Source organism: Streptomyces sp. KL116D (assembly GCF_030766975.1).
Classification (GTDB): Bacteria; Actinomycetota; Actinomycetes; order Streptomycetales; family Streptomycetaceae; genus Streptomyces; species Streptomyces longispororuber_A.
Genome location: NZ_JASERH010000095.1, coordinates 224388 through 279716, shown reverse-complemented (window position 1 = coordinate 279716; position 55329 = coordinate 224388). Strand labels below are relative to the sequence as shown.

General features: G+C 72.6%; 55 protein-coding genes (1 of these 55 cut by a window edge). 19 read left to right on the top strand and 36 right to left on the bottom strand.

What is annotated here, in order from left to right:
- Positions 1 to 43: 43 nt before the first annotated feature.
- Positions 44 to 379, bottom strand: coding sequence for a DUF6191 domain-containing protein (locus RBJ77_RS38860; protein WP_372349267.1), 336 nt, complete (start codon positions 377 to 379; stop codon positions 44 to 46).
- Positions 380 to 442: 63 nt separating this feature from the next.
- Positions 443 to 1225 (bottom strand): ABC transporter permease, encoded by a 783-nt coding sequence (locus RBJ77_RS38855; protein WP_372349266.1) that lies wholly within the window; start codon positions 1223 to 1225, stop codon positions 443 to 445.
- A gap of 193 nt (positions 1226 to 1418) precedes the next feature.
- Here RBJ77_RS38855 and RBJ77_RS38850 point away from each other — a divergent pair, with 193 nt between their 5' ends.
- Together RBJ77_RS38850 and RBJ77_RS38845 are read left to right on the top strand one after the other, a co-directional pair.
- On the top strand, positions 1419 to 2504 hold the full coding sequence (locus RBJ77_RS38850) for an S-(hydroxymethyl)mycothiol dehydrogenase (protein WP_372349265.1): 1086 nt from the start codon (positions 1419 to 1421) through the stop codon (positions 2502 to 2504).
- The gene (locus tag RBJ77_RS38845) at positions 2504 to 3148 is read left to right on the top strand and encodes an MBL fold metallo-hydrolase (RefSeq protein WP_372349264.1); all 645 of its coding nucleotides are present in this window, start codon (positions 2504 to 2506) and stop codon (positions 3146 to 3148) included. The genes RBJ77_RS38850 and RBJ77_RS38845 overlap by 1 nt, the downstream gene beginning before the upstream one ends.
- Before the next feature lie 12 nt (positions 3149 to 3160).
- Here the strand turns inward: RBJ77_RS38845 and RBJ77_RS38840 are convergent, their stop codons facing one another.
- From RBJ77_RS38840 to RBJ77_RS38795, 10 genes are all read right to left on the bottom strand, one after another.
- Positions 3161 to 4009, bottom strand: a complete 849-nt coding sequence (locus RBJ77_RS38840; RefSeq protein WP_372349286.1) for a fumarylacetoacetate hydrolase family protein — start codon at positions 4007 to 4009, stop codon at positions 3161 to 3163.
- Positions 4010 to 4133: 124 nt separating this feature from the next.
- Complete coding sequence (locus RBJ77_RS38835) at positions 4134 to 5144, bottom strand: hydroxyacid dehydrogenase (protein ID WP_372349263.1); 1011 nt, start codon at positions 5142 to 5144, stop codon at positions 4134 to 4136.
- The gene (locus RBJ77_RS38830) at positions 5128 to 6171 is read right to left on the bottom strand and encodes a dihydrodipicolinate synthase family protein (protein WP_372349262.1); all 1044 of its coding nucleotides are present in this window, start codon (positions 6169 to 6171) and stop codon (positions 5128 to 5130) included. The genes RBJ77_RS38835 and RBJ77_RS38830 overlap by 17 nt, the downstream gene beginning before the upstream one ends.
- A gap of 8 nt (positions 6172 to 6179) precedes the next feature.
- Positions 6180 to 7208, bottom strand: a complete 1029-nt coding sequence (locus RBJ77_RS38825; protein WP_372349261.1) for an NAD-dependent epimerase/dehydratase family protein — start codon at positions 7206 to 7208, stop codon at positions 6180 to 6182.
- Between the two features lie 8 nt (positions 7209 to 7216).
- On the bottom strand, positions 7217 to 8143 hold the full coding sequence (locus RBJ77_RS38820; RefSeq protein ID WP_372349260.1) for a carbohydrate ABC transporter permease: 927 nt from the start codon (positions 8141 to 8143) through the stop codon (positions 7217 to 7219).
- A 2-nt stretch (positions 8144 to 8145) separates the two neighbouring features.
- Complete coding sequence (locus RBJ77_RS38815; RefSeq protein WP_372349259.1) at positions 8146 to 9051, bottom strand: carbohydrate ABC transporter permease; 906 nt, start codon at positions 9049 to 9051, stop codon at positions 8146 to 8148.
- 108 nt (positions 9052 to 9159) lie between these two features.
- Positions 9160 to 10425 carry an extracellular solute-binding protein gene (locus RBJ77_RS38810; RefSeq protein WP_372349258.1) on the bottom strand — a complete coding sequence of 422 codons (1266 nt, stop codon included), beginning with the start codon at positions 10423 to 10425 and terminating at the stop codon, positions 9160 to 9162.
- Positions 10426 to 10464: 39 nt separating this feature from the next.
- Positions 10465 to 11724 (bottom strand): Gfo/Idh/MocA family protein, encoded by a 1260-nt coding sequence (locus RBJ77_RS38805; RefSeq protein ID WP_372349257.1) that lies wholly within the window; start codon positions 11722 to 11724, stop codon positions 10465 to 10467.
- A gap of 41 nt (positions 11725 to 11765) precedes the next feature.
- Positions 11766 to 13916, bottom strand: a complete 2151-nt coding sequence (locus tag RBJ77_RS38800; protein ID WP_372349256.1) for a peptidase C14 — start codon at positions 13914 to 13916, stop codon at positions 11766 to 11768.
- Between the two features lie 306 nt (positions 13917 to 14222).
- Positions 14223 to 15044: an IclR family transcriptional regulator gene (locus tag RBJ77_RS38795; RefSeq protein ID WP_372349255.1), complete on the bottom strand. Its 822-nt coding sequence runs from the start codon at positions 15042 to 15044 to the stop codon at positions 14223 to 14225.
- A 235-nt stretch (positions 15045 to 15279) separates the two neighbouring features.
- Here RBJ77_RS38795 and RBJ77_RS38790 point away from each other — a divergent pair, with 235 nt between their 5' ends.
- The 6 genes from RBJ77_RS38790 to RBJ77_RS38765 are packed head-to-tail and all read left to right on the top strand — an operon-like array spanning position 15280 to position 22570.
- A complete protein-coding gene (locus tag RBJ77_RS38790; RefSeq protein ID WP_372349254.1) occupies positions 15280 to 16650 on the top strand; it encodes an aspartate aminotransferase family protein in 1371 nt (456 codons plus the stop codon).
- A complete protein-coding gene (locus tag RBJ77_RS38785; RefSeq protein ID WP_372349253.1) occupies positions 16650 to 17840 on the top strand; it encodes a mandelate racemase/muconate lactonizing enzyme family protein in 1191 nt (396 codons plus the stop codon). Before RBJ77_RS38790 ends, RBJ77_RS38785 begins: the two co-directional genes overlap by 1 nt.
- Positions 17837 to 18679, top strand: coding sequence for an amidohydrolase family protein (locus tag RBJ77_RS38780; protein ID WP_372349252.1), 843 nt, complete (start codon positions 17837 to 17839; stop codon positions 18677 to 18679). Before RBJ77_RS38785 ends, RBJ77_RS38780 begins: the two co-directional genes overlap by 4 nt.
- Positions 18676 to 19524, top strand: coding sequence for an SDR family NAD(P)-dependent oxidoreductase (locus RBJ77_RS38775; protein WP_372349251.1), 849 nt, complete (start codon positions 18676 to 18678; stop codon positions 19522 to 19524). Before RBJ77_RS38780 ends, RBJ77_RS38775 begins: the two co-directional genes overlap by 4 nt.
- A 14-nt stretch (positions 19525 to 19538) precedes the next feature.
- Positions 19539 to 21641: a peptidase C14 gene (locus RBJ77_RS38770; protein ID WP_372349250.1), complete on the top strand. Its 2103-nt coding sequence runs from the start codon at positions 19539 to 19541 to the stop codon at positions 21639 to 21641.
- Entirely contained in the window at positions 21638 to 22570 is a 933-nt protein-coding gene (locus RBJ77_RS38765; RefSeq protein WP_372349249.1) for a GNAT family N-acetyltransferase, read from the top strand. The genes RBJ77_RS38770 and RBJ77_RS38765 overlap by 4 nt, the downstream gene beginning before the upstream one ends.
- 85 nt (positions 22571 to 22655) lie before the next feature.
- Here the strand turns inward: RBJ77_RS38765 and RBJ77_RS38760 are convergent, their stop codons facing one another.
- The 4 genes from RBJ77_RS38760 to RBJ77_RS38745 form a co-directional block, all read right to left on the bottom strand.
- Positions 22656 to 23057, bottom strand: a complete 402-nt coding sequence (locus RBJ77_RS38760; protein WP_372349248.1) for an ATP-binding protein — start codon at positions 23055 to 23057, stop codon at positions 22656 to 22658.
- A gap of 5 nt (positions 23058 to 23062) precedes the next feature.
- Positions 23063 to 23647 (bottom strand): VanZ family protein, encoded by a 585-nt coding sequence (locus RBJ77_RS38755; RefSeq protein WP_372349247.1) that lies wholly within the window; start codon positions 23645 to 23647, stop codon positions 23063 to 23065.
- A 38-nt stretch (positions 23648 to 23685) separates the two neighbouring features.
- Entirely contained in the window at positions 23686 to 23973 is a 288-nt protein-coding gene (locus tag RBJ77_RS38750) for a hypothetical protein (protein ID WP_372349246.1), read from the bottom strand.
- An 89-nt stretch (positions 23974 to 24062) separates the two neighbouring features.
- Positions 24063 to 25640, bottom strand: a complete 1578-nt coding sequence (locus RBJ77_RS38745) for an FMN-binding glutamate synthase family protein (RefSeq protein ID WP_372349245.1) — start codon at positions 25638 to 25640, stop codon at positions 24063 to 24065.
- A 117-nt stretch (positions 25641 to 25757) separates the two neighbouring features.
- Here RBJ77_RS38745 and RBJ77_RS38740 point away from each other — a divergent pair, with 117 nt between their 5' ends.
- Complete coding sequence (locus RBJ77_RS38740; RefSeq protein WP_372349244.1) at positions 25758 to 26453, top strand: DUF2470 domain-containing protein; 696 nt, start codon at positions 25758 to 25760, stop codon at positions 26451 to 26453.
- Here the strand turns inward: RBJ77_RS38740 and RBJ77_RS38735 are convergent.
- Positions 26434 to 27531, bottom strand: coding sequence for an acyltransferase family protein (locus tag RBJ77_RS38735; protein ID WP_372349243.1), 1098 nt, complete (start codon positions 27529 to 27531; stop codon positions 26434 to 26436). The two genes, RBJ77_RS38740 and RBJ77_RS38735, sit on opposite strands and share 20 nt — an antisense overlap.
- A 104-nt stretch (positions 27532 to 27635) precedes the next feature.
- Between RBJ77_RS38735 and RBJ77_RS38730 the strand changes: the two genes are divergently transcribed.
- Positions 27636 to 28220, top strand: a complete 585-nt coding sequence (locus RBJ77_RS38730) for an isochorismatase family protein (protein WP_372349242.1) — start codon at positions 27636 to 27638, stop codon at positions 28218 to 28220.
- On the opposite strand, the gene RBJ77_RS38725 is transcribed toward RBJ77_RS38730, so the two are convergent.
- The 4 genes from RBJ77_RS38725 to RBJ77_RS38710 all read right to left on the bottom strand — a co-directional run bounded on the left by RBJ77_RS38725 (position 28205) and on the right by RBJ77_RS38710 (position 31709).
- Entirely contained in the window at positions 28205 to 28993 is a 789-nt protein-coding gene (locus tag RBJ77_RS38725) for an SDR family NAD(P)-dependent oxidoreductase (protein ID WP_372349241.1), read from the bottom strand. The genes RBJ77_RS38730 and RBJ77_RS38725 overlap by 16 nt on opposite strands.
- A gap of 8 nt (positions 28994 to 29001) precedes the next feature.
- Complete coding sequence (locus tag RBJ77_RS38720) at positions 29002 to 29679, bottom strand: TetR/AcrR family transcriptional regulator (protein WP_372349240.1); 678 nt, start codon at positions 29677 to 29679, stop codon at positions 29002 to 29004.
- 81 nt (positions 29680 to 29760) lie between these two features.
- Positions 29761 to 30753 carry a PhlD gene (locus tag RBJ77_RS38715; protein WP_308284725.1) on the bottom strand — a complete coding sequence of 331 codons (993 nt, stop codon included), beginning with the start codon at positions 30751 to 30753 and terminating at the stop codon, positions 29761 to 29763.
- 101 nt (positions 30754 to 30854) lie between these two features.
- Entirely contained in the window at positions 30855 to 31709 is an 855-nt protein-coding gene (locus RBJ77_RS38710) for a helix-turn-helix domain-containing protein (protein WP_372349239.1), read from the bottom strand.
- A gap of 452 nt (positions 31710 to 32161) precedes the next feature.
- Between RBJ77_RS38710 and RBJ77_RS38705 the strand changes: the two genes are divergently transcribed.
- Positions 32162 to 32695 carry a hypothetical protein gene (locus RBJ77_RS38705; RefSeq protein ID WP_372349238.1) on the top strand — a complete coding sequence of 178 codons (534 nt, stop codon included), beginning with the start codon at positions 32162 to 32164 and terminating at the stop codon, positions 32693 to 32695.
- A 28-nt stretch (positions 32696 to 32723) separates the two neighbouring features.
- Here RBJ77_RS38705 and RBJ77_RS38700 read toward each other — a convergent pair whose 3' ends face one another.
- Positions 32724 to 33917: a DUF4032 domain-containing protein gene (locus tag RBJ77_RS38700; RefSeq protein WP_372349237.1), complete on the bottom strand. Its 1194-nt coding sequence runs from the start codon at positions 33915 to 33917 to the stop codon at positions 32724 to 32726.
- A gap of 79 nt (positions 33918 to 33996) precedes the next feature.
- On the opposite strand from RBJ77_RS38700, the gene RBJ77_RS38695 reads away from it, so the two are divergent.
- Positions 33997 to 34929 (top strand): phosphotransferase family protein, encoded by a 933-nt coding sequence (locus RBJ77_RS38695; RefSeq protein ID WP_372349285.1) that lies wholly within the window; start codon positions 33997 to 33999, stop codon positions 34927 to 34929.
- On the opposite strand, the gene RBJ77_RS38690 is transcribed toward RBJ77_RS38695, so the two are convergent.
- Positions 34897 to 35823, bottom strand: a complete 927-nt coding sequence (locus RBJ77_RS38690; protein ID WP_372349236.1) for a Gfo/Idh/MocA family protein — start codon at positions 35821 to 35823, stop codon at positions 34897 to 34899. The two genes, RBJ77_RS38695 and RBJ77_RS38690, sit on opposite strands and share 33 nt — an antisense overlap.
- The gene (locus RBJ77_RS38685; RefSeq protein ID WP_372349284.1) at positions 35820 to 36719 is read right to left on the bottom strand and encodes a DMT family transporter; all 900 of its coding nucleotides are present in this window, start codon (positions 36717 to 36719) and stop codon (positions 35820 to 35822) included. The genes RBJ77_RS38690 and RBJ77_RS38685 overlap by 4 nt, the downstream gene beginning before the upstream one ends.
- A 127-nt stretch (positions 36720 to 36846) precedes the next feature.
- Here RBJ77_RS38685 and RBJ77_RS38680 point away from each other — a divergent pair, with 127 nt between their 5' ends.
- From RBJ77_RS38680 to RBJ77_RS38670, 3 genes are all read left to right on the top strand, one after another.
- Positions 36847 to 37794, top strand: a complete 948-nt coding sequence (locus RBJ77_RS38680) for a LysR family transcriptional regulator (protein WP_372349235.1) — start codon at positions 36847 to 36849, stop codon at positions 37792 to 37794.
- A gap of 68 nt (positions 37795 to 37862) precedes the next feature.
- Complete coding sequence (locus RBJ77_RS38675) at positions 37863 to 39320, top strand: MFS transporter (RefSeq protein WP_372349234.1); 1458 nt, start codon at positions 37863 to 37865, stop codon at positions 39318 to 39320.
- Between the two features lie 4 nt (positions 39321 to 39324).
- Complete coding sequence (locus RBJ77_RS38670) at positions 39325 to 39939, top strand: TetR family transcriptional regulator (RefSeq protein ID WP_372349233.1); 615 nt, start codon at positions 39325 to 39327, stop codon at positions 39937 to 39939.
- Here the strand turns inward: RBJ77_RS38670 and RBJ77_RS38665 are convergent.
- The 9 genes from RBJ77_RS38665 to RBJ77_RS38625 form a co-directional block, all read right to left on the bottom strand.
- Positions 39927 to 41804, bottom strand: coding sequence for a DUF2264 domain-containing protein (locus RBJ77_RS38665; RefSeq protein ID WP_372349232.1), 1878 nt, complete (start codon positions 41802 to 41804; stop codon positions 39927 to 39929). The two genes, RBJ77_RS38670 and RBJ77_RS38665, sit on opposite strands and share 13 nt — an antisense overlap.
- Complete coding sequence (locus RBJ77_RS38660; protein ID WP_372349283.1) at positions 41801 to 42781, bottom strand: hydroxyacid dehydrogenase; 981 nt, start codon at positions 42779 to 42781, stop codon at positions 41801 to 41803. Before RBJ77_RS38660 ends, RBJ77_RS38665 begins: the two co-directional genes overlap by 4 nt.
- Before the next feature lie 23 nt (positions 42782 to 42804).
- The gene (locus tag RBJ77_RS38655) at positions 42805 to 43677 is read right to left on the bottom strand and encodes a carbohydrate ABC transporter permease (RefSeq protein ID WP_372349231.1); all 873 of its coding nucleotides are present in this window, start codon (positions 43675 to 43677) and stop codon (positions 42805 to 42807) included.
- Positions 43674 to 44657 (bottom strand): carbohydrate ABC transporter permease, encoded by a 984-nt coding sequence (locus RBJ77_RS38650; RefSeq protein ID WP_372349230.1) that lies wholly within the window; start codon positions 44655 to 44657, stop codon positions 43674 to 43676. Before RBJ77_RS38650 ends, RBJ77_RS38655 begins: the two co-directional genes overlap by 4 nt.
- A gap of 31 nt (positions 44658 to 44688) precedes the next feature.
- Entirely contained in the window at positions 44689 to 46047 is a 1359-nt protein-coding gene (locus tag RBJ77_RS38645) for an ABC transporter substrate-binding protein (RefSeq protein ID WP_372349229.1), read from the bottom strand.
- Between the two features lie 103 nt (positions 46048 to 46150).
- Positions 46151 to 47278: a substrate-binding domain-containing protein gene (locus tag RBJ77_RS38640; RefSeq protein ID WP_372349228.1), complete on the bottom strand. Its 1128-nt coding sequence runs from the start codon at positions 47276 to 47278 to the stop codon at positions 46151 to 46153.
- Between the two features lie 87 nt (positions 47279 to 47365).
- Positions 47366 to 48154, bottom strand: a complete 789-nt coding sequence (locus tag RBJ77_RS38635; RefSeq protein WP_372349227.1) for an arylamine N-acetyltransferase — start codon at positions 48152 to 48154, stop codon at positions 47366 to 47368.
- 10 nt (positions 48155 to 48164) lie between these two features.
- Positions 48165 to 49430 (bottom strand): cytochrome P450, encoded by a 1266-nt coding sequence (locus RBJ77_RS38630; RefSeq protein WP_372349226.1) that lies wholly within the window; start codon positions 49428 to 49430, stop codon positions 48165 to 48167.
- A 61-nt stretch (positions 49431 to 49491) separates the two neighbouring features.
- Positions 49492 to 49749, bottom strand: coding sequence for a hypothetical protein (locus RBJ77_RS38625; protein WP_255966820.1), 258 nt, complete (start codon positions 49747 to 49749; stop codon positions 49492 to 49494).
- A gap of 87 nt (positions 49750 to 49836) precedes the next feature.
- Between RBJ77_RS38625 and RBJ77_RS38620 the strand changes: the two genes are divergently transcribed.
- Positions 49837 to 50580 (top strand): MgtC/SapB family protein, encoded by a 744-nt coding sequence (locus RBJ77_RS38620; protein WP_372349225.1) that lies wholly within the window; start codon positions 49837 to 49839, stop codon positions 50578 to 50580.
- A 15-nt stretch (positions 50581 to 50595) separates the two neighbouring features.
- Here RBJ77_RS38620 and RBJ77_RS38615 read toward each other — a convergent pair whose 3' ends face one another.
- Both RBJ77_RS38615 and RBJ77_RS38610 read right to left on the bottom strand, forming a co-directional pair.
- Positions 50596 to 50751, bottom strand: coding sequence for a hypothetical protein (locus tag RBJ77_RS38615; RefSeq protein ID WP_372349224.1), 156 nt, complete (start codon positions 50749 to 50751; stop codon positions 50596 to 50598).
- 91 nt (positions 50752 to 50842) lie between these two features.
- Complete coding sequence (locus RBJ77_RS38610) at positions 50843 to 52285, bottom strand: cytochrome P450 (protein WP_372349223.1); 1443 nt, start codon at positions 52283 to 52285, stop codon at positions 50843 to 50845.
- A 140-nt stretch (positions 52286 to 52425) separates the two neighbouring features.
- Between RBJ77_RS38610 and RBJ77_RS38605 the strand changes: the two genes are divergently transcribed.
- The 3 genes from RBJ77_RS38605 (at position 52426) to RBJ77_RS38595 (ending at position 55012) form a co-directional block, all read left to right on the top strand.
- Complete coding sequence (locus RBJ77_RS38605) at positions 52426 to 53052, top strand: TetR/AcrR family transcriptional regulator (protein WP_255966830.1); 627 nt, start codon at positions 52426 to 52428, stop codon at positions 53050 to 53052.
- A 101-nt stretch (positions 53053 to 53153) separates the two neighbouring features.
- Positions 53154 to 53609 (top strand): MarR family transcriptional regulator, encoded by a 456-nt coding sequence (locus tag RBJ77_RS38600; protein ID WP_372349222.1) that lies wholly within the window; start codon positions 53154 to 53156, stop codon positions 53607 to 53609.
- Positions 53606 to 55012 (top strand): MFS transporter, encoded by a 1407-nt coding sequence (locus tag RBJ77_RS38595; protein ID WP_372349221.1) that lies wholly within the window; start codon positions 53606 to 53608, stop codon positions 55010 to 55012. The genes RBJ77_RS38600 and RBJ77_RS38595 overlap by 4 nt, the downstream gene beginning before the upstream one ends.
- A gap of 4 nt (positions 55013 to 55016) precedes the next feature.
- Here the strand turns inward: RBJ77_RS38595 and RBJ77_RS38590 are convergent, their stop codons facing one another.
- A protein-coding gene (locus RBJ77_RS38590; RefSeq protein ID WP_372349220.1) for a nuclear transport factor 2 family protein crosses the window boundary here: on the bottom strand, positions 55017 to 55329 show its 3' portion. 119 nt of this gene lie beyond the right edge of the window; only the last 313 of its 432 coding nucleotides appear in the window; its start codon lies off the right edge, out of view; its stop codon occupies positions 55017 to 55019.

The following is a 55329-nucleotide window of genomic DNA, read 5'->3' as shown; positions in this document are numbered from 1 at the left end:
TCCTGGGGCCTGTTCCTAAGGTCCGCTGCTATGCGGCCGGTGCCTAGGCAGCCCCGCCTGCCGCACGTCCTCGGCCCAGGCGCACGACCGCGGTTCCTCCGTCGAGGTCCACCGTGGTGCGGTTCGGCGGTGCCCCGTCGTCCTCGTCGTCCGGCATGACCAGCGCCGACTGCCGTTCCTTCAGCTCGTTCTGCTTGCCCGGCGAGAGGCTCGCGTGCAGCTGCTCGAAACCGGTCGCCGATATCTGGCCCTGCCGGGCGCTGTTGCGCCAGGGGAGGACACCGGCCCGTCCGGCCCGCAGCAGGAGCTGGTCGACGAAGGCCAGCACCGTCAGGACGACCACGAGGCCCGGCAGCGTCATGAAGAAGATGAACTGCATGGCCCCAGTATCCAGCCCGGGCGTCCTCCCTCGTGTCCCGCCCGAGTATCGGATCGTCCTGGGCTAGCCCCGGTGCAGCCGCCCCCACGCCACCAGCTCCACCGTCGTCGCCACCGCGATCGCCTGCACGGCCATCAGCGCGACCAGGACGAAGAGCTGGACGGCGCCCGCCGTCACCGGTGACGCGCCGCCCAGGAGCATCCCCACGAACGCCCCGGGAAGCGTCACCAGGCCGACCGTGCGGGTCTGGTCGAGGCCGGGGAGGAGGGCGTCCGACGCGGCCGGGCGGGCGATCTCCAGGTGCGCCTCGTGGGGGAGGAGACCCAGGCTCAGACAGGCCTCCACCTCGCCCTTGCGCGCGGTCAGCTCGTCGAGGGCGCGCCGGCCCGCCAGCACCGTCGCCGTCAGCGCCCCGCCGATGAGGATGCCGGTGACCGGGACGAGGGCGATGCCCCGGGAGGGGAGGAGACCGGACGCGACCAGGGCCCCGACGACCGGGGCCACCGGCGCCGCGATCGGCAGCGCCGCCCACACCCAGCTCCGGTTCGGCGTGATCCGGCGGCCCGCCGTCCGCGCGGCCACCACGAACATGAGGAGCAGGAAGCCGAGCAGCGCGGCACCGTGCCGGACCACCCAGCCGATCACCAGGGAGACCAGTCCCAGCTGGACCGTCGCCCGCACCCCCGCCACCACGATGTCGCGCGCCCGGCGCCGCGACGCGTCCGGGGCGAGCCGGCAGACGGCCGCCACCGCCGCGGCCACCACCAGCAACGCGACGAGGACCCCGGCCAGGACGCCGTCGACGGGCAGCAGGGTGGACGATGCCGCGAGGGTCCGATCAGGCACGGCAGCAGCCTAGGTCCTGACGGAGTCCTGACGGAGTCCCGCCGGAGTCCGGCAGGACTCTCTTCGGATGTCCGAAGAATCCCAGGAATCGCTCCGACGTGGGCACCGGTGCTGTTCCCCGTCGGACCCGTGCGCGACGATGGGGTGGCAGCAAAGAGTTGAGTACGTGTGGAGAGAAAGAGAGCTGACCGTCATGGCACAGCAGGTGCAGGGCGTGATCGCGCGGGCCAAGGGCGCACCGGTGACGATCGAGACGATCACCGTGCCGGACCCGGGACCGGGTGAGGCGGTGGTGAAGATCCAGGCGTGCGGGGTCTGTCACACCGATCTGCACTACCGGGAGGGCGGGATCAACGACGAGTTCCCGTTCCTGCTCGGGCACGAGGCCGCCGGGATCGTCGAGTCCGTCGGCGAGGGGGTGAACGAGGTCGCGCCCGGCGACTTCGTGATCCTCAACTGGCGTGCGGTGTGCGGCCAGTGCCGTGCCTGTCTGCGCGGCCGCCCCCAGTACTGCTTCGACACCCACAACGCCAAGCAGAAGATGACCCTGGCCGACGGGACCGAGCTGACCCCGGCCCTGGGCATCGGCGCGTTCGCCGAGAAGACGCTGGTCGCCGCCGGGCAGTGCACCAAGGTCGACCCGGCCGCCTCGCCCGCCGCCGCCGGCCTGCTGGGCTGCGGCGTGATGGCGGGCATCGGCGCCGCGATCAACACCGGCGGGGTCGGCCGCGGCGACTCGGTCGCCGTCATCGGCTGCGGCGGCGTGGGCAACGCGGCCGTGGTGGGCGCCCTCCTGGCCGGCGCCTCGAAGATCATCGCGGTCGACATCGACGACAAGAAGCTGGAGACGGCCCGTTCGCTGGGCGCCACGCACACCGTCAACTCCCGTGCCACCGACGCGGTCGAGGCGGTGCGCGGGCTGACCGGCGGCTTCGGCGCGGACGTCGTCATCGAGGCCGTCGGCCGCCCGGAGACCTACGAGCAGGCCTTCTACGCCCGGGACCTGGCCGGCACCGTCGTCCTCGTCGGCGTGCCGACGCCGGAGATGCGGATCGACCTGCCGCTGCTCGACGTGTTCGGCCGCGGTGGCTCGCTGAAGTCGTCCTGGTACGGCGACTGCCTGCCGTCCCGCGACTTCCCGATGCTCATCGACCTCTACCGCCAGGGCCGCCTCGACCTCGACGCGTTCGTCACCGAGACCATCGCGCTCGACGAGGTGGAGAAGGCCTTCGAGCGGATGCACCACGGCGACGTGCTGCGTTCGGTGGTGATGTTCTGATGACGCAGAGCAGCTCCGGCGCCCGCATCGAGCACCTGGTGACCTCCGGGACGTTCTCCCTCGACGGGGGCACCTGGGACGTCGACAACAACGTGTGGATCGTCGGCGACGACGAGGAGGCCGTCGTCATCGACGCCGCGCACGACGCCGATGCCATCGCCGCCGCCGTGGGCGACCGCAGGCTCGTCGCCATCGTGTGCACCCACGCGCACGACGACCACATCGACGCCGCCCCCGCGCTCGCCGAGCGCACCGGCGCGCCGATCCTCCTGCACCCCGCCGACACCGACCTGTGGAAGCGCACGCACCCGGACCGGGCGCCCGACGCGGACCTCGCCGACGGGCAGCAACTGACCGTTGCGGGTGTCGAGTTGACGGTGCTGCACACGCCGGGCCACTGCCACGGCGCGGTCAGCCTGTACGCGCCCGCGCTGGGCACCGTGTTCACCGGCGACACCCTGTTCCAGGGCGGACCGGGCGCCACGGGACGGACGTTCAGCGACTTCCCGACGATCGTCGAGTCGATCAGGGAGCGGCTGCTCACGCTGCCGCCCGAGACCGTCGTGCGCACCGGACACGGTGACAGCACGACGATCGGGGCGGAGGCGCCGCAGCTCGACGAGTGGATCAAGCGCGGCCACTGAGGCCGCGGTCGCTCAGGCCGGGCGGCAGACCGAGCGCTGCCGCCCGAGCCCGGCGATGTCCATCTCCATCACGTCGCCCGGGCCGAGGTAGGGGAACCGGCCCGACAGGGCCACGCCCTGCGGCGTCCCCGTGTTGATGACGTCGCCCGGCTCCAGGACCAGGTACTGCGACAGGTGGTGCACGATCTCGGCCACCGAGAAGATCATGTCGGCGGTCACCGAGTCCTGGCGCGGGTCGCCGTTCACCCAGGAGCGCAGCTGCAGCCCCTGCGGATCGCCCACCTCGTCCGACGTCACCAGGACCGGTCCGAGCGGATTGAACGTGGCGCAGCTCTTGCCCTTCGACCACTGGCCGCCCGACTCCTCCAGCTGGAAGGCGCGTTCGGAGACGTCGTTGCTGACCGCGTACCCGGCGACGTGCGCGAGTGCCTCGTCGGGCGAGTCGAGGTAGGAGGCGCGGCGGCCGATGACGACGGCCAGCTCCACCTCCCAGTCGGTCTTCTCGCCGCCGCGCGGGATCAGCACGTCGTCGTACGGGCCGACCAGCGTGTTCGGCGACTTGTAGAAGAGGATCGGCCGCTCCGGCGGCTCGGCGCCCGACTCCGCGGCGTGCGCCGCGTAGTTCTGGCCGATGCACAGGACGGCGGACGGCCGGGCCACGGGCGCGCCGACGCGCTGCCCGGTGATGTCGGTCTCCGTCAGGTCGGCGGGCGGCGGTACCAGGTCCGGCCGTTCGCCGAGCGCGGCGAGGAACGCGCCGTCGATGTCGTCGGTGACCGGCGACAGGTCGAAGTGCCGGCCGTCGGGGACGGCGAGGACGGGCCGTTCGCGGCCCGCGGGGCCGATGCGCATCAGACGCATGAGGGGTGTGCTCTCCAATGGGTGCTGTTCCGTGCCGTGCGGGTACGGGGCCGCGCACGACGTCGTACGGGGTCCGTTACGGAGGTCGTTCACGAAGGTCCGTTACGGAGGTCGGTCACGGGGGTCAGTGCAGCCGTACCAGTGCGTCCGGCCCCACGGCGGTCAGCGGCGGCTGCCCGTCGAGGAGGCGCAGCACCTCGGTGACGGCGCTCGCGCCGAGCCGCTGCCGGCACTCGACGGTGCCCGCCGCGGTGTGCGGGGTCAGCAGGACGTTCGGCAGGGCCCTGAAGGGATGGCCGACGGGGAGCGGCTCGGCGTCGAACACGTCGATCGCCGCGTCGATCCGGCCGCTGCGCACCTCGGCCACCAGCGCCTGCTCGTCGACCAGCCAGGAGCGGGCCGTGTTCACCAGTCCGGCGCCGTCCGGGAGCAGCGCGAGCCGGCGCGCGTCGAGCAGGTGCCGGGTCTCGGCCGTGGCGGGCGCGTGCACGGCGACGATCCTGCTGCGGCCCAACAGCTCGTCCAGCGGGCGCAGTCGGACGCCGAGCCGCTCCGCCTCCGCCGGGCTCAGATACGGATCCGCCACCGAGACGTGGGCGCCGAGCGCCCGTGCCAGGGCGACGTAGGCGCGGCCCGTGCGGGACGCGCCGATCACCCCGATCTCGCTGCCACGGATCTCGTGCCGGTCGGGGCCCGCGCCCGCCTCCGCCCAGGACGCGCCGGTGCGCAGCGCGTGGTCGGAGCGGTGCACCCGGTACAGCAGGGCCAGCGTGAACGCGAGCGAGGCCTCCGCCACGGGCCGCGCCATCTCCTCGCCGGTCTGCGTGACCCGGATGCCGCGCCGGAACACCTCTTCGGTGACGTAGGCGGCGATCGCCGCCCCGGTGTGCGCGATCAGCTCCAACTCCGGTGCCGCAGCCAGGAGTTCGGTGTCGACCTGAGGTGATCCCCAGGACGTGATCAGGGCGCGGGCCCCGGGCAGCGCCTTCGCCAGGGCCGCCCGGTCGGTGTGCGCGTCGAGGACGGTCAGCCGCGCCGCCGCCGCGAGCCGCCCCCAGGTCGCCTCGGTGAAGAACTGGGCGCGCAGGTCCGGCGGTACACCGACCACCACACGGGGTTCAGGCGAGCCATTCATCCAGGTGCTCCTTCACGAACGCGTCGTCGGTCAGCCACGGATACGCCGCCGCCACCCGCGTCAGCTCCTCCGCCTGACCCGGCGACATCGTCTCCGCCGGGTCCAGGCACCAGGTTCCCGCCAACAGGCCCTGGCGGCGCAGCACTTCGTGCACTCCGGCGATGCAGCCGCGGAACGCGCCGCGGACGTCGAACACCGCCTGGTTGGCGTCGGTGAGCTCCGGGCGGCGGGTCAGACAGCGCAGCAGCGCCTCGTGGTCGCCGGCCCGCGCCGCCCGGACGTCCTCGAGCAGGGTCACCGCGGACCGGGTCCACACCGCCCACTGGCCGAGCAGTCCGCCCGCGAACCAGCGGCGGCCGCCCGCCGTGTCGTACGGGGTGAGCAGATCGCCGACGATGTCGTCGTCGTTGCCGGTGTAGAGGACGACCTCGGCGGCGCGGTCGGCGGCGGCCACCGCCCGCACGACGTCGGCCGTGCGGTACCGGTCGAAGGGGGCGATCTTCACGGCCGCGGTGCTGGGCAGGTCCGCGAACGCCGACCAGAACTCCGGCGACAAGTAGCGTCCGCCGACGGCCTCCTGGAGGTAGAACCCGATGACCGGCAGCACCTCACCGACCGCCCGGGCCCGCTCCAGGAGCCCCTTCTCGTCGGCGCCCGGCACGGCCGGGCTCAGCAGGACCGCGTCGTAGCCGAGGGACGCCGCGAGCTCCGCCTCGGCGACCGCCTGAGCGGTGTAGCCGCAGGCACCGGCCACCTTCACGAACGGGCGGCCCGCCTCGGCGCGCACCGTCTCGGCGGCCAGTTCGAGGACCGGCCGCAACAGGCCCACCCGGGGTTCGCGGATCTCGAACTGGGTGGTGTGCACGGCCACGGCGACGCCGCCCGCACCCGACGCCAGGTAGTAGCGGGTCAGCGCCCGCTGGCGACGTTCGTCGAGGTGGCGGTCGGCGTCCAGGGCGAGCGGATGGGCGGGGATGACGGTGCCCTCGCGGAGCACGTCCAGGGAGTCGGACAGGGTGCGGGTCATGGTGCGGGTCAGAACCTTCCGTCGCGGACCTGGAACTTGGTGGGCTTGCCGGACAGCGGCAGGCCCCGGCGCAGCCAGTCGGCCTGCCACGTCACCAGCGTGCGCAGCGGCACGTCCGGATAGCCGAACAGGGCGTGGCAGTGCGAGGCGTCGGACAGCAGCGCCGTCGCGGACTCGGTGCCCGCGAAAACCGGCTCCTTGCCGAACTCCGCGCCGAACCAGCGGGCGATGCGCCGCACGGACGCCGTCTCCGGGCCGGTGAGGTTCACGGTGAACCCGTCGCCGTCCGCCGCGTGCAGGAGCGAGCGCAGGGCGACCTCGTTGGCGTACCCCTGCCAGACCACGTTCGCGTGGCCGGTCGTCACGTCGACCGGCTCCCCGGCCAGGACCCGCGAGGCGACGTCCGCGAGGACCCCGTAGCGCAGGTCCACCGCGTAGTTCAGGCGGATCAGCGCGACCCGGGTGCCCCGGGTGAGCGCGGCGTGGCCGAAGATACGCTCCCGGCCCAGACAGGACATCGCGTACTCGCCGACCGGACCGACCGGGTCGTCCTCGGTGCAGCCGCCCGAGCCGACCGGCACCAGCGGATACACGTTGCCGGTGGAGAACGCGGCGATCCGGGCGCCGGACCAGCGGCGCGCGACCCGGTCGGGCATCGCCGCGTTCACCGCCCACGCCTGCGAAGGGGCGCCCGCGGAGCCGAACTTGGCGCCCACCATGAACACGACGTTGCCCGCGTCGGGCAGTGTGCCCAGGTCGGCCTCCGGGTCCATCAGGTCGAAGGCGACCGTACGGACCCCGTCGGCTTCCAGCGCCTCGGCCGCCGCCCGGTCCGACCAGCGGGACACGGCGTGCACGGTGACGTCGGTGCGGCCGGCCGCGTCCAGTGCCCGGCGGGCCAGCCGGCACAGGCTCGGGCCCATCTTGCCGCCCGCGCCGAGGACCAGGAGGTCCCCGTCGAGCCGGGCGAGATCCGCGACGAGCGCGGGGGAGGGGGTGGCGAGGCGCTCCTCGAGCGCCGCCTCATCGACGAACATGTGAAGTCTCAACCCTTGATTCCGGACGCCGTGACGCCCTCGGTGAAGTAGCGCTGGCCCACCAGGTACGCGGCGAAGATGGGCACGAACGCGATGACGGAACCCGACAGGACCACGTTCAGCGGCACGTTCTGCTGCTGGAGCGACGCGATGCCGACGGTGAGCGTGCGCATGTCGGTGGACTGGCCGATGACGAGCGGCCACAGGAAGTCGTTCCAGTGCCACAGGAAGACGAAGACGCCGAGCGTGGCGAGGATCGGCTTCAGCAGCGGCAGCACGATCCGCCGGAACACCTGCCACTCGCTGCACCCGTCGAGCCGCGCCGCCTCGAACAGCTCGTCGGGCAGCCCCTGGATGAACTGCCGCATCAGGAACACCGCTTGCGCATTGGCGAGGGTCGGCACGATCAGCCCCCAGTACGTGTCCACGCCGCCCAGCTTCGCGATCATCGCGAACGTCGGGATCATCGTGACGTGGTACGGGACCATCACCATCGACAGGAACGACCAGAACATCGCCTCCCGGCCCGGGAACCGCTTCTTGGCGAACGCGTACCCCGCGAGCGACGCCAGCAACAGCACGCCGACCACCGAGACGATCGAGTAGACCAGCGTGTTGAGCAGCCAGCGCGGCACGTCCTGCGCGCCCATCACGGTGTCGTACGCCTCGCCGGTCAGCGGCCACGGCAGCAGACTGCCGGGGAAGTCGACCGCCGCGGACGGCTTCAGGGACAGCACGACCATCGCGTAGAACGGGAAGATCGTGGCGAGCGCCGCGAGCGTGAGCAGGACGCCGCGCACGATCCGGCCGCCGCGGGTGCCGCGCATCGCGTGCGGCACGACGTCCCTCTCGGCCTCCCGCCGCAGCTGCCGTGCGGTGCGGACCGGCTGGTCCGGCGCGGGGCTCGGCGCCTTCTCCACGGTCGGTGCGGTCATGGTCACTGGTCCTTCCCGATCACGAGCCGCTGCACGACGGCCACCACGAGCGTGAGCACGAACAGGGCGACCCCGATGGCGGAGGCGTAGCCCAGGTCGAAGTACTTGAAGCCCGCGTCGTACAGCTGGAACACGAGCGTGTAACTGGCATTGGCCGGACCGCCGCCGGTCATCGTGTACACGGCGTCGAACACCTGGAACGACGCGGTCGTCTCGATGACGGCGAGGAAGAACAGCGCCGGCTTGAGCTGCGGCAGCACGATGTGCCGGAACCGCTGCCACGGGCCCGCCCCGTCGGTCAGCGCGGCCTCCTCCAGCTCCCGCGGAATGTCCTGCATCCGGGCCAGCAGGATCAGCATCCCGTACCCGAAGCGGGACCAGACGCCGACGACGGCGAGCGCCGGCACCACCAGGGTGTCGGACGACAGCCACGACTCGTCGGACATCCCGAACCAGCTGACGAACGTCGCCCACGGCCCGCCCGTCGAGAAGATCCACACGAAGACCGTGGCCGCGAGGACGAGCGAGGTGACCACCGGCAGGAAGAACACCGACCGGAACACCTTCGACCCGCGGAACGCCCGCCGTGTCAGCAGCGCCAGCGCGACCGACGCGATCAGCGTGCCCGGCACGGCCAGCACCGTGTACAGGACGGTCACCTTCAGTGCCTGCCAGAACAGCGGATCGGCCCACAGGCGGGTGAAGTTGTCGACGCCGATGAATTTTCCGCCGCCGGTCAGGGTGTAGTCGGTGAAGCTCATCAGCACACCGGCCACGCCCGGACCGAACCGGAAGGCGAGGAACAGCAGGAAACAGGGGAGGACGAACAGCAGGCCGATCCGTGCTTCGCGGCGCGCCTGTGGGCCGCGCCGCTCGGTTCGGCGGGTGTGGTCCGCGACGACTGCCACGGGAGACTCCTTCGGATACGGGGACGACCCAGCCCGGCCGGCGATTGAGGCCGAGGGACGCGGGGTCCGGGGGCGGAGCCCCCGACAGGAACGTGCGGGAGGGACGGGTCAGCCGCGGGACGCCATCGCGTCGGCGGCCTTCGCCGCCGCGTCCAGCGCCTCCTTCGGCGACTTCTTGCCGAGCAGGGCCGCCTGGATCTCCGGCGCGAGCACGCCCATCACCTCGCGGGCCTTCTCCTCCAGCGGGCCCGCCGTCATCGTCGGCAGGGTCGCGCCGACCGCCTTCTGCAGGGCGTCGCCCGGGTACAGGTCGCCGCCGGACTTGCGGGCCGGGAAGTAGCCGGCGCCCTTCTCCAGACCGGCCGCGTTCTTCGCCTCGGCCGCGAAGTTGATCCAGTCGCCGGCCAGTTCGGTGTTGCCGCCCTTCAGCAGCGACAGCGCGCCCACGGTCCCGTAGCCCACCGACTTCGCGTCCTTCAGCGGCGGCTTGACGACGATGTTCTCCTTGCCCCAGAACGGCTCGACGTCCGCCGGGGTGTTCTGCCACGTGCAGGCGACCTTGCCCTTGGCGACCGGCGTCTGCTCCAGCTTCGGCGTGGTCGTCACCAGGTCCTTGTCGGTGTAGCCGCCCGCGACGAGCTTCTTCAGGTACGTGAGCGCCTTGACGCCCTCGGCGCTGTTGAACGCGGTCTTCTTGCCGTCCTCGGCGAACACGTCACCGCCCGCCTGCCACAGCAGCGGGTAGAAGGTCATGTTGAGCGTCTGCTGCGTGTCGCCGCTGTAGCTGGTGGCGTAGAAGCCCTTCTTCTTCAACTTGGGTGCGAGTGCTTCGAGTTCGGCCCACGTCGTCGGGTACGCGCTCTCGCCGATCGCGTCGAAGACCCGCTTGTCGCAGATCAGCGGGTTGGCGCTGGTGAGGACGGGCGCGCCGAGCGCCTTGCCGCCCACGGTGACGGAGTCCAGGGCGAAGTCCGTGTAGTCCTTCTTCGCGTCGGCCGGCACGTACTCGTCGGCGGGCACGATGTTCTTCGCGTACTTGGGCAGCTGGTCGGGGATGAGGTAGACGACGTCGGGGCCCTTGCCGGAGGCGATGGCCGTGGCGAGCGCGGTGTCCCGGTTGGCCCAGGGGAAGGTCTCCACCTTCACCGTCACGCCCGCGTGCTTCTTCTCGAACGCCTTCACCAGGCCGTCCCAGTACGCCTTGTTCTTCGCCTCGTCGAAGATCACGGGGTACGTCCACATGGTGACGGTCTTGCTGTCGGCACCGCCGCCCGAGCCGCCGCAGCCGGCGAGGGCGCCCGCGGCGAGGACGGTGGCGGCGGCGGGCGCGGCGACCGCGCGCAGTCTTGAACTCCGGTACGTGGTACGGGACATGAGGGTGGCCTCCAGGAAGGTGGGAAAGGATCGGGGAAGTCAGTGGAGCGGGACGGTCTGCACCGTCCCGGTGTGCCGGGCGCGCTCGGCGGCGAACGCGGCGAGGTGGCTGCCGAGCGACGCCGTGGTGCCGGAGCGCACGGCCGCGGGGTCGCCGGTCGCGACGGCCCGCACGAACGCCTCGACCAGCGCGGTGTCGCCGCCGCCGTGCCCGTCGGCCGCGTTGGAGCCGCTCGCGCCCAGCTCGTGCACGACGCTCTCGCCGGTGCGGAAGTCCTGCACGGTGACGCGCTCGCCGTCCCCCCGCAGCCAGCCGTGCGAGCCGAAGATCCGGGTCTGGCGGTGCGTCTGCTCGGTGAAGGCGACCATCTGGAACGTCGCCGTGATCCCGCCGGACAGCCGCATCGCGAGGACCTGGTGGTCGACCACGTCGTTGTCGGAGCGGTACACGCACACGCCGTAGGGGCCTTCGCGCAGCGCCTGGAGCAGGCCCGCCTCGTCGGTCGCCCCGGTGACGTGCGTGACCGGCCACACCGGGCCCTGCTCCCGCAGCGTCGGCAGGTACAACTTCTGTGCGCTGTACGGGCATTCGGGCTCGACCGCGCAGTCCAGGCAGCGGTCGGCCGAGCCCTCCGGCGCGTTCTCGGGCCGGAAGTGCCGCAGGTCCCCGAAGCTCGCCACCTGCTCGATCCGGGCGCCGCCCAGGACGTACGAGATCCAGTCCAGGTCGTGGCAGGACTTCGCGAGCAGCATCGGGGACGAGCCCTGCTCGCTGCGCCACGGCCCGCGGACGTAGCTGTGCGCGTAGTGCCACCAGCCGACCGGTTCCAGATGGTCGATCGAGACGAGCTGGCCGAGGACGCCCGAGTCGACGACGTCCTTCACCAGGTCCGTGTACGGCGTGTACCGCATGACGTGGCAGACGGCGAACAGCACGCCCGCCTCGCGCACCCCCTCGACCAGGGTGCGCGTCTCGTCCTCGGTCGGCGCGAGGGGCTTCTCGGCGAGGATCGCGTACCCGGCGCGGGCCAGCGCCAGGACCGGTTCGACGTGGTCGCGGTCCTGCGTGGCGACGATCACCGCGTCCGCGATGCGCTCCCGCGCCAGCGGCCGCCAGTCGTCGAACCCGACGGGCGCGCCGGACGCGGCGCGGGCCGCGGGGCGCGGGTCGGCCACGGCGACGAGCTCGGCCCGCTCGGGGTGCTGCTTGATCCACTCGGCGTAGGTGAGACCGCGGTTGCCGGCGCCGACGAGGGCGACGCGGACCGGCCGGCCGGTGATCGGGGGATGCGTGGACACAGGGGTTCCCTGGAGGTTCGGGGGTGTGCGGCGGTCGGGGGTCAGTAGCGGACGGTGCCCGCGGTGTGCGCGACGCGTTCGCCCTCGTCGGGCAGCGCGGCGCGCTCGACGCCGTCCTCGACGCACCCGGTGTGCAGCAGATGGCTGCGGTCGTCGGCGAAGGCGGCGGGCCGCAGGTCGAGCCGGCCGCCGGTGAAGGTGCAGCCCGTGGCCCGGTAGCGGTTGACGCCCTCGGTGACCAGGAGGTGCGCCGTCTTCGCGGGGGCGGTCGCGTCGACGCCGTCGAGCAGCCAGGAGACGGTGCGCCCGGCGCCGCCCGTGCGGGTGAGGAGGGCGCCCGCCTTGTTCGTGCCGGTGACCCGCACGCCGTCGACGCGCAGCAGCTGGTCCTTGTCACCGGTCAACGTGACGCCGGTGTCGGTGAGTTCGCCGCCGCTGACGCGCACGTCGCGGTGGGCGTAGGTGGCGGGGGCCGCGTCCGCCGCGCCGGTCAGGGTGCAGCGGTCCATGATCAGCGGGCCCGTCCCGTTGAAGGCGGCGCCGCCGATGCCGGACAGGGTGACGGCGCGCAGGACGAGCGGTGTGTCGACGTCGGCCTTGGTGATCTCGGCGCCGGGCGCGAACGCGAAGGCCGAGTCGGCGATGACGTTCGGCCGCTTCGAGCGCTTCGAGGCCTGCGACACGATGAGCGGACCGCTCGCGGTGCAGCCGCGGATCTGTACGCCGTCGGCGTTCACCCACAGCATCCCGGACCCGTCCAGGGACTTCTTCCCGATGACGGTGACGTCCTCCAGGGTGAGGTCGGTGACCTTCACGCGGGCCACGAACCAGGAGCAGGCGTGCCGCCGTACGGTGATCCGCTTGGCCGCACCGCCCCATGCGGCACCGGAGTTGGCGAACGTCATCAGACCGGAGTTGCCGGTGTAGACGAGGTCGTGCTCGAACTGGCCGTGGGTGACGAACGGTCCCTGGTCGTCGCCGTCGCCGTGGCAGTTCGTCACGTAGCAGTAGGCGGACGCGGTGAAGTCGTTGAGGTGCCGGGCGTTGGAGGTGTGACAGTCCTCGACGTGCCCGTACAGGCAGTAGATCTGCTGCGTGAGGTAGCCGGCCCCGCCGTACGTCACGGACTTCGGATTGGCGAGGGAGCACTGCTCGGAGCGGAAGTACGTGCACCAGCGGCGCATCACCACGGGCCAGAAGGTGCCGGTCGCCTCGATCCCGGAGACGTCGCAGCGCACCGCGTACTCGTAGGACACGGGGTGGGAGCCGGTGAGTTCGTCGTCGCCCGCGCCTTCGAAGACGAGGTTGCGCACGTGGGCCCGGTCGACGGGTTCGACGCGGGTCCAGGTGAGGGTGCGGCCCTCCGCGAGGTCCCAGCCGATCTGGTAGTTGACGCGGACGTGCGTGCCGTCGACGACGTCCGTGACCTGGACGAGCCGCTGGATCTCCTTCTCGTACTTCCCGGCGAGCGCGTTCACCTCGACGGCCCACCACTGACCGACCTCGAACCCGGCGGAGTCCCCGACCTCGAACAGGTCGGACAGGTCGGGCATCGCCGTGGACAGGGCGTGGGTGTGCACCGTGTCGGTGGGGGTGCCTTGGAAGGCGAGGACGGCGCCGAAGGGGTTGTCGTGGGTGTTGGCCTCGATGCCGGTGGTGAGCATGCGGTGGCCGTGGAAGTCGAGTTCGATGTTCGAGCGGTGCCACAGGTGGCGTTTGCGGAACAGGAGGTCGGTGTGGGCCTCGATCCGGTGGACGGAGGGGTCGGTGACCATCGCGTCCAGGGCGGCGTCGGCGGGGGTCTTCGCGTCGAGGTGGCCGAAGGTGCGGAAGTCGACGACGCCGGAGTGCAGTTGAAGCCACCGGCCCTTGCCCGAGGGCGGGGCGGGGGCGATGACGGTGCCGCCGTTGTGTCCGGCAGTCGAGCCGGCGTCCCAGCGGACGGCCATCCCGCCGCCGTCCCCGGCCCGGTGATATCCGGCGACGATCACCACCGCACCGTCCCGGACCCCCTTGAGGGCCCGCAACGCGGTGACGGTGTCGACGCGGGCGACGTCGTCGTGCGACGCGGCGCTCGCCGTGCCGGTGGCCGCGACGGTGCCGACGACGGCGAGTCCGGCGAGGCCGGAGGCGCGCAGCAGGGCGCGCCGGTCGGTTCTCGTGGTCGTGCTCGGGTGCTGCGGAACGCTCATGGCGGACTTCGCCTTCCGAGAAGTGCCGGGGGGAGGGGAGCGTTCCTGTGAAGACTGCCGTGCGGGCGGATGGCTGGAAAGTGAGCGTGCCCGAGCAGGACTCGGGACTCTCCCGGCGAGCTGGGCAGGCGCCGGGATGCGAGGTCGGGCGGGGTGAAGCGCCGGTGACGGCAAGGCGTCCGACCGATTGGCACGGACCGTACGTCGAACGTTTTGCGCCGTCAAGCCCCGGCAGGGGCGCGGGGAACTGCGCGAGCAGCCGTCATGCGGCCGGAACCCGCGCAGCAACCCGGAGGGCCGGGGCGCTCAGACGGACTCCGCCACCCAGCCCAACTGCCCGCTGATCTGCCGCGCGGCGTCCCGCACCTGGCCGCCGAGTTCCTGGTACTTCCAGGCCGGCAGCCCGAGTTTGAGCCCCGTGATGCTGATGGCGCCGACGCACGTGCCGTGGTCGTCGCGCACGGGCGCCCCGATGCAGATGATCCCCTCGGCGTCCTCCTCGTCGTCGAGCGCGTACCCGACGCGGTCGATGTCCTGGAGGTGCGCGAGGAACGTGGCCGGGTCGGTGATCGTGCGCGGCGTGCGCCGCGGCAGCCCGAACCGCTCCACGACGGCCGCGGCCTCGGCCTGCGGCACGGCCGACAGCAGGGCCTTACCGAGTCCGGTGCAGTGCGGGAGTTCGCGCTGGCCCATCCGCAGGTCGAGCCGGACCCGCTGGTCGAGCTCGACCTGGTCGACGACCACCGCGTGCCCGTCCTCCGGCACGGCGAGGCGTGACGCCATGCCCGTCGCGCCGGTCAGTTCGCGCAGCACCGGATGGGCGACGCCGCGCAGCGAGACCTGGGAGCGGGCCCGGTCGCCGAGCCGGGCGAGGCCCATGCCGAGGCGGTAGCGCCGGTTCATGCCCTCGCCGTCGTCGGAGACGAGCCCGTACGAGCGCAGGGTCTGCAGGGTGCCGAACGCGGCGCTCTTGGAGATCCCGCAGGTCTGCGCGACCTCCGTGACGCTCAAGCCGTGACCGGGCGCGGGAGCGGCGAGGATTTCCAGGATGTCGGCGGCCCTGGCGACGCTCTTGACCCAGTACTTCGGCTCAGCCGGTGGGGTTCCTGGACCATCTCTGTTCGTCATGACCGAACAGTCTAGTCACAAACTGTTCGGCAATCTGACTTCCGGGGGTTGACCCACCAGAAAAGCGCCCGTAGTCTCCATGCTGTTCTGCAATACAGAACACTGTTCTGTAAAACCTGCGCACTGGGCAGGACGCAGAACACTTCCTGCGGAGACTGCCGGGCGGATGGCGCCAGGGTGCGGGGCCGGGCAGGGCCCACGACACCGACGACTCTCGACGCAAGGAGCAAGCACCATGACTTCAGGCCCGGACGCCACCTCCGGAGCCCGGATCGCCGAGCGCGCCCGCACGGTCGTGCCCGGCGGAGTCAACAGCGGTCAGCGCAGCATCCCCGGCCTCACCGACCTCGTCGTGACGGGGACCGGCGGCGCCCGGTTCCGTACCGCCGACGGCCGCGAGTTCACCGACTTCCACGCCGCGTTCGGCCCGCCGCTGCTCGGCCACAACGACCCCGACGTCGCCCGCGCCACCGCCGAGGCGGGCGCCCGCATCGGGCACATGGGCGTCGGCGTGACCGAGGGCGAGGTCGCACTCGCCGAACAGCTCGTCGAACTGATCCCGTCCGTCGAGAAGGTCCTGCTCACCTCCACCGGCAGCGAGGCCACCTTCCACGCGCTGCGCGTCTCGCGCGCCGCCACCGGACGCCGGCTCGTCGTCAAGTTCCAGGGCTGCTACCACGGCTGGCACGACTCCGTGAGCCTCAACGTCATCTCCGCGCCCGAGAAGGTCGGCTCCCACGACCCGATCTCGACCGGCATCCTGCCCGAGGTCCTCGACGCGACCCTCGTGCTCCCCTTCAACGACAGCGCCGCCGTGCGCCGCGCCTTCGCCGAGCACGGCTCCGAGATCGCGGCCGTCATCGTCGAGCCCGTCCCGCACAACGTCGGCGCGCTCCTGCCGCACCAGGAGTTCCTCAGCACGCTGCGCGAGGAGACCACGAAGGCCGGCAGCGTGCTGGTCTTCGACGAGGTCATCACCGGCTTCCGCCACGACCTCGGCGGCTGGCAGGCCATCTGCGGCGTCACCCCGGACCTCACCACGCTCGGCAAGGCCATCGCCAACGGCGCGCCCGTCGGCGCCATCGGCGGCCGCGCCGACCTGATGGACCTCTTCTCCACCATCCCCGGTGCACCCGCGTTCTTCGCCGGCACCTACAACGGCCACCCCTCCGTGGTCGCCGCCGCCCTCGCCACCCTGCGCAAGCTCCGCGAGGAACCCGTCCACGCGCACGTCTACCGACTCGGCAACCGCGTGCGCACCGAACTCACCGCGCTCTACGAGAAGCTGGGCGTCCCCGCCGTCGTCACCGGCCACGGCTCCGTCTTCGTCTCGTACTTCATGCCGGGCCCCGACACGCCGCGCACCTACGACGACCTGCTCGCCAACGACGCGTCGCTGTTCGTCGGCTACCGGCGCAAGCTCCTCGACCACGGTCTGTTCGAGCTGCCCCTCAACCTCAAGCGCAGCCACATCAGCTACGCCCACACCGATGCCGACGTCGACCGGCTCCTCGAAGGCACCGAGGCCGCCGTCCGGGCCGTCCTCGCCGAGGGCGGCGCCCGCGACCTGGAGAACGCCTCCACGATGGGCGGGGCGGTCCGCTGATGCTCACCGTGAACACCACCCGCCCGGCGGGCCCCGCAGGACGCATCACCCGCGTCGAGACCCTGATGCTCGGCACCGCCTGGCGCGACTTCGGCTACGTCCGCGTCCACACCGACGAGGGCCTGTCCGGCGTCGGCGAGATCACCCACCCCTACCGGGGCCAGGAGGTCTGCGCCCTGACCGAGTCCCTCGCCCGCCGCCATCTGATCGGCGCCGACCCCTTCGACATCGAGGAGGTCTGGCTCCGCCTCTACCAGGGCGACTTCCTGCGCGGCGGCGACATGGGCGGCATCGCCCTGTCCGGCCTCGACCAGGCCATGTACGACCTGATGGGCAAGGCCCTCGGCGTCCCCGCCTACCGGCTCACCGGCGGCGCCTGCCGCGACCGGGTCCGCGTCTACGCCAACGGCTGGTACAACGGCGAGCGCGACCCCGAGGTCTTCGCGGCCAAGGCCCGCGCCGTCGTCGGCAAGGGCCTCACCGCCCTGAAGTTCGACCCCTTCGGGCCCGGCCTGCACGAACTGGAGCGCGCCGAACTGCGCCGCTCCGTCGACCTCGTCGCCGCCGTCCGCGAGGCCATCGGACCCGACGTCGACCTCTTCATCGAGGGCCACGCCCGGTTCGCCATGCCGACCGCGGCCCGCCTGCTGCGCGAGCTGGAGCCGTACGACATCGGCTGGTTCGAGGAGCCGCTGCCCTGGACGCACATCGAGCGCTACGCGGAACTGCGCCGGCGCGCCCCGTTCCCGATCTCCGGCGGCGAGCACTTCCACAACCGCTACGAGTACAAGCAGCTCTTCGCGACCGAGGCCGTCGACATCGTCCAGCCCGACCTGTCCATGGCCGGCGGCTTCACCGAGGTCCGCAAGATCGCCGCCATCGCCGACACCCACGGCATGCTCGTCGCCCCGCACAACTCCAACTCGCCGCTGTGCACCACGGTTTCGGTGCACGCCGCGCTCGGCATCCCCAACTTCAAGATCCTGGAGACCTTCGACGCGCTGCTGGAGGACCACGTCTTCCAGGCCCTCAAGGGCACCCTGCCGCTCGCCGCCGACGGGCACATCGACCTGCCGACCGCACCCGGCCTCGGCGTCGAACTCGTCGACGAGGTCTTCGAGGAGCACCCCCCGACCCACCGCTTCTGGAACATGTTCGCCGAGGGCTGGGAGAAGAGGAACCGGACATGATCGTCGACGTCCACTCCCATCTGTTCCGCCACAGCCACGACTTCACCGACCCGTTCGCCTCCGACTCGGCGCGCGCCCACGCGGGCGAGGTCGACCTCACGGTCAAGTGGGAGGAGTACGCGGCCAGTTCACCCGCCGACACCCGCACGATCGTCGTCGGCGGCAAGGCCCGCCGCAGCGGCCTGTGGGTCGACGACAAGGCGGTCGCCGCCTACGTCGCGGAGCGCCCGGACCGGCTCATCGGCTACCTCGCCCTCGACCCCACCCAGCCCGGCTGGCAGGACGAACTCCGCTACGGCCACCAGGAGCTGGGGCTGCGCGGCATCAAGCTGATGCCGATGTACGCCGGGTTCGACCCGGCCGACGAGGCGTACGACGAGCTGTACGCGTACGCCGAACGGCACGGCCTTCCGCTGCTCGTGCACACCGGCACCACGTTCGTGTCGGCGGCGCCGCTGGAGTACGCGATGCCCCGCCACCTGGACGCCGTCGCCATCCGCCACCCCGAACTCCGCATGGTCCTGGCCCACTTGGGCCACCCCTTCGAGGGCGAGTGCATCGCCGTCATCCGCAAGCACCCGCACGTGTACGCGGACGTCAGCGCCCTGCACTACCGGCCGTTCCAGCTGTGGCACAGCCTCCGGCTCGCCCAGGACTACGGCGTGCTGCACAAGCTCCTGTTCGGCAGCGACTACCCGTTCACCACGGTCGACGACTCGGTGAAGGGACTGCGGGAGATCGCCGCGATCCCCGGCATCCCCGGCCTGCCCCCGCTCGACGCCGAAGCGGTCGAGGCCATCGTCCAGCGGCCCTCGCTCGATCTGCTGGGCCTGTCGTGAGCGGCGCCGCGCGCGGCACCGACCGCTTCGACCTGACCGGCCGCACCGCACTGGTCACCGGGGCCGCCCGCGGCCTCGGCCGCGCCTTCGCCGTCGGGCTCGCCGAGGCGGGCGCGGACGTCGTCCTCGTGGACCTCCCCGGATCCGACGGCATCGTCGAAACGGCCGCCGCCGTCGAGCAGTTGGGCCGCCGCGCCTGGACGTACGGGCAGGACCTGGCCCGCACGGAGCAGCTCGCCGGGTTCGTCGACACGGTCCGCGGCGACTGCGGGCCGCTGCACGTCCTCGTCAACAACGCGGGCACGGCCGCACTGGAGCGCGTGCATGAGATCACCCCGGCGAGCTGGGCCGCCGTCATGCGCGTCAACGTCGACGCCGTCTTCTTCCTCACCCAGCGGGTGACCGAGCACATGGTCGCGGACGGGGTGCGCGGCCGCGTCGTCACCATCACCTCGAAGAACGCGCTGGTCGCCGAGGCGGGCCTGGCCCACTACAACGCGTCCAAGGCGGCGGCGCAGCTCCTCACGGAGACCTTCGCCGTCGAGCTCGCCCCGCACGGCATCACCGCGAACACCCTCGCGCCCGGCATGGTCGAGACCCCGATCGACGGCGAGTTCCCCTTCGACCGGGAGGCGTTCGAGGCGGCCTACCGGGAGCGCATCCCGCTCGGCCACTACGCCCGGCCCGACGACTGCGTCGGCGCGCTGCTGCTGCTCGCCTCCGACGCCGGTGCGTACGTCACCGGCGCCCGGCTCGTCGTCGACGGCGGTGTCCTGGCCGACCAGATGCCCCGCATGCGGTTCATGCCGCCGTACCGCAACTCCCTCACCCACCCTGACAGTTGAGGAGTCCCGTCCTGATGGACGAGTCACGCAGACGAGCCCTGCTGCTGTCCGGTCTGGCCGGAGCGGGCGCCGTGATCGCGAGCCCGGCGCCGGCGCAGGCCGCGTCCCACGACGACGTACGGCACGTGGACACGGTCGCCGCGTTGCGGGCCCTGAAGGGGGTCCGGGACGGTGCGGTGGTGATCGTCGCCGGATATCACCGGGCCGGGGACGGCGGCGGCATGGCCGTGCGCTGGGACGCCGGCTCGACTGCCGGACACAACGGCGGCACCGTCATCGCCCCCGCCCCGTCCTCGGGCAAGGGCCGGTGGCTTCAACTGCACTCCGGGGTCGTCGACTTCCGCACCTTCGGCCACCTCGACGCGAAGACCCCCGCCGACGCCGCCCTGGACGCGATGGTCACCGATCCGGCCGTGCACCGGATCGAGGCCCACACCGACCTCCTGTTCCGCAAACGCCACCTGTGGCACCGCTCGAACATCGAACTCGACTTCCACGGCCACCGCATGCTCACCACCGGCATCGAGGCCAACACCCACGACAATCCCTTCGGCGCCGTCCTCGCCTTCCAAGGCACCCCCACCGACACGGTGCACACCCACGCCCTGTCCACGGCGATGCCCGACCTGTCCGACCTGTTCGAGGTCGGGGACTCCGCCGGGTTCGAGGTCGGTCAGTGGTGGGCCGTCGAGGTGAACGCGCTCGCCGGGAAGTACGAGAAGGAGATCCAGCGGCTCGTCCAGGTCACGGACGTCGTCGACGGCACGCACGTCCGCGTCAACTACCAGATCGGCTGGGACCTCGCGGAGGGCCGCACCCTCACCTGGACCCGCGTCGAACCCGTGGACCGGGCCCACGTGCGCAACCTCGTCTTCGAAGGCGCGGGCGACGACGAACTCACCGGCTCCCACCCCGTGTCCTACGAGTACGCGGTCGACTGCGACGTCTCCGGCATCCACGCCACCGGCAGCTTCTGGCCCGTGATCATGCGGCGCTGGTGCACCCGGTTCCGCACCGAACAGTGCTCCCTGAAGAACCCGCCGACCGTCGAGTACGGCGGCGCCGGCTACCTCACCCAGCAGATCTACTGCCTCTACGGCCGCGTCGCCGACTGCACCACCAGCAACGTGCGCCACCTGAACGACCTGACGGCGTCCGCCTACTGCACCGTCGTCAACTGCCACGGCGACGGGGACGACGCGGGCGGCAACCCCTTCACCACCCACGGCCAGTACGAGCACGACCTCCTCTTCGACGGCAACTCCGGCCTCATGGACATCGCCAACTCCGGTGCCCAGTGGGGCATCTCGGCCAAACGGATCACCGTACGACGGCACACCTGCTCGTGGTTCGTGGCCAACACGAAGATCACCGACCTGACCCTGGAGGACGTCACCGTCATCGCCCGCCCCACCTTCGACCAGGCGGGCACCCTCACCGTCAACGCCGACGGGGCACAACTGCGCGGCTGCACCGCGAAGACCTTCGCCGTCGCCCAGCGCTCCGCGCGCTCGGCCCGGCCGACCGTGATCAGCGACTGCGTCTTCACGCCGCCCGCGGGCGGCGTGCTGGTGCAGGCGCCGGTGACCGCGCCCGTCCACTTCGAACGCTGCGTCATCAAGGGCGCCGACGGGCTCGTGCTGCGCGGAGCGGGTCCCGTGCACCTCACGGACTGCACCGTCGAGGGCGCCGCGGACGCCGCGCCGCTCTCCGTCGGCGCCGCCCGCCTCGTCGTCGACGGCGGCACCTTCACCGACACCGGCATCGAACTGAGCGCCGTCCGCGACCAGAGCGTCGAGATCAGCGGCGCCCGCCTCACCGGCACCAACACGGCCAGGGCGCTGCTGGGCCGCGCCCCCGGCGACGGCGCCGTCACCTGGCAGCTGACGGGCCTGACCAGCACCACCGACGACCCCGGCACCGCCCACGTCCGGATCGCCACCGGCACGAACCACTACGCCGCCACCGGCAGCCGCTTCACCGGCGGCCGTCTCCACCTGGAACCCGACGCCTGCGCCGACGTGCTGCACACGGCGTGCGTCGAGCGCGGCACCGACCGCACCGCGCTGCCCGCACCCGGCGACCACGTGCGCACCGAGGGGAACCTCGTCCTGTGATCCGCACCGCCACCCCGTCCGACGAACCCGTCCTGCACGCCCTGTGGGCGCGCTGCTTCGGCGCCGCCCCGCACCTTCCCGCCCTGTACGCGCTCGACGAGGGCCGCCACCACCGGACCTTCGTCGCGGCCCGGCACGACGGCGCTCTCGACGCCGCCGTCGTGTACGTCCCGCGCACCGTGCGCGACGCCCACGGTGCCCCGCACCGCGTCGGCGGCATCGGCAGCGTCGCCACCCGGCCGGAGGCCCGGGGCAGGGGACTGGTCCGCGGACTGCTCGCGGCGGCCACGGCCACCATGCTCACGGAAGGCTGCGCCTGGTCGCTGCTGTTCACCGACACCCCTGACGTGTACGGGAGTTCGGGGTGGCGGACGTTCCCGCGGTCGTACGCCGAAGGACTCCTGGCGGACGCGCCGGCCGCGGTCCCGGGCGTCCGCGACGCGGGCCCGGCCGACCGTCCTGCGCTGGTCCGGCTGCACGCCGAGCACAACGCACGCCGACCGCTCACCTCGGTCCGCACGGATCAGGACTGGCGGGTGCGCGTCCCGTCCTGGTACGGCCCCGACCTGTGGTCGCTGGTCGCCGACGACCCGGACGGCGGACTCGGCGGCTGGCTCGTGGCACGCCGCACCGGAGACCGCGTCGACGTCCTGGAGGCGGCCGTCGCGACCGGCGCCACCGACCGGCTCGGCGACCTGTACGCGGCGCTGGCCGTGCGCGCCAGGGCCGCCGGTGCCGTCCGTGCCCGCAGCCTGCTGCCGGTGTCGGCCGACGCCGAACGGATGCTGTCCCGCCTGCTGCGTACGGACACCGTGGTGCGGGGGAGCGACACCACCGGCATGTACCGGCCGCTGCTCGCGCCGGCCCGCTCGGTGGAGCGGACCCTGGCCGCGCCGGGCGCCGCGTACTGGTACGGCGACTCTTTCTGACCGAGCCTCTGGCTGGGCTTCTGACCGGGCTGCTGGCAGGGCTTCTGACCGGGCCGATGGCCAGGACGATGGCCGGGCCCCGGCCTCAGCAGTGCGCCAGCACCGCCCGGACGGTCTTGCCGCCCCGCGGATCCGGTTCCACGCTCCACCGGTTCGCCAGCGCGTGCACGAGGGCGATGCCGCGGCCCGACTCGGCCGACTCCGACGGCGGCTTGACGCGGGGCATGCCCGGACCGTCGTCGTGCACCTCCACCGTCAGCCCGCCCGCATCCAGGCGCAGCGACATCCGGCAGTGGCTGTCCGCTACACGGGTGGCGTTCGTGACGAGCTCCGACACCACGAGTTCCGCGTCCGCCGCCGTACCGTCCGTGCGCCCGGCCAGGAACGACCGGGTCAGGCGGCGGGCCCAACGGGCGGCCCCCGAGCCCTGCGGCATGAGGAACTCCACGCGTGCGGCACGCCGGACGGCGCCCCTGAACGCACGCATGACGATCACTTCCTCTCTTGTCCAGCTTCGTGGGTCCTGCTTCGGTAAGGAGCCCCATTCCCACGGAACCTGATCCCCAAGCGGGATCGTTCCCGCGGGCCCGCCAGAGCGTGATATCGGTGCCCGATGCGCCGCCCCGCCAGCACGTAGCCGATCAGGGCCCCCGTCGTGTTGAGGATGATGTCGTCCACGTCGAAGGCGCGGCCCTGCACCACCGCCCCCTGCGCCAGTTCCACCAGCACCATGAAGAGGACGGTCAGCAGCAGCACCTGGAGCAGCCGCATGCGGCGCCCCACCAGCACCGGGAGCAGCACCCCGAACGGCGCCCCGAGGAGGAGGTTCCCGCCGACCTGCTTGCACGCGGCCAGGAACGTGTACGACTCCGCGTACTGCCTGAGGCTCGCGCCCGGCCGCAGATTGGCCCCCGCGATCCGGTCGGACGCGGGCGAGGGCGTGAGGGTGAGACGGGCCAGCACGGCCGAGAACGCGACGAGGGCGAGGAATGCGACGAGCGCCACCAGGGCCCGTACGCAGCCCCGCCACCATCGGGCCGACCGCTCCTTCCTGCGTCGTGCTGTCACCGTAGTCATGGGGATCGGATGCCCCGGGAGTGCGCGATCAGGCGAAGTCAGCCGCCTTCGGCGGGGTGTGCCAGCGTGTCGAGGAACCGTTCGAGGGCCGGGGACGACGCGCCGTCACCGCAGCGGGTCCGCTCCACGTGCGGTATCGACAGCTTCCCCAGGTGCAGGGACTGGGCCTCGATGGCCTCGGTCAGGTGCAGCCGCTCAAGGGCCCGTTCGGCGGCCGAGCGGCGAACGTACTCGATCACTGTCACGCCCAGATGGTCCGCGTGCCGGCGAACCGCGTCGTACTCGTCGGGCGTGAAGAGCTCCCGCAGGAGCGCACTACCGTCCATGGCGGCATGATGCCGCGCCGGATCGTGCCGCGTGGGCGGATGGCATATTCACCCCCCGTTCGCGTGGAGTTGGGGTGCGCGGGTGGCGCTCAGAAGCGATCGGGATGCGCCGCCGCCCAGTCCGCGGCCCAGCGCTCGGCGGGCTGCGCGGTCAGTTCGCCCGGCTCCAGCCAGTCGTAGAGCCGTGCGTAGGAGAGGAGTTCGTGCGGCGCGGTGCGCCGCATCAGCTGGTGGGGGCGGAGCTCGCGCGGGTCGCTCACCCCCATGGCCGCCATGATCTGCGCGGCGCTGCGCACCGTCGCCGCCTGGTAGTGGTGGACGCGCGCCGCCTTGTCCTCGACGTCCAGCGCCCGGACGCGGCGCGGGTCCTGGGTGGTCACGCCCACCGGGCACGTGTTGGTGTGGCAGCGCTGCGCCTGGATGCAGCCGACCGCGAACATCATGGCGCGCGCCGCGTTCGTGAAGTCCGCGCCCTGCACCATGCGTTTGACGATGTCCGTGCCCGTGGCGACCTTGCCGCTCGCGCCGATCCTGATCCGGTCGCGCAGCCCGCTGCCGACGAGCGCGTTGTGCACCGTGATCAGGCCCTCGGTCAGCGGGGTGCCGAGGTGGTCGGCGAACTCCAGCGGCGCCGCGCCGGTGCCGCCCTCCGACCCGTCCACGATCACGAAGTCCGGTGTCACGCCTTCCGCGAGCATCGCCTTGCAGACCGCGAGGAACTGGGTGCGCGACCCCACGCACAGCTTGAAGCCGACCGGCTTGCCGCCCGACAGCTCCCGCAACTCGGCCAGGAACGCGACGAGTTGACGTGGTGTGCCGAACTCCCGGTGGTACGGGGGCGACACCACCGTCTCGCCCTCCGGGACGTCCCGGACGCGCGCGATCTCCGCGTTCACCTTGCCGCCCGGCAGCACCCCGCCGATGCCCGGCTTCGCGCCCTGCGACAGCTTCAGGGACACGCACTTGACCTGGTGGTGGGCGGCCTTGTCGGTGAACTCGGCGCGGTCGAATCGGCCGTCGTCGGTCCGGCAGCCGAAGTAGCCCGTGCCGATCTCCCACACCAGGTCGCCGCCGTACGCCAGGTGGTGGTCGGAGAGGCCGCCCTCGCCGGTGTCGTGCGCGAAACCGCCCAGCGCGGCGCCCTTGTTGAGGGCCCGGATCGCGTTCGACGACAGGGCGCCGAAACTCATCGCGGACACGTTCAGCAGCGCCATGTCGTACGGCCGCGCGCAGTCGGGACCGCCGATCCGCACGGCCGGCGTCCCCTCCGGCGGGTCCACGGGCCGCATCGACGGCACCAGGAACTCGTGCCCCACCTCGTACACGTCCTGCTCGGTGCCGAACGGCTCCTCGGCCTCCTGGTCCTTGGCCCGCTCGTACACGATGTTGCGCACGTCGCGGTCGTAGGGCCGCCCGTCGTAGTTGCGCTCCACGAAGTACTGCTGGATCTCGGGGCGCAGCGACTCCATCAGGAACCGCAGGTGGCCGACCACCGGATAGTTGCGCAGCACCGAGTGGCGCGACTGGAGGAGGTCCCACGCGCCGAGCGCGGCGAGGGCGAGCAGCGGGCCCGCGGCGCACCACCACCAGACGGACGACAGCAGCGACAGGACCAGCGTCCCGGCAGCGCCGGCGACGACGAGGAGGAGGACGAGGAATCGGTGCACGGGCCGAGTCAACCGCACCCGGGTGCGGGCGGCCCGGTGGCGACACCGGGCGATGGGGTGGACCCCCACCGACGATCTCCGATAAGTTAGGCAAGGCTTACCTAATGGAGGTTCGGGATGGGTGTCCGACAGATCGCTACCGCCGTGCCCACCACGGCGACCCGCGCACGCTCCGTGCTCGCCGCCGCGTGGACGTGCGGCGTCACCACCGATGTGGGGCAGGACGACCTGGTCGGCGCCCACCGCGTCACCGAGGACGGCGTCGTGCGGATCGCGCCGCCGCCGGACAGCGTGCTCGCCGCCGCGGTGCTCTGCTCGCCGCACGGCCGGCCCACCGCACTCCTGGAGTTCGCCGACGCCGCACCCGTGCCCGTGCGCGACCGGGTGCGCGCCCGGCTGTGGCTGTCCGGCGAACTCGTCCCCGACGGTGAGGAGATGGTGCTGCGCCCCGAACGCGCCGTCCTGCAGACCCGCACCGAACGCCTCGGCATCGACCTCGGTGAACTCGCCGCCGCGGCGCCCGACCCGCTCGCCCTCGCCGAACCCCGGCTGCTCACCCATCTGGCCGAGGCACACCCCGAGGCCGTCGAACAGCTCACCCGGCTCCTCACCCCCGAGAGCCTGCACGGCGTCGTCCGCGTGGAGCCCCTCGCCGTCGACCGGCACGGACTGACGCTGCGGCTCGAACGGGCCCGCGGTCAGGCCGACGTCCGCATCCCGTTCCACAGCCCCGCCGACGACCTCGGCTCGCTCACCGAGCGCATGCACTGCCTGCTCGCGTCGGCCCAGTCCGTCAGCCGCCGCCGGAGGTGACCTTCTGGCGCTCTTCGGCGGACTCCTCGGGCCGCTGTTCCGGCTCGGGACGACGGAACGCCCAGTCCATGGGCGGTTCGACGACGTAGCGGAACACGCGCCGCACCGGCTGCGTGCACAGCAGCGTGATCCCGGTGACCGCCGTCGCCGTGACAGCCAGCTCGCCCATAGGGGTGTGCAGCCACGGATGGTCGTACCACGCCCCGAACCGGGAGGCCTTGATGACGAACCCGTGCAGCAGGTACGCGTAGATGGTCCCGGCGCCGAGCGCCGTGAACCACAGCCTGCGCCCCGGCACCCACGCCAGGAAGCAGGCGGTGAGGATCAGCGCGAGGACGAACAGGGCGGGTGTCGCCCACAGTCCCGCCCACGCGGGCACGCCCCGGCCCACCACGCTGCCGCGGTGGTAGAACCAGCCCGCGTCGAACCACGGCGCCACCCAGTAGGCCGCCACCACCGCGGCAAGACCGACCGGCAGCAGCGACAACCGGGTCCGCCAGCTGCGCAGCCGCGAGAAGTGCTCGGGCCGCAGCACCAGGCCCACGACGAAGAACGGCAGGAACTGCAGGACCCGCTGGAGCGCCAGGTCACCGCCCGCGCCCGGCCACATCGACACGGCCGTGCCGATCGCGAGCGCCACCGGGACGGGATGGCGCAGCTGCATCCAGAGAGGCGTCGACAGCCGCCAGATGAACAGCGCGACCAGGAACCACATCAGGTACCAGGGGTCCAGCAGACTGATCGGGTACTCCGGATCGTCCTGCCGCCACCGGTAGAACAGCGTGTAGGCCACCTCGAAGACGACGTACGGCACGACGACGCCCGACACCAGTCGCTTCAGACGCCCCGGAGCCATGTCGAAGCTCCGCGAGAAGTACCCCGACACCAGCGCGAACGCGGGCATGTGGAAGGCGTACACGGTGAGGTACACCGCCGTCACCGCCCGGCTTCCGTACGTCAGCGGCTCCCACGCGTGCCCGCACGCCACCAGCACGATGGTCAGGTACTTCACGTTGTCGAAGTACGCCTCGCGCGCCTTGCCCCCACCGGTTCCCGCTCGTTTCCCCTGCCGTCCCATCGCGTCGCCGCGCCCCTCCTCGTCGGAACCTCAGGCCCCCGCCTGCTCCACCCCGACCGTTCCACGACTTCGGGCCGTGACACAAGCGCCGTAAGGTGACGGTCGTGACACCGGTGGAAGCGCTTGTCGTCGTGGACCTGCAAACGGCCTTCGTGTCGGGCGGGGAGGCGGTGCCCGACCACGAGCGGGTGGTCGACCGGGCCCGGCTGCTGCTCGCCCGCGCCCGCGAGGCCGGCGCTGCCGTCGTCCAGGTGCAGAACGACGGGCCCGCGGGCGCGGTCGACGAACCGGGTACCCCCGGCTGGGAGTTGTATCTCCCGCCGGACGTGGCGGGCGGCGAGCGCGTCGTGCGCAAGACCGACGACAACGGCTTCACGGACACCGACCTGGAAGTCCTGCTGCGCAGGAGCGGTGTGCGGTCCCTCGCCGTGTGCGGCGTGCTGTCGGAGATGTGTGTGATGGCCACGGCGCGCGGCGCCCTGGAGCGCGGCTTCCGGGTCGTCCTGCCGCACGACGCCCACGCCACGTACGACATCCCGGCCGCGCCCGGCATCAGCGAGGCGGTGCCCGCGGCGCAGGCGTCCCGGGTCGCGGAATGGGCCCTCGGCGACGAGGTCGAGATCGTCGCGAGGGCCCATGAGGTGCGCTTCGCCGCTCCGGCGGCGGGAGTCGATCAGACGGCGGTGTAGGCGCCGTCCACCAGGTGGTAGCTGCCGGCGATGAACGAGGCGCGGTCCGAGAGCAGGAACACGATCAGCTCGGCGACCTCCTCGGCGCGGCCCAGCCGGCCCGCCGGGTGCAGCGCGACGAGCCCGTCGTGCGCGGCCTTGTCCATCTCCTTGAGGAGCGGGGTCTCGATGAAGCCCGGGCCGACGGCGTTGACGCGCACGCCCTTGGCCGCGTACTCGGCGGCGGCCGTCTTCGTCAGACCGACGACACCGTGCTTGGCGGCGACGTACGCCGGGGAGCCGGCGAAGCCGACCGAGCCGAGGATCGACGCGACGTTCACGATCGCGCCGCCCTTGCCCGCGGCCTCGATGACGGGAAGCTCGTAGCGCATGGAGAAGAACACGCCGTCGAGGTTGGTCCGCACGACGCGGTGGTAGACGTCGAGGTCGTACTCGCCCGTGGGCGCGCTCGCGCCGCCGATGCCCGCGTTGTTCACGGCCAGGTCGAGCCCGCCGAACGTGTCCACGGCGAACTGCACGGCGGCCTCCACGGAGGCCGGCTGCGTCACGTCGAGGACGACCGCGGCGGCCTTGACGCCCTCCGCCTTCAGCGTCTCGGCGGCCTCCTCGGCGCCCTGGAGGTTGTAGTCGGCCATGACGACATTCGCGCCGCCCTGGCCCAGGCGGCGGGCGGTGGCCAGGCCGATGCCGGAGGCGGCGCCGGTGACGAGGGCGGTCTTCCCCGCGAACTCGGTGGCGTAGTCGGTGACGGGGGAGGAGACGGTGGTGCTCATGGTGCGTGTCACTCTCTGGTTGCGTTGTCGGAGGTCGCCGCCGAACGGGCGGCCTCCCCGATGAGGGCGTCGTAGGCCCGCGCCACCAGATCGGCGAGGTCTTCGGCGTCCGGGCCGGCGCCGCGCGCCCAGGTGCGCAGCGCGGCGGTCAGCACTCCGGCCGCGGCCCCGACGACGACCTCGGGACGCAGGTCCCTGGCCGGGTCGGTGCCGAGCCGGTCGGCGATGATGCGTACGGACTCGTCCTGGGCGTCGACCCGGATGCGCTCGTACGCGGCGAACAGGGCGGGCTCGCTGTCCACGGCGGCGTACAGCTTCCGCTGCTCCGGCCGGTGGTGCCAGCTGGGGCTGTCGCGGTCGGCGAGCCAGTCGGCGACGGCCTCCCGGTAGGCGACGAGCGGGGGTTCGTCGACCGGGCGGGCCCTCAGTGCCGCGTTGATCCTGGCGCCGTCGGCGCGGGTGAAGTCGAGCGCCGCGTCCTCCTTGCCGGCGAAGTGCCGGCTGAAGGTGCGGCGGGTGACGTCCGCGCGCTCCGCGATCGCCTCCACGGTCACGTCCGCGAGCCCCCGCTCGAGGACGAGCCCGACAGCGGCCTCGGCCAGCGCTTCCCGGGTCCGCCGCGCCTTGACCTGCCGACGGTCCTCGGGGGGCCGGGGCGCGGTGGGGGAGGGATCGTTCGCCTTCATGCCTCCGAGAGTACACCTTTTGTGTCCCGATGGGACATGAGTCTCGGTGGGACAATATGTGGGGGGGCGGGGTGGGGTGGATCAGGCGTGCCAGTGGCAATCGAGGGCCGCGCTGAAGAAGCCGGGGCCGTAGGCGACGGTGAGACCACGGGCCCCCGGCCGGGGTGGTGCCGTATGAGTGCGCTCCAGGACGCGCAGGACGCTCACGCCTCCGAGATTGCCCTCGTCGATCAAGGATTCCGTCGAGTGCCGGGTGAGGTCCGGCGAGAGACCGAAGGCCTCGGCGGTGTCGTGGATGATGCTGAGGCTGCCCGGGTGGATCACCGCGAAGTCGAGCGAGTCCGCATCGAGCCACTCCTTGACCACGGCGAGCGTCTCGGCTGCTGTCGTCGGAGCGGCTTTGGTGGACTCGAAGTGCATACCGTGGCTGTCGAGCCTGCCCCTGTAGCGATCGAAACTGTCAGGAAGCGTGTACTCGAGGGTCTCGTCGATGGCGAGCCCGGGGCCGAATGGTTCGTCCGCCACCACCGCGGCTGCCCCCGCGTCCGCGAAAAGTGCCTTGTAGATCATCGACTCGATCGAGGACTTCGCGTGGTTGTACGAGGTGGAGAGGGCCTCCGCCGCAACGACGAGAACCTTGCTGCCGGGGCGTGCAGTGACGAGATCCGAGGCGCGGATCAGTGCCTGGGCGCCGCCTCCGCATGCGGCGGTGGTCATCGCGATGCGCCGTGTGGTGGGGCGCAGCCCCAGTCGGTGGATGAGCTGGATGTCAAGGTTGGGAACGGCCCAGCCGGTGGCGTGCGTGGTGACGATGGCATCGATGTCGCTCGGGCGCAGGCGCGCGGACTCCAGGGCGCTGACCGCCGCGCGTTCGGCCAGGTCCAGGGCGTCGTGGAAGGCGGCCTGGGTGCGCTCGTGCACACCGGCACCGCCGGAGACGAAGTCCGAGTCGAGCGGACGGCTGAAGTACCGCGTGCGCACACCGCAGTTGTTCACGACGCGCAGGATGGCCGTGAGGCGGGGGTGATCCGGATGGTGGCGGCGTATGTCGTCCGATATCTCCTCGGTGGTCACCTTGTGGGCGCCGAGGACGGTCCGGGGAGGTGAGACGTACGCGGGCATGGGCAACTCCCACTTGATGCGAGTAGGGCGTGGGGGGCGTTGCACAACGTACTTCACGAGGTGGCCGTGTGACCCCAGAGGTTGGTCCGGCTTGCACGCAGCATGGGACGAGTGGGGCCCGGCCGGTCCGCGCCGGGCCGGAACAGGATGATGAACATGCGTGACCCCGGCGCCGTCATCGGCTGGGCGGCACAGATCGAGGCCCAGCCGGGACCCTTCAGTGCGTGCCGCAGGGGGCGCTCGTGGCCATCGGGGTGGACGACTGCGCCGCCTTCGTCGTAGGCGGCGGCGATTTCGGGGATCGACAGCATCTCCCGCTCGATCCCACCGAGGATCTCGTCGTCGGGGCGTGCGGTGATGGCAGCGCGCAATTGCGGGATGATCCACGGCACCCAGGCCGTCGACCAGTCCATCAGCGTGTGGCGGGCGGAGAGGTCGAGAAGCATCCAGCGCATCGTGTTCGAGGGGACGTGGCTGTCGGGGAAGAGTTCCGCGAATGCCGTGTTGTAGGTGAGCAGATCCCACGACGCGTCTGTCACGTACGCGATGTGCTCGATGCCGTCCACGGCCTCTTGCCAGATGCCCGGGATCTCCTTCCCGGAGGAGGCGAGCAAGGGGCCGGGCGGGTCCTGATGGAGCGCGAACCGGCAGAGGGACGTCCATTCCTGTTCGTTGAGGTCGAACAGCAGGGCGATGTCGCGAAGCAAGGACGTGGGCGGATTGGGATAGTTCCCCGACTCCAGCCGGTGGTACGTCCCCAGCGTCCGGTGCAGCAACTGGTCGACCTGGTGCTGCGAGAGCCCGGGGGCCCGGCGGCCCTGGCCCGTGGGGCGGGTGAAGCCGTGGGACTCGGGGGCTATGAGGGCGCGACGTTCACGGAGCAGGGCGCGGAGCGCCTTCTTGTTCATGGTGGGTAATCCCTCTTCGTACACGCCGAGTTGAGCGTGAGCAGTCTAATTACTCCCATCGCCTTTGGTAATAAACATTGCCCGAAGAAAACGATCAGACGGTCCGTCATGATGGGACCTGCGGGGTTGCCCACCTGCCGGTTTCATCGTCTGTGCGCCTGTAGGCACAGCGATGTGGCACCTGTGCCGGGCCGCTCGAAAATGGCCGAAATTTCCCGGCCCGGGTAACCCACGAGCCCCTGGGGCTGTTCGAGGAAGAGGAAGCGGGACCGGGCCACGAATTTGCTCGATGTGGCCGGAAAATGCGTTGCACGACGCACGTCCCGCACTCGGCCCCGGCCGGTACCCGGAGGTCACTGGCTGCGGTCGGTGCCGTCACTCGCCATTACGTAGCGGCCACGGCACCGGCCGCGCCCGGTCCCGTACCGTCGGTGCGGCGTAATCTCGCCCCCATGACCCCACGAAGATCCGCCGCCTGCGCGGGAGTCGTGCTCGCGGCCGTCGTCCTGCTGACCGGATGCGGCACGGAGCGGGCGGGGCGGACACCGCGCGCCGCGGCCCCGTCGTCCCCCGCGGCGATTCCCTGCGCGGAGCTGTCCGTCCGGCCGGGCGAACGGCCCTCGCAGCCCGCCGACGCCGGCGACGGCAACCCCAAGTACGCCGAGAACCACGCCTTCCAGGTCCCGACCCGGCTCACGGGCCGGGCGGTGTGCGTCGCCGCCGAGGCCGAGCAGAAGGTCCGCAAGGCGCTGTCGCCGTACGCCAGGGACCGCGGGGTCACCGACGGGCAGGTCCGGACCGCGCTGAGCAAGCTGGGCTACCGGGCGGACCAGATGACCGTGACCGGGGCCGCCGGGTACGTCAGGTACCTGGTCGACCTCAGCCCCGTCTGTGTCGAGGGGAGCGTGGGCGGCACCGTCGACGTGGAGACGCACGGCGTGTACGCCGAGGGCACCGGGTGCGTGAAGCCGCAGGGCGGGCACTGACCCCGCGGGCACCGACCGACCGCCCGCCTCAGTCGTCCGTCTTGCCCGCCCGCCGCACGTAGTCCTCCGCCGCCGCGTCGAGCCCGATGTCGTGCTGCGCCCGCTCCGACAGGTACCAGCGGTGCTCCAGGAGTTCGTGGTACAGCTCGGCCGCGTCCATGGGCGCGGGCAGCCGGTCGCGCACGGCCCGGACCGTCGGCCGGAACACGTCGCGGACCCAGCGGTGCGCGAGGACCTCGGGACGGGCGTCCGGCGCGTCGTCCTGGGTCGCCATCCAGCTCTCCAGGTCGTTCAGCAGCCGCCGCGCCTGGTTCTCCTCCGCGTCCACACCGGTCAGGCGCAGCAGTTGGCGCTGGTGGTGGCCGGCGTCGACGACCTTCGGCACGAACGTCACCTCGTCGCCGCGCGGGGACCGCGAGATCTGCATCTCGGCCACGTCGAACCCGAGGTCGTTCAGCCGCCGGATGCGCCGCTCCATGTAGTGGTGCTTGCCCGCCGGGTACACGGACGTGCGGGTCAGCTCGCTCCACAGGTTCGCGTAGCGCTGCCCGATCTCCGTACCGAACTCGATGGGGTCGATGGACGGGTGCAGCGCGCCCGCCGCCTCCAGGTCGAGCATCTCGCCGCTGATGTTCACGCGGGCCAGGTCGATGTCGTACTCCCGCTGCCCGTCGCTGAGCTTCGGGTGCAGCTCGCCGGTCTCCGCGTCCACGAGGTACGCGGCGTACGCGCCCGCGTCCCGGCGGAACAGCGTGTTGGAGAGCGAGCAGTCGCCCCAGGCGAAACCGGTGAGGTGGAGCCGGACGAGGAGCACCGCGAGGGCGTCCATCAGGCGGTGGACCGTGGACGGGCGCATCGTCGTCTCGAACATGGACCGGTAGGGCTGCGAGCCGCCCAGGTGCCGGGTGATCAGGACCGGTTCGAGCGGGCTGCCGTCCGGCTGCTCGCGGCCCGTGACGACGGCCAGCGGATCCACCGCCGGGATGCCCAGCCGGTCCAGGGTGCGCAGCATCTCGTACTCGCGCAGCGCCGGACGCTGGGCGAGTTCCTTCACCGCGACGACCTCGTCGCCCGCGCGCGCGTAGCGCACCACGTGCCGGGAGATGCCGCGCGGCAGCGGCACGAGGTACTCCTCGGGCCACTCCTCCAGGGGTATGTGCCAGGGCAGGGCGAGCAGGAGCACCGGGTGCTCCGGGTTGGTGGCGCTGATCTCGAGCGGCATGGTCATCAGCGTAGAGGGCGCGGGCGGGAGCGCGGATATCCGATGGAGCGGGGATGCGGCCGCGCATAGAGTGCCGGTCGTGCTGCCCCGCGTGGAGACCGACGAGGAGTTCGGCCGGCTGGTGGCCGACGACGCCCTGCTGCGGCCCGGCGTCCTCGACCTGTGCCGGCGGCTCGGCCTGCCCGGCGCCGACCCGGTGCGGTTCGCCGAGGGCAGCCTGCCGGTGTACGCGATCGGCGGAGCGCACGTCCTGAAGCTGTTCCCCGCGACGGTGGCGGGGGAAGCGGCGCGCGAGGCCCGCGTCCTCGCACACCTCGCGGGCCGGCTGCCCGTGCCCACCCCGGAGTTGCACGCCTCGGGAGCGTACGAGAACGGCTGGCGCTACGTCCTCATGTCCCGGCTCGCCGGGGCCGACCTCGCCGTCGCCTGGCCGGACATCGGCCGGAGCGGGCAGGACCGGCTCGTGGACGCGGCGGGGGAGGCCCTGGCCGCGCTGCACGCGCTCGACCCGGCGCCCCTCGCGGACGTGGTCGGCCCGGGGGACTGGGCGGAGTTCGTCGCCGGGCAGCGGGCCGGCGCCGTCCGGCGGCAGCGCGAGCGCGGGCTGCCGCCGGAGTGGGGCGGCCGGATCGACGCCTTCCTGGCTGCCGCCACCCCGTCCGGCCGGGTCGAACGGGCGCTGCTGCACACGGAGTTCATGCGCCAGCACCTGCTCGTGGACGGCGCGGCGGACACCCCGCGGCTGAGCGGCCTGCTCGACTTCGAACCCGCCATGATCGGCGACCCGGACTACGACTTCGTGGGCGTCGGGCTCTTCGTGACCCGCGCGGACCCCCGCCTCATGACGCGGTTCGCCAAGGCGTACGGCCGCACCGTCGACCCGCGCACCGCGATGGCGTACACGCTCCTGCACGTGTACAGCAACCTCCCCTGGTACCTGCGGGAGTTGCCGCCGCCGCCCGGGGCCGACGACTTCGCGTCACTCGCCGAGGCGTGGTTCGGCACCGGCTGACGCCAGGAACGTCTCGGCCGCCGCGAGGATCTCCGTGAGCCGCAGCCCGAACCGCACGTCGCAGGGATGCGCGACCTTGGTCCGCGCCGACTCCAGCAGTGAGTCCACGGCCACCGCCAGGGACTCCTGCGCCGTGCCGCCCATCGGCATCGTCACCACCCCGGCCGCGCCGCGCAGTTCGACGGCGACACCGCCCGCCGCCGGGGGCGTGGTCAGGCTCAGCGTCGCCGTGCTCGACGCGCCCGTCGTGTGCCGCAGCAGCAGGTGCACGGTGTCGCCGGGGCCGGGCCGCGCCGTCACCCCGGTCACGTCGCCCAGCAGCGGCAGCAGCACCGACAGGGCGTGCGGTCCGACGTCCCACAGGGCGCCGCGCTCCGCCCGCCACGGCGTCGTCGCGCGCACGGCGGCGTCGTCACCGGGCGCGTACAGCGCCCCGTACCAGTCGGCGCGGCCGGTGAACCAGCCGTCGACGGCGGTCTGTTCGGCGATCCACGTCGCGCTGACCGGGGAGTGGCGCAGGGTGCAGAACACGATCGAGGCGACCCCGGCGGCCCCGGCCGCGTCGACGACCGCGCGGCCCGCCGCCGGGTCCGTGGCGAGGGGCTTGTCGAGCAGCAGGTGGCAGCCCGCGGCGGCGGCCCGCGCCGCGAGGGGCGCCTGCACGTCCGGCGGCACCGCGAACGCCACCGCGTCGCACGCCGCGAACAGCGCGTCCACGTCGTCGTAGGCCGTGGTGGCGCGTGCCGCGGCCAGCTCCGCGGCGGCCTCCGGGCGGCGGCCCCAGACGCCGACGAGGTCGACGTCCTCGTGGGTCTGCAGGGCCGGCCCGTAGGTCCGCCGGGCCCAGGGGCCGGTGCCGACAAGTCCGAAGCGCAGGGCGTCCGTTGAAGTCATGGACGGCAGTATCGCCCGGACGCGGCAGGGATCAGTGGACTCGGTGTGACCTTGGTGCGTCGGGTCAGTGCCACCCCGGCGAGGACCACCGCCATGCCCGCCACCACCCGTACGGACAGTTCCTCGCCGAGGACCAGGGCGCCGAGGGCCACCGAGACGACCGGCAGCAGATAGCCCACGGTCGCCGCGCTCGTCGGCCCCTCGTCCTCGATGAGGCGGTAGTTCAGATAGAAGGTGACGCCGGTGCCGAGCACGCCCAGGACGACCAGCGCCGCCACCCCCGTCAGGTCCACGCTGCTGGACGCCGTGCCGCCCGCCACGGGCAGCGCCAGTCCGCTCAGCGCGGTCGCCGTGAGCAGCTGGGCCGCCGAGACCGCGATCGGCCCCTGCCCGTGCCCGGCGAGCTTGCGGCCCATGTACGCGAACGCCACCGCGTAACTCACCGACGCCGCGAGGAGCGCCAGGGCGCCCCAGCTCGCGAGGCCCGCCCGCTGCCACGGCGCGAAGATCAGCGCCGTACCGGCGAAGCCCAGCGCGAGACCCGCCAGCCGCACCGGCCGCAGGCCCCGCTCCGTCCCCAGGGCGAGCCCGATCAGCACCGACCACAGGGGCGTCGTCGCGTTGAGGACGCCGGCCACCCCCGAGTCGACGGTCTGCTCGCCGATGCTGAACAGGGCGAACGGCAGCGCGTTGCAGAACAGCGCCGCGACCACGAGGCGTCCCCACATCCGCCGCCCGCGCGGCAGCCGCTGGCGGGCCGGCAGGGCCAGGACGAGGAGCGTCGCCGCGCCGAGCGCGCAGCGCACCACCGTCACCTGCACCGGCGAGAAGCCGTGCTGCAACGCCACCTTGATCCACAGGAAGGCCGACCCCCACAGCAGGGCCAGCACCCCCATCCGCACACCGACGCCCACCTGATGCCTCCCGGCCGATCCCTGGACTCTCCGTCTCACCGACCACGCTGCCGCCCACGACACGACAGCACAAGTGAAAAGAAGTGCAGTCACTGTTAACCTCTGCTGCATGCTCGACGTGCGACGCCTGCAAGTGCTGCGCGCCGTGGTCACCGGTGGATCCATCACCGCCGCCGCGGCCAACCTCGGCTACACGCCCTCCGCCGTGAGCCAGTCCGTGGCCGCTCTGGAGAAACAGGCGGGGACGCCGCTGCTCGAACGGGTCGGCCGCGGGGTGCGCCCCACCGAGGCCGGGCGGCTGCTCACCGGGTACGCGGAGACCATCGGCCGGCAGGTCGCCGAGGCCGAGACCGCGCTCGCCGACCTGCGCGAGGGCCGCACCGGACAGCTGACCGTGCGCTACTTCCCGACCGCCGGGGCCGCCCTCGTCGCGCCCGCCCTCGCCCGGTTCCGCACCGAGCACCCGGCGATCCGCGTGGACCTCGCCGCGATCGACCCCGACGACCCGCTGACCGAGGTCCGGCAGGGGCGCGCCGACATCGCCGTCGTGGTCAGGACCGACGCCGAACCGCGCACCGGCCTGCGCTTCCTCGACCTCCTCGACGACCCCTACCGCGCCGTGCTCCCCAAGGGGCACCCGCTCGCCGCCCGCCGCGTCCTCGACCTCGCCGACCTCGCCGACCAGCCGTGGATCGGCACCGAAGGGCCGGCCGGACCGTGCCACGAACTCGTCACCGCGGCATGCGGCGCCGCCGGATTCACCCCGGCCGTCGCCGTCGAGAGCGGCGACTACGCCACGGCGCAGGGCTTCGTCGCGGCCGGCATCGGCGTCGGCCTGATGCCCCTGATGGGCCTCGGGAACCGGCACCCCGACGTCGTCGTCCGCAAGGTCCGCGGCCCCGAACCGGTACGCCGCGTCTGCGCCGCCGTCCGGGACACCGCGCCGACCGGACCCGCCCTGACGGGACTCGTCGCGGCACTGCGCGCGGCGGCCGGCCACGGAACGCCGGCGACAGGACGGCACGGCATGGTGAATACTGATTCACCACATCGGTGAATGAGAATTCACCGAACCTGGGCAACCTCGGCAGAGGTCCTCCGCCCGCCGTCCCGAGCAGGAGACCCATGGACCCCGCAGCGATACCCGTGCCGCCGCGCCTGCGCGAGCGCCTCACCGTGCCCGTGCTCGCCTTCGGCGGCATCCTCATGGCCGTCATGCAGACCGTCGTCGTCCCGCTCCTGCCCGACCTGCCCCGGCTCACCGGGGCGTCCCCGGCCGCCGTCTCCTGGATGGTCACCGCGACCCTGCTGGCCGGCGCCGTCCTCACCCCCGTGCTCGGCCGGGCCGGCGACATGTACGGCAAGCGACGGGTGCTGCTCGGCGCGCTCGCCCTGATGACCGCGGGCTCCGTGCTGTGCGCGCTGACCTCCGACATCCGGATCCTCATCGCCGCCCGCGCGCTCCAGGGCGCCGCCGCCGCGGTCGTCCCGCTCTCCATCAGCATCCTGCGCGACGAACTCCCGCCCCACCGCACCGGATCCGCCGTCGCCCTGATGAGCTCGACCGTCGGCATCGGCGCCGGGCTCGGCCTGCCGCTGGCCGCGCTCATCGTGCAGTACGCGAACTGGCACGTCATGTTCTGGGCGACCAGCGCCCTCGGCGCCGTCGGCCTGGGCCTCGCCTGGTGGGCGGTGCGCGAATCGCCCGTCCGCTCCCCGGGCCGGTTCGACGCCCTCGGCACCATCGGCCTCGCCGCCGGTCTGGTCTGTCTGCTGCTCGGCGTCTCCCAGGGCGGGCAGTGGGGCTGGGGGAGCGCGTCCGTCGTCGGCCTGTTCGCGGGCGCCGTGCTGATCCTCGGCCTGTGGTCCTGGCAGCAGCTGCGCTCCGCCGGGCCGCTGGTGGACCTGCGGCTCGCCGTCGGCCGCCGGGTCGGCCTGCCGCACCTCGCGGCGCTGCTCACCGGATTCGCCTTCTACGCCAACTCGCTCGTCACCGCACAGCTCGTGCAGGCCCCCGTGGCCACCGGATACGGACTCGGCCTGTCGATCGTCGCGACCGGTGTGGTCATGCTGCCCAGCGGCATCATCATGCTGCTCTTCTCACCGGTCTCCGCCCGCATCTCCACGGCGCGCGGCCCCCGCATCACCCTCGCCGTCGGCGGCGTCGTCCTCGCGCTCGGCTACGCGATCCGCATCGCCGACAGCACCGACCTGTGGGTGATCCTGGTCGGCGCCGCCGTCGTCTCGACCGGCACCACCCTCGCCTACTCGGCGCTGCCCACCCTGATCCTGCGCGCCGTCCCGGCCGGCGCGACCGCCTCCGCGAACGGGGTCAACGTGCTCATGCGCACCATCGGCCAGGCCGTCTCCAGCGCCGCGGTCGCCGCCGTCCTCGTGCACCACACGAGCCTGCTGGGCGGCGCCGAGGTCCCGACGCTGCACGGCTACCAGCTCGCGTTCACGATGGCGGGTACGGTCGCCCTGGTGGCCACGGCCGTCGCCCTGGCCGTGCCGTCCGACACCGGCCGGGAGCGGGCCGGGACGGGCGCGACGGCCCCGGTGGCCACCGCGAAGGGAGCCTGAGGAGATGACCACGGCGTACGCGGACGAGCGGGAGCCCGGTACCGGCCGGCGCGACGCCGAGGCGACGAAGGCGGCCATCGTCCGGGCCGCCCGCCATCTGCTCGCCCGGCACGCCCACGGCGACATCACGCTCAAGGCGGTCGCCGACCGGGCCGGCGTCAGCCCGCCGCTCATCCTCAAGTACTTCGGGAACAAGGACGCCCTGTTCTCCAGTGTCATGAACTTCGAGGCCGACGTGGAGGCGCTGCTCGACGCGCCCCTCGCCGGCCTCGGACCGCACATGGTCCGGTACGTGCTGACCGGCCAGGCCGAGCGCGGCGCCGACCCCATCCTGCGCATCGTGTTCGCCCCGCTGCACGGCGCGCAGGGCGACATCCTGCGCGCCAACTTCCGCGCCCAGGTCAGCGAACGCCTCGCGGCCCGGCTGACCGGCGCCGACGCGGCCCTGCGCGCCGAGCTCGCGGTGGCGATGCTGCTCGGCATCGGCGTGATGTACGGCATCGCCCGCGGCCCGCAGGTGCGGGCCGCGGACATCGAGGACCTGGTGCGCCGCTACGCCCCGGCGGTCCAGGCGCAGCTGGCGGCGTCACCGGGACGGGCCCCGGCTCAGCCGCACTGAACGCGCAGCGGCTCCCCGAACGCCACGACGGTCTCCGGTCCCCCGGCCCACCGGACCGTCACCTCCCCTTCGGTGACGGCCACCCCGGTCACGGCGTCCGCGAGCGCGGCGTCGGCCGGCTCCGCGCTCAGTGAGGCCAGCGCCACGAACACCGCGGTCCCCGTCACCTCCGCCGAGAGCCGCGGCACCCGCACCCACGGCTCGTACGCGGTCCCCTGCGGCGCGCGCACCGCGTCCCGCTCGCCCCACCCGTGCAGGCCGACCAGCTCCGAGGCCAGCACGTCCGACGCCCACCCGGTGAGGGTGACCCGCGCCCCGTGCGGCGCCCCGACGACCCGGTGCACCCGCAGCTCGTGCGCGCCGTGCGCCACGGTCACGCTCTCCACGCGCAGGCCCGGCACCATCGGTGGCCCGGACGCGAACACGGGGCGGTGCCACGACGCCGCCCAGCCCCAGCCGTCACCGTGGCCCGCGCCCTGCGGGTGGACCCGGCGCCGGACGCTGCCGACCCCGTCGACCTCGACCGAGAGGTGGTTGTCCCGGACGTTCGGCACGGCGGTCGGCCCGGTGTGCGTGGAGTACGCCTGGCGGCCGTACAGCGCGTCCTCCTGCGTGGCGAACTCGCCCTCGTGCGGCCGGACGTGGTCACTGCCGTGGTTGTGCAGGCGGACGATCCCGTCTCCTCGCGTCGACTGGATCAGCAGGCCCGGCGCGGGCAGCGCGAGCACCCGGTCGGGGCCCTCGCTCGGCGCGGGTTCCTCCGTCGCCGTCCACAGCGGGTCGCCCTCCGGCGCGAGCAGCGCCACGAACCCCTTCGACGCCCAGTACGGGGACGCAGGGCCCGAGTAGTTCTGCAGCGTCGCCTCGTGCGGACCGTGCCAGCCCAGGCTCAACAGCCCGTCGTCGGTGACCGAGCCGCGCTCCAGGAAGTAGCGCAGGTTGCCGCTGATCAGCCGGCGCGAGGTGCCGGGGGAGAGCGGTGTGTGCCCGGTGACCGCGCCGATGCCGACGGCCGCCGACGCCGCGAACCGGTACGTCAGCGACCGGCCGAAGTGGATCGGCGCGCCGTCCGCCCCGAAGAGGAGCGAGAACCCTTCCAGATGCTCGCGCAGCCGCGGCCCGAACCGGGCCGAGAGCGCCGCGTCGCCCGACAGGTGCGCGTGCAGCAGCGGATACAGGTGCAGCGCCCACCCGTTGTAGTGGTCGAAGGCCCGCCCGTCGCCGTCCGCGTACCAGCCGTCGCCGCGGTACCAGGTCTCCATGAGGTCGAGCGCCCGGTCGAGGGCGCGCGCCGTCGCCGCGTCGCCCCGGCCCACGGACTCCAGGAAGGACGCCACCATGAACGGGAAGAGGTACCAGTTGTTCGGCGCGGGTACGTGCGTGATCGAGCCGCGCAGCCACTTCTCGGCCCGGTCCTGCACATCTCCGTCGAGCCGGTCCCACAGCCACGGCCGGGTCAGCATCAGGCCGAGCGCCACCGACGCCGACTCGACCATCGGCTGGCCCTGGACGTGGTGGTCGAGGATCAGCGGCCACGACTCGGCGTCGTCCCGGCCGGGGGTGCGGGTGCCCGCCGTCAGGCCCTGCGCATAGCGCTCCAGCCAGCCGTGCGGGTCCTTGCCCTCGGCGCCCGCGACCCGGAAGCCGGCGGCGAGGAACGTCCGGGCGTAGCCCTCCAGACCGTCCGAGCGGACACCGGAACCGGAGGGCCGGCCCGGCAGGTCGAGCAGGGCGCCACCGGGCGTCGCCCACCGCCAGGCGGAGCCGAGGAGACCGTCGGCGACGGCCTCCCAGTGCGCCCGGGTGTATCCGGTGAACGGGCTCAGCTCCCGGTTCTCTGCGGGAAGTTCGAACGGGATGGTCATGCCAGGAACGCCAGCCTTTCGCGTCGTACGGGATGGGCGAATCCGTCGCCCGCGGCCCACCGGGCCACCTCGCCGACGGCGGTGTCGGCGAGCCTCTCCCACTCGCTGCCCTGCGAGCCGGCCAGGTGCGGGGTGATCAGTGCGTTGGGGCAGTCCCACAACGGGTGGTCGGCGGGCAGCACTTCGGGGTCGGTGACGTCGAGGACCGCGCGGATGCGGCCCGCGCGGACCAGCTCGGTGAGCGCCTCCTGGTCGACGACGGCACCGCGCGCGGTGTTGATCAGCGTGGCGTCCTGCCGCATCGAGCCGAGCAGCTCCCGGCTGACGAGTCCGCGCGTGGCGGGCAGCAGCGGCGTGTGCACGCTCAGCAGGTCGCTGCGGGTGAACAGATCGGGCAGCGGAACCCACTCCACGCCCAGGTCGGCCGCCTCCGCGGGGGAGACGTACGGGTCGTGCAGCAGGACCTCGAAGTCGAAGGGCCGCAGCAGTTCGACGACCCGGCGGCCGACCATCGACGCCGAGAGGAGGCCCACGGTGCGCCGGTAGTTGCCCACCTCGTGCGACGTGAGCAGCCAGTTGCCGCGCTCCCTGGCCTGCCGGAAGTCGCGGGCCCGCTCCAGGACGTGCTTGCCGTGCAGCAGGAGCATCGCGAGGGTGTACTCGGCGACGGGCAGTGCGTTCGCGGCGGCCGCCGACGACACCTCGACGCCCCGGTCCCAGCAGGCGTCGGTGACGTGCCCGCGCACCGAACCGGCCGCGTGCACCACGGCCTTGAGGCGGGGCGCCGCCGCCAGGACGTCCGCGTCGAGCGGCGGACAGCCCCAGCCGGTGACGAGCACCTCGGCGTCGGCCAGCAGCTTCTCGGCGCGCGGTCCGCTCAGGTCGTCGAGGGCGGGCAGCGGCGCCAGGTCGCACACCTCCGCCAGCGCGGTCAGCGACCGCTGGGTGAAGACGGCCTCGGCGGCCTGCGGCGACATGGCCAGCACCACGCGGGGCAGGGTCACTTGACCGCCCCCGCCGTCAGGCCGGACCGCCAGAACCGCTGGAGGAGGACGAACGCGAGAATGAGCGGGAGGACCGCGAGGAGCGAACCCATGATCACCACCGGGTAGTACTCGGGAGAGACGGACGCCTGGCTGTTCCACTGGTACAGGCCGAGGCTGACGGGATAGAGGTCCTGGTTCGACAGCATCACCATCGGCAGGAAGAAGTTGTTCCAGATCGTGGTGAGCTGGAAGAGGAAGACGGTGACCAGGCCGGGGCCCAGCATCCGCAGCGAGACCCGGACGTACGTGGTCAGTTCGCCCGCGCCGTCGACGCGGGCCGCCTCCAGGACCTCGTCGGGCACGTAGCCCTGGCTGAAGATCCGGCCCAGGTACACGCCGAACGGGTTGAACAGCACCGGGACGAACACGGACCAGAAGGTGTTGACGACGCCGGTCTCGGACGCGATCAGGTAGAGCGGCAGCGCGAGGACGGTCTGCGGCACCATCACGGCGGCGAGGACGAGCCCGAACAGCTTCTCCTTGTGCCGGAAGTGGTACTTGTCGAAGGCGTAGCCGCAGGCGACGCTGATCAGCGAGCCGAGGGCCGCGCCCAGGACCGCGTACAGCAGGCTGTTGCCGTACCAGCGGCCGTACAGGCCGTCGTCCATCGCGAACAGGTCCTTGACGTTCTGGACCGGGGAGAAGTCGCTGAAGGACAGGATGCTGCTGCTGAACAGCGCGTCGCGGGACTTGGACGCGGCGAGCACCAGCCACAGCACCGGCAGCAGCGTGTACAGGACGGAGATCACGACGACCGCGTTGACGGTCGCGCGGCCCAGCATGCGCGGGCGCAGGGGCCTGGTGCCCCTCGACTCGGCGATGGTCATCGGGCGTTCTCCTCGGACGAGTCGACGCGGTTGGTCCAGCGGGTCACGCCGTACGAGACGGCGATCGTGATGATCAGGAGGATCACCGACGCGGCGGCCGCGAGCGAGTAGTTGTTGCGGCTGAAGGCGGCGTCGTAGATGTACATGCTCGGCGAGAACCGGGTGTTGATCATCTGTGACGACTGGTGCAGCAGCATCGGTTCGGTGAACAGCTGGAGCGCCCAGATCAGCGTGAACATCGCGACCATGACGATCGAGGAACGTACGAGCGGCGCCTTGACCTGCAGTGCGGTGCGCACCGGGCCGGCGCCGTCGACGACGGCCGCCTCCAGGACCTCGCGGGGGACCGCTTGGAGGGCCGCGTAGAAGACCACCATGTTGTAGCCGAGGTTGCTCCACAGGGCGATGTTCACGATCGACGGCAGCGTGGTGTGCAGCCCCAGGAAGTCGACGGTGACGTCGGCCTTGCCGAGGGCCTCGATGACCGGGCTGATGCCGGGTGTGTAGAGGTACAGCCAGATCAGGGCGGCGATGATGCCGGGCACCGCGTGCGGCAGGAACAGGCCCAACTGGGCCCAGGAGCGCAGCCGTACGACCCCCGAGTCGAGCAGCAGCGCCAGCGCGAGGGAGCCGATCACCATCAGCGGGATGTAGATCAGGCAGTACAGCGCCACCGTGCCGAGCCCGGACAGGAACGTCGGGTCGGTGAGCACGGCGGCGTACGAGCGCAGGCCCACGAAGACCGTGCGCTCCGCGCCGAAGCCGAGGCCCGGCTGGTCGTCGCTGAAGAAGCTCAGCCAGGCCGCCGTCCCGACCGGGATCAGGAAGACCAGCGTGAGGAGGACGAAGAACGGGGCCATCAGGACGCCCGCGGCGCCGTTGCGGCGGCGCTCGGCCGCCCGTTGCGCCTTGCGCCGCAAGACGCCGTCCGCCCGCTGCGGGGTGGTCGCCGCCGAAGGGGCGTGGGCTGTCACGGTCATGGGGGTCACCTGCCTTTCGGGGTGCGGGCGGTCACGTGGAGTGCTGGGTGGTGGACAGGCCGAGCGCCTTGAGGTCGGGCATCGTGCCGTCCTGCGCGGCGCGCATCGCGTCGAGGAGCGTGCCCGAGCCGGCCCCGGCCCGGGCGAAGGCGTCCTGCATGACGTAGCCGGTGGCGGTCATGCGCGGACCCCACACCCAGCCGTCGCGGATCTTGTGGGCCTCTTCCTCGAAGAGCCGGTAGATGTCCTGGCCGCCGTAGTAGGCGCGGTCGAAGGCGGCGCGGCCCACCTCGACCAGTTCGGTCGCGGCCGGGTACTGGCTGCTCGCGCCGCTGGAGAGCCGCGCCTTGAGGGCGTCGGGGTGGGAGACCTGCCACTCGATGAACTCCATGGCGGCCTCGGGGTGCGTGCTGTCCTTGGTCACCGCGAACGTGGAGCCGCCGTGGGTGCCGAGCGACGGCCTGTCCGCGGTCCACTGCGGCAGCGGGGCGATCCGCCACTTGCCCTTCTGCTCCGGGCGCGCCTTCATCTGCGCCCCCGCGTCCCAGGCACCGCTGAGCCGGGTCAGGACCAGCCCGTTGCCGATCTGCGCGTCGTAGACCCGGGCGGTCTGCGAGTTGCAGTACACGAGGTCCTCGTCGATGAGGCGCTGCCAGTACGCGGCGACCTTGCGGGTCGGGGCGTCGGCCATGGACACGTTCCAGGCGCCCTTCGACGTGTCGAACCACTGGGCGCCGGCCTGCCAGCACCAGGAGGCCATCTGCGACATGCCGTCCGTGGGGAACGTGGCGAGCCTGCGGCCGCCGCCGATGCGGCGCACCTGGCGGGCCAGTTCGGCGTACTCGTCCCAGGTGGTGGGCACGTCGAAGCCGAACCGGTCGAAGAGGTCCTCGCGGTAGTGCATCACCATCGGCTCGATGTCGAGCGGCACGCTGTACGTGCGGTTCTCGAACGTCGTCTGGCCGAGCGACTGCGGCAGCAGCTTGGCCCGCAGGCCGTCGCCGACCATCGACGTGATGTCACGGGCGACGCCGTCGATCGCGAAGCCCGGCAGCTGCGGGTACTCGATGGTGGCGACGTCGGGGGCGTTGCCGGCCCGGGCCGCGTTGCTGAGCTTGAGATAGCCGCCCTGGGTGCCGGAGGGTATCTGCTCGAAGGCGACCTGGATGTGGTCGTGCGTCTTGTTGAAGGCGTCCACGACCTCCTGGCTGCCGCGCAGCGCGGACCAGAACGTGATCGTGGTCGTGCCTTTGCTGCCTGACGTGCTGCTGTTGCTCTGCGATGACGCGCCGCCGTCGGTGCTGCAGGCGCCCAGGGCGCCCGTCAGCGGCAGCGCGGTGATCGCGGCGAGGACGGACCGACGGCTCTGACGGCTCGGTCGACCAGGCATGGGCGCCTCCCGCGGCTCCTGCGTGTTCGAGTCACGGGAATACTGATCGGCTGAGCGGACCGGGTCAATAGATCGATCAGAAGAAAATGAATCGATCAAACGCTCATGGTGATGCCGGAGTTGAGGCGGCGGCCGGTGACTGCGTCGAACCGCGCACCTGCAGCGTCGGCAGCAGCTCCAGACGCCGGGCCGGATCCGCCCCGCCCGCGGGCCCCCGGCCCAGCCGCAGCAGCAGCAGCTCCGCCGCCGCCCGGCCGATCTCGGCCTTCGGCGGCGACACTGCGGTCAGCGGCGTGCTGCCGAGCCCCGCCACCACGTCGTCGTAGGCGATCGCCGAACAGTCCTCCGGGACCCGCACCCCGGCGTCCCGCAGCGACTGCACCAGCATCAGCGCGTCCACGTCGCCGTGCAGCAGCGCTGCGGTCGCCCCCGACTCGGCCAGGAGGGAGGCGAGTTCGATGGGCTGCTCGGCGCTCTCCGCCTCCGGGTCGGGAGCCGCGCCGGGGGCGCTCAGCGCCGTCGCCCAGGCGTCGACGTCCGGGTGCGCCGCCGCGATCTCGGCGAACGCGGCGCGCACCGCGCGCGCCGTCGGACTGTCGTCGCGCGCGGCGAGCACGATCCGCCGGTGCCCCAGGCCCGTGAGGTGCTCGACCGCGAGATGGACGCCGTACCAGTGGTCCGTGCACACCGTGTCCATGGCGTGCAGCGCGCTGCCGCGGCGCGGCCTGCGCTCCATCACCACCGCGGGCACCCCGAGCCGGGACAGCCACGCGTAGTCGGCCTCCTCCGTGGCGCTGCTGCGCCACCGCGGCGCGATCAGCAGCCCTCGCGCACCGTCCGCCAACGCCCGCTCCACGATGGGCTGTTCGGTGCCGGGCAGCGGTGGCGCGATGTGCAGCGCGATCCGGATCCCGGCCTCCTCCAGCGCGCTGCGGGCGCCGTGCAGCGCCTCGTAGAGATAGGCGTGCCGCTCGGGCACGACGACCGCGACGGGGCCGCCGTCGGCCGTCGGTTCGGCGGGCGCGGTGGTCAGGGCCGCCGCGGGCAGCACCGGGCGGGCCACGCCGTGGCCGCGGCGCAGCTTGCCCTCCCTGGCCAGCTCCTCGACGTCGCGGCGGAGCGTCACCACCGACACCGCGAGTTCCGCCGCGAGATCGCTCACCCGGGTCGCGCCGCGCGACTGCACCACGGCGAGGATCCGCTGCCGCCTGAGATCGACCGGTTCGCGCATGCTGAAGGCCCCCTCGCAACCCGCTGTTCGTTTGAGCGCTTCACTGAACGCTTCGGCGGCAGCATAACCAGCGGGTCGCGGGCGGGGTCAGTCCTCGGCGGTATTCGGTTCGGGCGGGACGTCGTCGAGGACGATGCCGAAGTGCTGGTCGTAGGCGTCGAGCACGGAGGCGTCCGTGGGGAGCTCGACGCGCGTGCGGTCCTCGCCCGTCGTCGTGGTGAGCGTATGACCGCTGAGGGTGATCCGTCCGCCGACGGTGAGCAGGGAACAGACCAGGGACCGGGTGAAGTGCGAGTCGGGCGACGTGCGGTGGTACCAGGCACCCGCCTCGAAGTCCCGCAGCTCCCGCGGCCGTTGATCCAGCAGGTACTGCGGGTCGCCGTCGCGCAGCACCAGCAGGTCGCCGTCGGTGGCCTCCTCGATCCGGAAGGTGCCGCCGGGGTCGGGCTGGTCACCGCGCTCGTCGAACACCAGCGGATAGTGGGTGTGCGTGCCGAAGCCGATGTCGGCGAGCAGGTCGGGCCCCTCGGCCGTGCGCACCCGCAGCGCGAGGTGGTCGTACGGGATGCCGAGATGGCCGTCCTTGCTCGCCACCCGCGCCTGCATCAGCGTCACCTCATAACCGAGGGCGTGCAGGAGCGCGGCGAACGCGCCGTTCAGTTCGTAGCAGAAGCCGCCGCGGTGCCGGTCCACGAGCTTGGCGACGAGCGCGTCCGCGTCGAGCAGCACCTCCTCGCGCAGGTGCACGGAGAGGTTCTCGAACGGCACGGTCCGCAGGTGCGCGAGGTGCAGGGCGCGCAGCGCGTCGGTGGTCGGCGCCGCGGGGCGCTCGGCACCGATGCGGCGCAGATAGGCGTCGGTCCGAAGGGAATCCATGGGGCAATTGTCACCGATGCCCGACATCCTGCCCCGGTCTGACCGGGAGCTCCCGCACGCTGTTGCCCACGAAACCGGTGTGGGCCGGCAACTCCTCGTCCGGCACCGCCAGATCCAGGTCGGGGAACCGGGTGAACAGCCGCTCCAGCGCGGTCGTCGCCTCCAGCCGGGCGAGCGGGGCACCCAGGCAGTAGTGCGCCCCGTGGCCCAGCGACAGATGGCGGCCCCGCGCGGGCCGGGTGAGGTCGAAGCGGCCGGCGTCCGGGCCGTGGGCCGCCGGGTCGCGGCCCGCGCCCGAGTAGCCGGCGAGCACGGGGGTGCCGCGCGGGATCACGGTGCCGCCGACCGTGAGGTCCCGGGTCGGGTAGCGGAACGGGAAGTAGCTCACCGGGCTGTCCCAGCGCAGCGTCTCCTCCACGACGTCCGACCAGGTCGCCCTGCCCGCCGTGACCAGGGCGAGCTGGTCGCGGTGCGCGCACAGGGCGCGCACCGCGTTCGTGATCAGGTTCAGCGTCGTCTCGTGACCCGCTATCACGAACAGGATGAGCGTGCCGATCAGCTCCTCCTGGTCGAGCCGGTCGCCGTCCGCCTCGCGGGCCGCGATCAGGGCGCTGGTCAGATCGTCGCCGGGCGACGCGGCGCGGGCCGCCGCCACCTGGGCGAGCAGCGTCACCATCTCCTTGTTCGCGGCGAGCGCCTCCTCGGGGCTGGTCCTGGTGGACACGACCTGGCTCGACAGGTGGTGCAGCCTGCCCCTGAACTCCTCGTCCACCCCGAACAGTTCGCAGATCACCCGCATCGGCAGCGGCAGCGCGAAGTGCTTGCGCAGCTCGACCACGCCGTCGCCGCCGGCCGCGTGCCGGGCGACGCCGTCCAGCAGCTCGTCGGTGAGCTGCTCGACCCGCGGGCGCAGCTCCTCCACCCGGCGCGCCGTGAACGCCCGGCTCACCAGCGACCGCAGCCGCCGGTGGTCGTCCCCGTCGGCCGTCGTCATCCCGCGCACCGTCGCGAACGTGCGCAGCGGCCACCCCGCCGGTATCCGGTCCTCGGCCAGGGCCGCGAAGTGCCGGGCGTCCTTGGCGACGTCGGGATGGCCGAGGAACTCCTTGAGCGCCTCGTGCCCGAGGACGACCATGCCCGGCACCTCGCCGGGCAGCACCACGGGCGCCACCGCGCCGCCCGCCAGCAAGCGGGCGTTCAGCGCGTGCGGGCAGCCGCCCGCCGGGTCGATGCGGTGCGGCGGACGTGCGGACGGCGCGGGGGAGGGCGTGGTCAACTCGGACTCCTGGCAGGTCGGTCGGGCACGTCGGGCACGGGTTCGGTGAACTGCGGGGCCCCTACGGCGTATCGGGGTCCAGTCCGAGATCGTAGATGCGGTCGAGCAACCACGCCTCGTTCCCCGCGAGACCCGCTTTGAGCAGTGCCTCGTCCGCCTCCGCGATCGGCACGGCGAGGACGGACGCCGTGGCGGGTGGCTCGGTGCCGGAGAGCGCGGCGCGTGCCGTGTGCAGCAGCCGCAGGCACGCCTGCGCCGCCGCCACCTCGTGATGCTTCGTCTGCTGTCCGTGCCTGTTGGAGTTCCTGGTCCCGTTCATGCCTCCACTCTTGCGCACGGGTCTGACAATCCCTCGCCAATGGGGCGGGACTACGCTGCGGGGAACCGAGGACGAGGAGGGATCCGCTTGTCGTCGCACGCACTGCCGCTGTTCGATCCCGCGGCGGGGCAAGGCGTCCGCCAGCTCACCGAGTTGGGCCTGGCGCTGGTGCTGTCCACGCTGATCGGCGCGGAGCGCGCCGTGCGGCAGAAGAGCGCGGGCCTGCGCACGCACACCCTGGTCGGTGTGGGCAGCGCCCTGTTCATGGAGGTGTCGCAGCACGGCTTCAACTCCGTGCTCGGCATGGACGGTGTCGCCTTCGACCCGTCCCGGGTCGCCGCCCAGATCGTCTCCGGGATCGGCTTCATCGGCGGCGGACTCATCTTCGTGCGCAGGGACGCCGTACGCGGCCTCACCACCGCCGCGACCGTCTGGCTGACCTGCGCCATCGGCATGGCCTGCGGAGGCGGGCTCCCCCTGCTCGCGATGGCCGCGACCGCCTGCCACTTCCTGGTCGTCCGCGGCTACCCGTGGGTGACGCGCCGCGTCCCGGCACTGACCGCCGAACGCCGCTCGGGCCTGCACCTCGCCTATCAGGTGGGCAGCAGCGTGCTGACCCGCGTCCTGGAGGAGTGCACGAGCCGCGGCTTCCGGGTCGTCGAGGTGCGCACCGACCGGACCGAGTGGGAACCCGGCCCCGGCCGGCGCGGCACCATGGCGGTGCGGATGGAGATCGAGGGCGCGGCCGGCGTCCCCGAACTGGTCGCCGTGCTGGCCGAGGTGGACGGGGTCCTGGACGTGGCGGCCCTGGCGTCGGCCGCCGACGACTGAACCGCGCACCCCAGGTCAGCCGGTCCCGCCGTCCCCGTGCCAGGCCCGCCACGGCGCCGCGTACGCGCCGTCCGCCGCCACCAGGTCGGCGCGCGGCCCGAGTTCGGTGAGGCGGCCGGACTCCATCACCGCCCCAGGGGCATCGTCCGGTGCCGCATGCTGGCCGGCCACGCGTTGCCCCGCCGATGGCGAGCAGCACACCGCACCACCCGTAGAGGGCGGGGCGCACCTTACGAGGTGCGCCCCGGCCCTCGGTGGTGGTTCAGCGGCGCGTGAGGTGCAGCCGCAGCCCGCGCGGCATCAGCGTCAGCCGCTCGGTGATCCGCAGCTGGTAGCCGGGCTCGGCGGACAGGTCGTAGCGGCGGAGCAGCAGGCCGAGCACCAAGGTGGCCTCGTGCAGGGCGAACTGGCGGCCGATGCAGGCGCGGGCGCCCGTGCCCCACGGCTTGAAGACGTGTCCCGGACGGGCCCGCACCGCCTGCGGCGCGAACCGTTCCGGGTCGAACGCCTCGGGGTCGCCGCCCCACGCCGCGGGATCGCGGTGCAGCATCGTGGTCAGGACGAGCGCCCACGCCCCGCGCCGCATCGGGTGCGTCCCGCCGAGCGTGGTGTCGGCGACGGCCTCGCGGGCGAACGCCGGCGCCGTCGGCCACAGCCGCAGCGACTCGTCCAGCACCCGCCGCAAGTAGCGCAGTTTGGCGACCTGTTCGTAGGCGGGCACGGGCGCGTCGCCCCAGACCCGGTCGACCTCCTCCTGGGCCTTCGCCAGGACGTCCCGGTGCTGCGCGAGGTAGTGCAGGGCGAAGGAGAGCGCGCCCGAGGTCGTCTCGTGGCCCGCCACCAGGAAGGTGATCACCTGGCGGCGGATGTTCTCCGGTGCGAGCCGCTCACCGGTCTCCGGGTGGGCCACCTCCAGCATCCGGTCGAGCAGGTCGCCGGGGCCGTCTCCCCCGGCGCGCCGGGCGGCGATCACCTCGTCGACGGTGCGGTTCAGATAGGCGCGGTCGGCCGCGTTCCGCTTCTCCGCGCCCCGCAGCAGGCCCGACAGCAGCGGCGGCACGACGTTCCGGCGCTGCGCGAACGACAGCGCGCCCACCATCGCGGTCACGAAGGGGTGCAGCTGCTCGCGCTCGAACGACTGGAAGTCGTGCCCGAACCCGGTCCGCGCGATCGTCTCCAGGGTCAGCTTCGTCATGTCGCCCGGCACGTCCACCGGCCGCCCGGCCGCCTCGCTCGCGTCCCACGCGGACATCAGCTGCCCGGCCACGTCGAGCATCAGCGGGTGGTAGCCCTCCATCGCCTCGCGGCTGAAGCCGGGGGCCAGGATGTCGTGCGCCAGCTGCCAGTTGGGCTCGTGGTTGTACGCGGTGAACAGTCCGTCGCCCGCCACGGGCCGCAGATTGGCCACCCCGAGCCCGACGTGCTTCGCGAACCGCGACTCGTCGGCGAGCTCCGCCGCGAGGTCCGCGCCCCAGACGAAGACGATCTCCTTGCCGAACGCCTTGCGGCGGAAGATCGGCCCGAGCTCGGCGGCGATCAGCATCGAGTCCTGCAGCGGTGTGCGGACGTTGGTGCCGACGACGTCGCCGATCAGCGGCACCCGGCGCGGCGGGTGCGGGATCCGGTCCAGGCGCGGCCAGCCCTGCTCGGCACTGCGAAAGCCCCGCGGCAGGGCACTGCCCGCCGTCTCCGTCACCTGCGCCATCGTGCCCATCTCCCTTGCGCCACCGGCTCGTTGGGTCCGCCGGAACACCTTGTTAGACGTGGATTCAATAATGCGCCACAGTCTGGGCCTGTTGTTGAACTCACGTCAAGTAAGCGGGGGAACCCCAGTAGGGTGCGGCCATGGATGCGGAGCGCGGGGGAGTGCGGGCGGCTGGGGAGCGGACCCGGCGCAGGCTGAGTACGCAGGAGCGGCGGGAGCAACTCCTGTCCGTGGGTGCCAGGCTGTTCGCCCAGGACCCCTACGACGACGTGTGGATCGAGCAGGTCGCCGAGATCGCGGGCGTCTCGCGCGGGCTGCTCTACCACTACTTCCCGACGAAGCGGGACTTCTTCGCCGCCGTCGTGCGCCGCGAGAGCGAGCGGATGCTCCGGCTGACCGCCGCGGTTCCCGGCATTCCGGTCCGCGACCAGCTCGGCACCGGGCTCGACACCTTCCTGGAGTACGTCGCCGCGCACGCGCACGGATTCCGGGCCTTCCATCGCGCCGAGGCGGCGGGCGATCCGACCGTGCGTGCCGTGTACCGGGAGGGCCTCGCCGCCCACGAGGAGCAGATCATGGCCGCCCTGGCCGCCGATCCGCAGACCGTCGGGCGGCTCCCCGAGGGGCCCGCCCTCCGGCTGGCCGTACGCGGCTGGCTGGCCTTCCTCGTCGCCGTCTGCCTGGACTGGCTGGACGAGCCGGAGCTCACCAGGGAGCAGGTGCGGGACCTGTGCGCCCGGGCGCTGCTGGGGGCGATCGCTTCCTGAGGTCCTGAGGTCCTGAAGTCCTGAGGTCCTGAGGCCGTCCGGCATCACAAGGTCGTAAGGAAAACTTGCAAGGCTTCCTGTCGAACTCGTACGGTGGACCCATGCCAGGAACGCAGGGACCCGCGGCCGCCGAGCCGCCCACCGAGCGGATCGCCGCCGATCTCGCCACCGTCGTCGGACGGCTCTCGCGGCGGCTGCGCACCGCGTCGCCGGACAGCCTGCTCACCCCGACCCAGCGCACGGTCCTCGCCCGCCTCGACACCGAGGGCCCGGCCACCACGGCCGCCCTCGCCCGCTCCGAGTACGTCCGGCCGCAGTCCATGCGCCTCACGCTCGGCGCCCTGGAGGAGCAGGGCTTCGTGGCCCGCAGCCCCGACCCGACCGACGGCCGGCAGTCCGTCATGTCGATCACCGACAGCGGCCGCGCCACCCTCGCCTCGGTCCGCGCCGCCAAGCACGGCTGGCTCGCCCAGGCCCTCGCGTCGGAGCTCGACGCGGACGAGCGCCGCACCGTCGCCGAAGCAGCCGCGCTCCTGGAACGGCTGGTGCAGAAGTGACCGGTGACGCGGGTGACACGGCGACCCTGGTCGCGACGTCGCCCGCGCGCACCGGATTCAGCGTCCGGCTCACCGCCCCGCTACTGCTCGGCTCGCTCCTGAACCCGCTCAACACCACGATGATCTCCACCGCCCTGGTGGCGATCGGGCACCACTTCGGGATCGGCGCCGCCGACACGGCCTGGCTGATATCCGTCCTCTACCTCGCGAGCGCCGTCGCCCAGCCCGTCCTCGGCAAACTCGCCGACGCGATCGGCCCCCGCCGCGTCTTCCTCGCCGGCCTCGTCGTGGTCTGCGCCTCCGGAGTCGTCGGCGCCCTCGCCCCCGCGTTCGGCTGGCTCGTCGTCTCGCGGCTGCTGCTCGGCATCGGCACCTCCGCCGCCTACCCGGCCGCCATGGCCGTGCTGCGCGACGAGGGCCACCGCGTGGGGCGCCGCCCGCCCCGGCCCGTCATGGCCCGCCTCTCCTTCGCGGCGCTCGGCAGCGCCGCCGTCGGCCCGACCCTCGGCGGACTGCTCGTCACGGTCGTCGGCTGGCGCGGCATCTTCGCCGTCAACGTCCCGGTCGCCGTCGTCGCGTTCGTCTGCGCCCTGATCTGGATCCCGGCCGACCCGCCCCGCCGCACCGGAGCGGACCCCGCGCCGCGGCTCGCGCTCGACGTCCAGGGCATCAGCCTCTTCGCCACCGCCCTGACGGTCCTCGTCTTCTTCCTCCTGGACCTGTCGCCCCCCCTGTGGTGGCTGCTCGCCCCGTTCGGGGTGCTCGCGGCAGGACTGCTGTGGTGGCAGCTGCGCTGTGCGGCTCCGTTCATCGACGTGCGGATGCTCGCCGCGAACGGCCCCCTCGCCCGCACCTACCTCCGCCACGGCCTGAGCTATCTGCTCATCTACATCGTCATGTACGGCTTCACGCAGTGGCTGGAGGAGGGGCGCGGCTACTCCTCCGGGCACACCGGACTGCTGATGCTGCCGATGTCCGTGGCCGCCCTGGTCTGCTCGCTGCTCGGCGCCCGCACCCGGGGCATCCGCGCGCCGCTCACCGTCGCCTGCGTGCTGCTCACCGCGGGCGCGGGGCTGCTCACCCTGGTGTCGGGAAGCACCCCGCTCGGCGTCCTTCTGCTGGCCGGCGCCTGCTTCGGCATCCCGCAGGGGCTCATCGGCACCAGCAACCAGGCCGCGGTCCAGGAGTACGCGCCCGCCGCCGACATCGGCGCCGCGGCCGGCCTCCAGCGCACCGCCCAGTACATCGGCGCGATCACCGCGTCCAGCCTGATCGCCCTCGCCTACGGGCAGCGGGCCGACGACGCGGGACTGCACCTGATGGCGGGGGTCTCGGTGGTCCTCGGCGTCCTGCTCGTCGCCCTGACGGTGACGGACCGGGCCCTGCGCCGCTCCACGGCGTGAGACCTCAGCCCTCGCGGGGCGTCAGGAACAGCCCGCCCTCCGGCTCCCGGTGCCCGTCGGCGGTGTGCCAGTAGTCCCGGGTCTCCACGGCGAGCCCGGCGTCGTCGAACCGTACGAACACGCACCCGGCCAGCGTCGTCGGCCGGCCGTCCTCCTCGGCGAGCACCCGGAACTCGGCGACCGCGACCCCGCCGGGGCCCACCACCGGCTCCCCGAACCGCACGTCGACCGGCCGTTCGTCCACGAACGACCAGCGCAGGTACTCGCCCAGGGCCGCCCGGCCCCGGTGCGGTGCGCGGAACGGCATGGACCGGTGC

Bases quoted from the DNA above. Each gene is read 5' to 3' on its own strand.
- RBJ77_RS38810 (WP_372349258.1), bottom strand. From the start codon at position 10,425: ATGTCCCGTACCACGTACCGGAGTTCAAGACTGCGCGCGGTCGCCGCG.
- RBJ77_RS38755 (WP_372349247.1), bottom strand. From the start codon at position 23,647: ATGACTACGGTGACAGCACGACGCAGGAAGGAGCGGTCGGCCCGATGG.
- RBJ77_RS38700 (WP_372349237.1), bottom strand. From the start codon at position 33,917: ATGCCGCTCGAGATCAGCGCCACCAACCCGGAGCACCCGGTGCTCCTG.
- RBJ77_RS38740 (WP_372349244.1), top strand. From the start codon at position 25,758: ATGGGTGTCCGACAGATCGCTACCGCCGTGCCCACCACGGCGACCCGC.
- RBJ77_RS38685 (WP_372349284.1), bottom strand. From the start codon at position 36,719: ATGGGGGTGCTGGCCCTGCTGTGGGGGTCGGCCTTCCTGTGGATCAAG.
- RBJ77_RS38725 (WP_372349241.1), bottom strand. From the start codon at position 28,993: ATGAGCACCACCGTCTCCTCCCCCGTCACCGACTACGCCACCGAGTTC.
- RBJ77_RS38790 (WP_372349254.1), top strand. From the start codon at position 15,280: ATGACTTCAGGCCCGGACGCCACCTCCGGAGCCCGGATCGCCGAGCGC.
- RBJ77_RS38655 (WP_372349231.1), bottom strand. From the start codon at position 43,677: ATGACCATCGCCGAGTCGAGGGGCACCAGGCCCCTGCGCCCGCGCATG.
- RBJ77_RS38635 (WP_372349227.1), bottom strand. From the start codon at position 48,154: ATGGATTCCCTTCGGACCGACGCCTATCTGCGCCGCATCGGTGCCGAG.
- RBJ77_RS38690 (WP_372349236.1), bottom strand. From the start codon at position 35,823: ATGACTTCAACGGACGCCCTGCGCTTCGGACTTGTCGGCACCGGCCCC.
- RBJ77_RS38605 (WP_255966830.1), top strand. From the start codon at position 52,426: ATGGATGCGGAGCGCGGGGGAGTGCGGGCGGCTGGGGAGCGGACCCGG.
- RBJ77_RS38850 (WP_372349265.1), top strand. From the start codon at position 1,419: ATGGCACAGCAGGTGCAGGGCGTGATCGCGCGGGCCAAGGGCGCACCG.
- RBJ77_RS38830 (WP_372349262.1), bottom strand. From the start codon at position 6,171: ATGACCCGCACCCTGTCCGACTCCCTGGACGTGCTCCGCGAGGGCACC.
- RBJ77_RS38660 (WP_372349283.1), bottom strand. From the start codon at position 42,781: ATGTCGCCGCAGGCCGCCGAGGCCGTCTTCACCCAGCGGTCGCTGACC.
- RBJ77_RS38670 (WP_372349233.1), top strand. From the start codon at position 39,325: ATGACCACGGCGTACGCGGACGAGCGGGAGCCCGGTACCGGCCGGCGC.
- RBJ77_RS38750 (WP_372349246.1), bottom strand. From the start codon at position 23,973: ATGGACGGTAGTGCGCTCCTGCGGGAGCTCTTCACGCCCGACGAGTAC.
- RBJ77_RS38675 (WP_372349234.1), top strand. From the start codon at position 37,863: ATGGACCCCGCAGCGATACCCGTGCCGCCGCGCCTGCGCGAGCGCCTC.
- RBJ77_RS38720 (WP_372349240.1), bottom strand. From the start codon at position 29,679: ATGAAGGCGAACGATCCCTCCCCCACCGCGCCCCGGCCCCCCGAGGAC.
- RBJ77_RS38785 (WP_372349253.1), top strand. From the start codon at position 16,650: ATGCTCACCGTGAACACCACCCGCCCGGCGGGCCCCGCAGGACGCATC.
- RBJ77_RS38650 (WP_372349230.1), bottom strand. From the start codon at position 44,657: ATGACCGTGACAGCCCACGCCCCTTCGGCGGCGACCACCCCGCAGCGG.
- RBJ77_RS38610 (WP_372349223.1), bottom strand. From the start codon at position 52,285: ATGGCGCAGGTGACGGAGACGGCGGGCAGTGCCCTGCCGCGGGGCTTT.
- RBJ77_RS38860 (WP_372349267.1), bottom strand. From the start codon at position 379: ATGCAGTTCATCTTCTTCATGACGCTGCCGGGCCTCGTGGTCGTCCTG.
- RBJ77_RS38800 (WP_372349256.1), bottom strand. From the start codon at position 13,916: ATGAGCGTTCCGCAGCACCCGAGCACGACCACGAGAACCGACCGGCGC.
- RBJ77_RS38820 (WP_372349260.1), bottom strand. From the start codon at position 8,143: ATGACCGCACCGACCGTGGAGAAGGCGCCGAGCCCCGCGCCGGACCAG.
- RBJ77_RS38625 (WP_255966820.1), bottom strand. From the start codon at position 49,749: ATGAACGGGACCAGGAACTCCAACAGGCACGGACAGCAGACGAAGCAT.
- RBJ77_RS38770 (WP_372349250.1), top strand. From the start codon at position 19,539: ATGGACGAGTCACGCAGACGAGCCCTGCTGCTGTCCGGTCTGGCCGGA.
- RBJ77_RS38665 (WP_372349232.1), bottom strand. From the start codon at position 41,804: ATGACCATCCCGTTCGAACTTCCCGCAGAGAACCGGGAGCTGAGCCCG.
- RBJ77_RS38705 (WP_372349238.1), top strand. From the start codon at position 32,162: ATGACCCCACGAAGATCCGCCGCCTGCGCGGGAGTCGTGCTCGCGGCC.
- RBJ77_RS38680 (WP_372349235.1), top strand. From the start codon at position 36,847: ATGCTCGACGTGCGACGCCTGCAAGTGCTGCGCGCCGTGGTCACCGGT.
- RBJ77_RS38795 (WP_372349255.1), bottom strand. From the start codon at position 15,044: ATGACGAACAGAGATGGTCCAGGAACCCCACCGGCTGAGCCGAAGTAC.
- RBJ77_RS38835 (WP_372349263.1), bottom strand. From the start codon at position 5,144: ATGAATGGCTCGCCTGAACCCCGTGTGGTGGTCGGTGTACCGCCGGAC.
- RBJ77_RS38825 (WP_372349261.1), bottom strand. From the start codon at position 7,208: ATGTTCGTCGATGAGGCGGCGCTCGAGGAGCGCCTCGCCACCCCCTCC.
- RBJ77_RS38710 (WP_372349239.1), bottom strand. From the start codon at position 31,709: ATGAACAAGAAGGCGCTCCGCGCCCTGCTCCGTGAACGTCGCGCCCTC.
- RBJ77_RS38845 (WP_372349264.1), top strand. From the start codon at position 2,504: ATGACGCAGAGCAGCTCCGGCGCCCGCATCGAGCACCTGGTGACCTCC.
- RBJ77_RS38600 (WP_372349222.1), top strand. From the start codon at position 53,154: ATGCCAGGAACGCAGGGACCCGCGGCCGCCGAGCCGCCCACCGAGCGG.
- RBJ77_RS38840 (WP_372349286.1), bottom strand. From the start codon at position 4,009: ATGCGTCTGATGCGCATCGGCCCCGCGGGCCGCGAACGGCCCGTCCTC.
- RBJ77_RS38780 (WP_372349252.1), top strand. From the start codon at position 17,837: ATGATCGTCGACGTCCACTCCCATCTGTTCCGCCACAGCCACGACTTC.
- RBJ77_RS38760 (WP_372349248.1), bottom strand. From the start codon at position 23,057: ATGCGTGCGTTCAGGGGCGCCGTCCGGCGTGCCGCACGCGTGGAGTTC.
- RBJ77_RS38645 (WP_372349229.1), bottom strand. From the start codon at position 46,047: ATGCCTGGTCGACCGAGCCGTCAGAGCCGTCGGTCCGTCCTCGCCGCG.
- RBJ77_RS38735 (WP_372349243.1), bottom strand. From the start codon at position 27,531: ATGGGACGGCAGGGGAAACGAGCGGGAACCGGTGGGGGCAAGGCGCGC.
- RBJ77_RS38640 (WP_372349228.1), bottom strand. From the start codon at position 47,278: ATGCGCGAACCGGTCGATCTCAGGCGGCAGCGGATCCTCGCCGTGGTG.